Genomic DNA, 57671 nt, shown 5'->3' with positions numbered 1-57671 from the left:
TCGTAACGCTCTTTTAGCCAACCGTCATCGGTGCGAGCTTTGATCCACTCATCAAAATACGCTTTTTTATCTTCTTCACCTAAACGAACAGCAAAGGCTTCATTGCCTTGTGATAAACGCTCTTTAAATGGTAAGTAAAGAATATCAGCGTGTTTGAGTGTATCAAATTCTGGTTTAGGCGTTGATGCTGCTACGGCGTGAGCATTACCATTTAATACTTCTTGAAAGGCTTGTGCTTCATCATCAAATTGTAGAACTTTTGCTTTTGGAAAGTGTTCTTTGATAGCTGCAACGGTAATTGAACCACGGCGTGCTGCAAATTTTACGCGTCTTGAATTGAAGTCTTCACGAGTAAAGCCGTCCGTTAACTCTTTATTAGCAGCAACCTGTACACCTGAGTGTGAATAAGGAACAGTAAATAGAACACTTTTTGAACGTTCATCAGTAATCGTTAATCCACCAATAATGACGTCAAATTTACCAGAAATAAGAGAGGGAATAATACCATCCCAAGCTGTAGGAATGAACTCAATTTTCAAACCAGAGTCTTCAGCAAGACGTTTTGCCACATCGACTTCAAAACCAATTAGCTCACCTTGTTGATTTCTCATCGCCCATGGAACAAAAGTACTTAAACCTACTTTTAATGTACCACGCTCTTGAATTTTATCTAAATTGGGTGTGTTGTCGGTTGTCGTTGCGGCAAATGCTGAACTACTAAATAGTAAGCTTAATCCAAAAAACGAAAGTAATAGGTGCTTCATGCGAGTTGTTCTCCTTAGTGTGCGTTGTGCATTCTGTATTCTAGCCATGCTGATAAAGCAGAAAGGCTTAATGTTATCATTAAATAGATGGCGGCTACTGTAAACCAAATTTCAAATGGCATTGCTGTATCCGATACAATATTTCTTCCCTCAGTTGTAAGGTCAAAAATAGCCATTACACTGACTATAGAAGAGTTTTTAACTAAGGAAACTAATTCGTTGGTTAGTGAGGGTAAGGTTTTTCTAATTACTTGAGGTAAAACAACATATCGATAGCTGTTGAACTGAGAAAGACCTAATGTCTTACACGCTTCAAATTGTCCTTTAGGTAGATTGATTAAGCCTGAACGTAAGATTTCGGCTGTATATGCACCTTGAAACAAAGCCAAAGCTAAGACGGCGGTAGTGAAGCGATCTAACCCTAAAAAAGGGCCAAAAACGAAATACAATAAATAGATTTGAACCAATAATGGGGTATTACGGATCAACTCAATGTATAGCGTTGATATTGTTTTACCTACAATAGAGTTTGATAGACGCAATAATGCGGTAATCAGAGCAATAGTAAGTGTTGCAATCGCACTGATGGCGGATATTTTTAAAGTAACCAACAAACCTTCAATTAGTTCTGCAGGAAACCATTCAGCATCTTCATAAAAGAAAATGAAGTCAGGAACTCGATCCCATTGCCATTGATAGTTCATGGCTTGAGCACCACTGTCCAAAACCCAAAAAAGACCTAAACCAAGTAATAAGATCTGAAGAGTGGCAGAGAGAACAGGTGCAAAAATACGAGTAAAGTAATTCATCTTAATAGCTTAATATTTGGTTTAAAAAGCGCTGAGTTCGGGCGTGTTGTGGGGATTCAAAAAACTGGAGAGGCTCTGCAACCTCAACAATTTCACCTTCATCCATAAAAACGACTCTATCTGCTACTTTTTTGGCAAATCCCATTTCATGAGTAACACAAACCATTGTGATGCCTTCTTTAGCCAAATCCGACATTACATCAAGAACTTCACTGATCATTTCAGGATCAAGTGCAGAAGTTGGCTCATCAAATAGGAGAATTTTAGGCTCCATACACAATGAACGAGCAATAGCGACGCGTTGTTGTTGGCCGCCAGAAAGCTGTGATGGGTACTTATCAGCTTGTTCCGCGATATTGACGCGTTTTAAATACGTCAATGCACGCTCTTTTGCTTGAGCCTTAGAAAGCTTTAACGTTTTGATTGGAGATAGGGTTAGGTTTTCTAACACGGTTAAATGTGGGAAAAGATTAAAGTGTTGAAATACCATGCCAATTTTCCCTTTATCAAGGTGCTTTGGTGATAACACCTCATCAAAAAGTGAAAGCTGACCATTCTGGATGGATTCTAACGCATTAATGCAGCGAATAAGCGTAGATTTTCCTGATCCAGAAGGACCACAAATAACGACTTTTTCACCTTCTTGAATGGCTAAGTTGATATTTTTTAGCGCATGAAATTGGTCGTAAAATTTATCAACAGCTTCAAAAGTAATGACATTTGTTCTCTTTGTATTTTTAATCGTCACAATTAGTCCTTTCAGTTACTAGCCAAAGTTACTGTAACATATTCATTAAACTAAAGAAGTGATTCTTGTTTCTTTGATTGTTTATTACGCAAAAAATGAGGTTATGTGTGGTTCATGTCAAAAGAGGTATGAGTAGTAAGTTATATTAAATTAACCATTGCACAACAGAACAAGACACGTTACGTTAACAGAATGGAGAATAAAGATGCAGGAAGATAACCTGTATAACAGAGATGGAAGAATAAGCAATGTATCAAACTGATGATGTACGAATTAAACAAGTAAAAGAACTTTTACCGCCTGTTGCTGTACTAGAAAAATTTCCGACAACTGAAACTGCTGCTAAAACGGTGTTTCAGTCTCGTCAAGCTATTCATAATATTCTTCAAGGTGAGGATGACCGTCTTTTAGTAATTATAGGACCATGTTCTATTCATGATCCAAAAGCGGCACTAGAGTATGGTGAAAAGCTAAAAGTATTGCGTGATGAGTTGGGTGATCGTTTAGAAGTTGTGATGCGTGTTTATTTTGAAAAACCGCGTACGACAGTTGGATGGAAAGGGTTAATCAATGACCCTTATATGGATGATTCATTTAAATTGAATGATGGCCTACGTATTGGTCGTAAATTGTTGCTTGATCTAACGGATATGGGATTGCCAACAGCGGGTGAATTTTTAGATATGATCACTCCGCAATACATGGGTGATCTAATTAGTTGGGGAGCAATTGGTGCTCGTACAACCGAATCTCAAGTTCACCGTGAGCTGTCTTCTGGTCTTTCATGCCCTGTAGGGTTTAAAAACGGTACTGATGGTAATATCAAGATTGCAACGGATGCGATTCGTTCAGCTGGTTCATCACACCACTTTTTATCAGTAACGAAATATGGTCATTCTGCAATCGTAGAAACAGCAGGTAATCCTGACTGTCATATCATTCTTCGTGGTGGTAAAGAGCCGAACTACAGCGCAGATCATGTTAAACCTGTTAAAGAGCAACTTGCTGCTTCTGGTTTACCGCAAAAAGTGATGATTGATTTCAGCCATGCAAACAGTTCAAAAGACTTTAAACGTCAAATGGTTGTTGCTGATGATGTTTGTGGTCAAATTTCAGGTGGTGAAGATGCTGTATTCGGTGTCATGATTGAAAGCCATTTAGTAGAAGGTCGCCAAGATTTAGTTAATGGCAAAGTAGAAACGTATGGTCAATCGATTACAGATGCTTGTATTGGTTGGGATGATACCGAAAAAGTACTTCGTCAATTAGCTGATTCAGTAACGGCACGACGTAACAAATAAGAGTTCTTTACAAAATATCAACGCCAACAGTATATGCTGTTGGCGTTTTTTTATCCTTGTCCTTTTGCCATTGTAACCGTACGTTTTAATGTCCACCGTAGTAATAAAGGAATACTCTCAGGTCCCATCTCTTCACAGTGCTCCACAATAGCTAATGCGACATCCGGTTTTGCGTATTTTTTTAACGTTTTTACTATGATCTTTTTAGGTGGAACAGGTTGATCGGCTGAAATATTTGACAGTGTTCTGAATAACTCTTCAAAACCGTGATGATATAAATAATGCTCAATATCTTTATGTGGTAGTTCTGTTAAACGGTGACGCTCGTGCTCGTTTTCGAGCTGACTTTTTACTGCAAAGGCGTATTTCTTCCCGGCAGGATCACCATCAGTAACCACATGCCACTCAATATGAAGTGCTTTGGCCATTTTTATTAATGATTTTAATCCTGATTGAGCAAACTCTATGATTTGTACCCCTTCAGCGGCAAGGTTATAACCAAGAATTCGAGCCATTTCGTTAAATAACCATACTTCAGTTTCACCTTCAACAAGTAGCCAACAACGAGCAAATAAAGCATTAGAGCGCTGAAATCGAATATGAAACGTAATTCGACGCAAATCATCACGAGATAAACTCGTTGGGGTTAAGGCGTAACTAGAGGTGGAATCAGATTCTCTAACTAAACGTCTTATGGATGATAATGGAACGGCGCTAAGCAATTCACTACTGTTTGTCGTGAGGATTTTTTGCATGGGAATATGATTAAGTAATGTCCATGCTTGAATTAATTGTGTTGGGTGAAGTCGTCCTTCTGGATCTTCTACAATCATGACTGGTCGCGCCGATTGTTTTAATGTATTTGGTCCTTTTGCTCGTAAGTAGGTATTAAGTAAACCCAATAATAATAATTTAGTCTGTTTGCTTTGATTTTGATTTACAAATTGGTTTAAAGAAACGCCTTCCGCTTTTTGCCCAAAGAATAAATCATCACGCACTTTATGTTGACCATGTCGTCTATGATTTCTAAAAGAAAAGTAATGATCAACGAGAGATTGCATTGATTGTAAGGCACTTTTTATTTCGCCACTATTTACTTGCCCAGGAGCCGTTAATAGGCGTCGACAGGTATTATTAATTCGTCGCTCAATTCGATCATCGGGAACGTGATCAGTAAAAGGACCAGGGCTAAGTCGGCGTGAGTCTCGGATCCGAATGACAGGGTGTAACTTGATGAGCTCATAAACCAAGCATTCGATACGGTGATAACGCAACACATTACCATCTTTATTTAAAAATGAGCTTGAAGAGGTTATCTTTCCGTCATTATTTGTTGCACTTACACGGTAGTAAATACGTTGTGTATTGCTATTTGCATCATGTTGCCACAGTGAGGAGAGCTTTCTATAACGGCCCGCTTTATGCTCATTTTTTTCTGTGGTTTGCCAAGTAATAATGATTTGAATGTGTTGGTCTTGAGTATATGAAATAGAGTGGTCTTGGTGAAAATCTTTAAGTGTAAATTGATGTAATTCGCCTGAAATGGGCAGGGCAATAGAAAGCGCATCAAGCAATGATGACTTGCCCCATGTATTTTCGCCTATCAAAGTGGTGAGTTGTTCAAAAGAAAGTGATAAGCGTTTAATGCCTCGAAATCCTGAAACTTCTATTCGTTCTAAGAGCATATGACTTCCTCATCAGATACTTGTATAAATAACTATATAGCATGTAACGAGAGTAAAGCATTATGGATATCACAATTATAGAATTGATTTTTTTGAATAAATTTCTTTGAGAGTGCAATTTTCTTTATCGTTCAAAAACGAAAGAGAACAATAAGTGATATGATAGCTGCAGATTGTTTGATGAAGCTTGCGCAATTGAGTTTTAAGGCTTCGAAAAGGGAAAGAAGATGAGTGATAAGCAAAGCAATAAATTAAGAGTTATGCATATTAATGATACGCACTCTTATTTTGATGAATCTGTAATTGCTTTGAATTGTGAAAGCGTTGATAAATTTTATATAAAGTGTGGTGGCTTTTCTCGATTATCACACCAAATGACTTTACTTAGTAATGAAATGAAAGCAAAAGGTGGCGATGTTGCTACTTATCATGCTGGAGATTGTTTTCAAGGAACACTCTACTTTTCTCTGTATAAAGGCAAGGCCAATGCGGAGTTGCTTAACCAATTACCGTTAGATGGTATGGTACTTGGTAATCATGAATTTGATTTAGGAAATGAATTAGTTAGTCATTTTGTCTCTCAGGTTAACTTTCCAATTTTAATGGGAAACTGGGATTTGAGTGAAGAAGACCAAAGCAAAGGTCAAAAATTAAAATACCAAGATAATGTGTTGTCTTACGATACTGAGCGTGAGATAGCCAATTATATGATTAAACATGCAGGCAATGTCGATATTGCAGTATTTGGTTTAACCATAGATAAAATGGACGTATTGGCAAGCCCGGATCCAGATACACCATTTTTGAGTGCGATTGAAACTGCAAAAAAAACCATTGAATATTTAAAAGTAAATGGAATTAACAATGTCATTATTATTAGTCATTTGGGATATGACGCTGATAAACAACTCGCAGAATCTATCTCAGAGATAGATCTTATCATTGGTGGACATAGTCATGTATTGCAAGGGGATTTTGCTGATATTGGCTTAGAAACTATCGCGTCATATGGTGAGAAGGTGAATAACACCTACATCGTCCAAGCTGGTTGTCATGCTTTAGCGCTAGGTTATTGTGATTTAGAGTATTCAGATAGTGGTGAGTTAATTTCGTTTAATGGGCGAAATATGTTGCTATTAGACGATATTGCTTATCAGGATAAAGCTTGTGAAGCGCCTGTTGATGACGGAAAACAAAAAGTGATATACAACACCTTGAATGAATTTATAGGTGCTGAATTTTGTTCAAAAGACCAAAAAATTGAAGAGTTACTGATCGAGAAATACCGAGGTGAGGTTGTACGACTATCTCAGCAGGTTATTGGACACAGTTCGATGGATTTAGCTCATCATAGAGTGCCAAATGAGAAAGGACAAAGTGATATTGCCCCTTGGGTTGTTGAGGCTTTTTATTCTAAAGCGCATCAAGTCGACAGTAGAGTACAGTTTGCTATGCATAATGCCGGTGGAGTTCGGTCTGGTTTAAATCAGGGAGCTATCACATATGCCGATATTGCCGGAAAAGTTTTGCCATTTGCTATTCCAATTGTCATTTATAGTATCAAAGGCAAATACCTTAAAGCCGCTATTGAAGGCGCAATAGATAATGCGACTAACAATGGGGTGATAGGAAGTGGGTCTGGAAGCTTTCCTTATGTATCACAGTTAAGTTATCAATATGAAGCGTGTAATCCTACTGGTCAGCGTATTACCGAGTTTGAAATATTTAACTCAGCTTCTGGGTGGGTTCCTGTATTAGATGAGCAAATATATTATGGAACATCAACAGCTTATACAATAAAAGGGAAGGAAGGTTACGCACCTTTACTGAATAAAGAAGATGAAGTAATAACAACCAACCTTTCAATGGCTGATTGCTTCATTGATTATTTAATGCATTACCCTAATTTAACAAAACCTAAGATGACACTAAATCGATATAATAAAAATAGTACAGCTATTATTTAGTGGCATGCTAATTGCTAATAAATAACTGAGATGAGTTGTACAGTTTTATAGGTAATAGCATGGACAGTGATTGGTCAGACAAATTGCTAGTCGTAAGCTGGGTGTTCGCTTGGGCATTAATTGTTTACTTCGTCCCTTTTGCAGGGTGACATTTAAAAGGCTTTCTAATTAATTAGGAAGCCTTTTTTATTCGCGTTAATAAAACTTATCCTTTAAGGATGATATAAAAGTTATTATTGTCATATTTAGGTTAGTTTAAATTGTTTGAATTATGTTAATTTGATTTTTTATTCATTGGATCATATTAATTGCCACATTTATATGCGCTAATTTTAACTATTGATTGCTGTAATTTTTACATTAGAAAAACTAATATTACATTGAAGAAAAAGTCATTTTTTGACCAGTAAATTAAGCTTTATTATGCGCTCATTGAAATTGATTAATTTAAGTGAGGCAATCATGGCACAAGCAGCAATGAACGTTAATAACATCGCTACTTCTTCACAAAAGAAGGCCTATTCAGTAAGTATCAAAGGATTGATTGCTCATCTTGTGGATGTTTTGTTTGGTAAAGATCAAACTGTATCTGCACAATATACATCTGAATTATCAGAGCACTTACAAAAAGATTTAGGTCTTTATCGTTAAGATATAGATGAAAGGAAAAAGCTAGCAGATGCGCTAGCTTTTTTTATATCTGAATAAAGGTTATTGCTTAATAAGAGCATACCTTATTTTTCCCTGAGCGTTTTGCTTGATAAAGTGCTTTGTCTGCTCGAAGAAACGTAGCTTTATGATCTTCTTTATTTCTATTTCGTGTTAACCCGATACTTACGGTAATAGAGCGATCATTAAGTGTTTCTTGCCAGTCGTAATTTGCAATTTCTGAACGGCATTTTTCGGCGATTTTTTTCCCATGTTCAAGGTCGCTAGAAGGAATAATAAGAAGAAACTCTTCACCGCCATATCGTAGTGTATAATGCGAAGATGAAACCGAGTTTTGTAAAATCTTACCGACTAGTTTTAATACAATATCGCCTTTTAAATGGGAATATTCATCATTTATTGATTTAAAATCATCGATATCAATAACCAATAACTGATAGTGTTTAACCGTTGGTAATATCTCTTTTATAAAGGTAGATTCAAACCATCGACGATTGTATAGCTTAGTTAAACTGTCATGAAATACGTCTTGCTGTAATTTGGCTACTGTATCTTTTTGTTGGTCAGATACTTTTTTTAATTTTAAGTTTTCAGTTTCAGAAATATTTAAGCGTAATTGAAGTTCTAATCGAGTTAATCGTCTTAAAGAGTGACCACCAAGCTCATTAATCGGGAAATTTTTAATTATTTCTACAGTTAATTGCTGTGCTTTTTTTTCACATTCAAGCGCAAGAGCAAAGTGTTTACAACTTGCCAGAGCATCGCTTTTCACTTCAAGTAATTGGCGAATATAGTAACCATAAGAGTATTTTATTGTTCGCTTTAATTGATGTGAAATGATCACATCCGCAATTTCTCCACGCTGTTGCTTAATAAGACAGTAGGCTGATTCAACAGCAAATAATTTATTTAACCAAGGAAAAGAGTGTTGGTCGCTATACTCTTGTCGATATTGTATTAGTAGGTTAAGTGCGGTTTCAGGATAATTTTTAAGACGCAATAATTTTGCAGAATAAAGCAATACTTGCGCTGTTAATTGGGGATCATCAGAAACGTATTTTAAAGCATAACACTCATCGAGAAGCTCTTTAGCTTTGGAAAGCCTTTTTAAATCGAGAAGACAAGCAATCATGTAAAGCCGGTAACGAAGCGAGAGATTATTGCTATTAATACTGTTGCTTAACGCTTCTAACTTTTGGTAATAGCGCAGTGCCTTCAAATGATCGCCATAAATAGAGCATAGATTTCCGATCCCCAAAATAGCTTGTATATAAAACTCATTATCACCATATTCTACGGCGAGTTCAGAAAGCGAATGAAGGTATTTTAAGGCTTTTTGGTATTGTCCAATGTCAGTATAACGATAACTTAATGCTGAATATATTTGCAACATTAATTCGATGTCTTTGGATGGGTCTAACAGTAACAAAGCACGATGCAAATGTTGGATGCTGTTTGCCAGGTTATTGAATTCGACTTCATACTCAGAACTCATTAACAGAGCATATGCTTTTTCGGTTTTTGTTTCAGCGAAGTTGTCTACAATATATAACCAAAACTCTAGGCATTGGTGTGTATTTAGCTCTAATAAATTAATGTTATTTTCAGCTATTCGATTTAAAAGACTGTCCATATCATATTTCCATTGGTGTTTGAGGTGGCCGCACCGTCTCAAAATATTCCGTAATTGTGAAAAAGTTAATCGTTGGAGAAGATGCCTCAAAAGAGTAACGTTGCCATGGGTAAGTGGTAAAAAGTGAGCTTAAAGAGCGACAAATATCGTCACATTTTTCTTTTGAGTCATTAAGCAGTAATAGCACTTCGTTATCACCTTTACGTGTTAGTAAATCACCATGTTTACAGTAGTGGTGAATAAGGCTTGTTATGGTATCGAGCTTTTCTTCAGAGTTTTCAATGATACTAATAACATGATGATTCTTAAGATCATTAGAATTATAAACAGAAGATAAATGCTGTGACCATTTATTAAAAGGCTGCAAATATATGAGAGCAGATATGCTATTTAATTCTAATTGCAATTGGATCCGATTAATTAGTTTTCTTGCTCTAGAATCAAGTTGATCCTTTGATGTATTAGATTTATCGCGGCCTAAACTATTGGATTGTTCTTGTAATAAAGCAATTTCATATTGTCGATAACGTTTATAAGAATAAAGTGCATGCTCATAATCGTTAGTTAACTCAGCAATTCGAGATTGCTCTAGACAAATTTGAGAGCGTAACTCTCCTTTATCAAATTGCTCAGCAATTAACTCTGCTTCGGTTAATAATTCATAGGCTGGCAGGTAATGAGATTGAGCCGAAGCGACTCTTGCTAAGCTAATAGAAGAGTGTGCCATCATCCAAGTTAATTGATGTTGTTGAGCTAGTTGGTAGGCGTAGCTGCAGCTTTGTTGAGCCAAACTCAAATCGTTTAAACCAAGAAATGCTAAGCCTCTAAAATCATAAATTTCAGCTTTCCATGTTAAGTTGGAATGATGAATAAGTAACTCTTCTGATTTTATTAGAATAGGTAGCATCTCTTGATAGTTACCAAGCAGGTAGTAATCCCACGCTTGTAATATATAGGCCTTAGCTTCGAGATGAGGGATCCGGTAAAATTTGGCTCTTTGTGCGGCAATGTCATGAGCAAAGTTAGCGTCATTAAGATTATTTGTCATGCGCCAAATATTCCCTAACCCAATAAGTGCTTCAATTTCTATTTCATTGTCACCAAGCAGCGAGGCTTGCTCTAGTGCTTGAATCCAGAATTGTTGTGCACTAAACAGTTTGGCTTGGCCCCACGTATGAGATGCCAAAACATGTAGAATCTTAGGTAAGAGATCATCATCTTCAAGCTCTTGATGCATATGCAGTAATTCACGGGCAATTTTGAAACCAATAGGATATTGCATCAAATGCCAATACGCTAAAGAGATGATCAGTTTTGAATAAGCTTCGCCATATTTGAAGTGTATTTGTTCTGCACGAACTAATAACGCTTCTGCATCAGATTTAATTTTATCGGCATTATCTATACAAGATTCTAATTGTGACTCTAAAAGCTTAAGAGCGGAAATAATGGTTTTTTTTGATTGGTTCACAGTGGTATTCCTTACTTCATGACATCAATATAATCCTGCTAATCTATTGATGTCACGAACTAAATTATAGAACTGCGATCGTGCTACGGTATGTTATGTTGCGAAGAAAAATAAGTGTGGGTTAGTCTTCATTTTCCGCTAAATTTAATAAAGCCATTGCACAGCTAACGCTGGTTGCAAGTACATCGATAACTCCAGTACGTAATGCGCCCATAATGGATAAAGCTTTACGACTTTCACTTGCCATTGCGACAACATTTGGAATTTGGCGTAGGTCTTCCATTTCAAGACCAATAACACGACCTCGCATAAGCGTGTCTGCATCAGTACCATCAAGTTTGAAGAAATCAAAACCGCCAATATCACCAACGATACCATCATTTAATCGGGCTTCAACGAATTCTTTAGGTGTGAAGAATCCGAGTTTAACCATATGGCTATTTTCATCCATATCGCCAATACCAACTAAAGCAAATTCAGCTTTACGGGCTTGATTTAGCGTTTCTTTAATGGTGGTATGCTCCATAAAAGCGGAGCGTAGGTTTGGGTCATTTACATAAGCAGGAGCGTAAAGGGTTTCACTGCTGCCTCCGTATTTTTTCGCTAAACGACGGCAAATATGATCAGCATTAATGATGTCACCACTGCGATGCGTACCACCAATAGCTGAAACGAAGCGAGCATTACGATGGGAGACAATACCGGCGTGATCTGCAACCGCAGCAACATTTTGGCCTTGACCAACCGCAACGGCCATACCTTCCTGTAAGTTATTGTTAAGATATGAGCTTACAAGAGCGGCTACTTGTTTTCGTTGTTCATTGGTATTAGGTTGATCTAAAGAGATCAAAGCACGTTTTAAGTTAAATTTTTCAACCAGTTTTTGCTCAAGTTGCACACTGTATACCGGATGAAATTTCACTGTTATTTCAACGATTCCTTCTTCTCGCGCCTTTCTTAGCATGCGACCAACTTTCGCTCGAGATAAACCAAACTTTTTTGATATTTCCTCCTGAGTTGCGCCTTCTTGATAATAAAGAATCGCAATTTCAGTCAACATATCTGTATTTTCAGTTTGATCTTGAGAGGGTGACATCGTCATAACTTGTCCTAACTTAATAATTCTGCAAGTGTAATTGGTTTTGAGATTAACCCTAACTTTTGTGCCGGAGTTATGCCTAGTTTATCTTGATGACATAAATTATGCCAAGCTCTAAAAATATCTAATAGAGGAAGTAGGCTTGCAGGGCGTAGTTTACGTCTTGGTTCATTAACTAAATTGGTAAATTGGTTATAGAAACGAGTTTGATATTCATTAGCAACGGTCGCCGATGCTCGTTTTAGCCAATACGCCTCATTATGTTCTGCACCATTTAAGTGACATATACCTTTATGCTGTCCGTTGATTTCGGTAAATGCCCAGCGATCACGCCACCAACCAACTAGATGTATATCGATTTTTTCACCACTCTCTTCAGTAGGGAATGCTGCATCTTGAGTAACATAAAGAAGATCAATACTATTTTGTTTAATGCGCTTTAAAAATATAGACATTGCAGCAGAACGAAGCATCGGTTCTTGAGGCATATAGATTTCAATAGAGTCACAATGTGAGAATGCTTTTTGAATTTCTAAAAAATGCGCATGCGAAGTATAAGGAGGACGAATTATCGCTCCTTTGGAAGGGTAATTGAGAGAGACGTAATTACCCAGCGGATCTTCAACATTCGCACGCGCTAAAATTTCTTGATATTTATGATCTACGCGTTTGAAAATGGATTTTGAGCCAATGGGTGGTTGTGAATTGGCTTCATTAACAAACGTATTTGATAAATATTGTGCGTTTTCTTGGAAAGGGTCGTGATCCAACAGTGTGCCAGGTTCATCGGTTTCCGAGTAATTGATATGTTGTGCAATGACATATCCAGAGTTTACTTCTGCGCTGGCATACCAAAACACGCCATTATTGCTCAGTGGTTGCAGTGGGGTGGCATTAGAGGCAAGTTGGATACTTGTTCTATCATGCTGAAGTCTTGAGTCAAATAATGACATATGACGACGGCAACGACTGGCAATTTGATTGATATGATCGTAAAAGGTTTTAGGATTTATATGTAAACGACGGCAAATTTCACGAACGGAATAACCAGTAAATAAAAAGCCTAAAAGCTTTTGTTGAATAAGACTCTTTTGGTTTTCACCAGACCATTTATCTACAAAGGTAGACGCACAAGATTTGCAGCGATAACGTTGTCTATCACCACTGTAACCAAATGCATGATATAGCTCGCGATGGGTTAATACATCGAAACCAAAATGTTCGCATTCTGAGTTATTACAAGAGGGTAAGGAGTGTGATTGAACTTGTTGTTGACGTGCAAGTTCGTTCAATACCTCTTGGTTATTGATTAAGGGAGGAAAAGCACCACATTTCCGGCAAACTAATGCAGGTCGCTTAGGGTTCGTACGTTGAACTAAATAATGTTGTTCATCGTTATCACCAAAATTGTCACACGCCAATGTTTTACAAAAATTGAGTTGTAACCCTTTAGCAGCCAACGGCAGTTTTTCAGTCGGCACTAGACTCCCCTTATGGATTTTATGGCGCCAGTATTGATGACTGGCGCAAACATCTGATTACAGTTTAATTGCAGTTTCTAATGCAACTGTCATCATGTCATTAAATGATTTTTGACGGTCTTCAGAGCTTAATTTCTCACCACGTTTAATGTGATCAGAAACAGTAAGGATAGTCAGTGCTTTTGCTCCTAGGTCAGCTGCCACACCATAAATGCCTGCCGCTTCCATATCAACACCAAGGATGCCTAATTTTTCCATTTTGTCGAACAGATCAGCTTCTGGTGAGTAGAAAAGGTCAGCAGAGAATACATTACCAACTTTAACTGGAACGTTAAGTTCACGAGCTTGACCAACAGCTGTCTCTAGTAGACCAAAATCAGCAATTGCAGCGAAGTCATGATTGTTAAAGCGGATACGGTTAACTTTAGAGTCAGTTGATGCACCCATACCGATAACAACATCCATCAGTTTAACGTCATCGTGTACCGCACCACAGCTACCTACGCGAATTACGTTTTTAACACCATATTCAGCGATTAACTCGTGAACATAGATACAACATGAAGGGATACCCATACCGTGGCCCATTACAGATACTTTTTTACCTTTGTAAGTACCTGTGTAACCGAACATATTACGTACGTCACATACTTGCTTTACGTCTTCTAGGAAGTTTTCAGCAATGAACTTTGCACGAAGAGGGTCACCAGGCATTAGAACTGTTTCTGCGAAATCACCAGCTTGAGCATTAATGTGTGGGGTAGCCATAATAAGGTCTCCAGTTTACAAATAAAAATTGAGTGTAACTAAAATTGTTGAACATTCCTGTTCGATATGTGGCTATTTTAGGCCTATATTTTAAGGTGTCATGAGATTGGTGTCACATTTTCTACCTGATTCTACATTATTTCCATAATTGATAACTAATTTTGTTGAAACTTAAGGGGCAATCGCATTCTTTTCGGCTATCTTAGTTTTAATACTAGGAATCGTTTTCTTATAACCGATCCTTAATTAGATTGAACTTATGGCGTTCGAGGAGGATGATGCTCTTTAAGGGTAATTTCCCTTAGTGTCATTAATAGTAAAGTGAGTAAATTGATGAAAGCAGAAAATAAACAATATGCAGTAATTGGATTAGGTCGCTTTGGACTTACGGTGTGCGAAGAGTTGCATCAGTATGGCTCTCAGGTTTTAGCCATTGATATAAATGAAGAGCGTGTTAAGAAGGCAATGGACTTTGTCTCTACCGCTATTGTTGCTAACTGTGCAAGTGAAGAAACAGTTGCAGAGCTTAAACTTGATGACTATGACATGGTTATGGTTGCAATTGGCTCAGATATTAATGCCAGCATATTAACCACTTTAGTATTGAAAGAAGCCGGTGTTAAGACTGTTTGGGTTAAGGCCAATGATAAGTTTCATGCCAAAATCTTAACGAAGATAGGGGCGGATCATATTATTATGCCAGAGCGAGATATGGGGATTCGGGTTGCACGTAAAATGCTAGACAGACGTGTGTTTGAATTCCATGAACTCGGTAGTGGACTGGCCATGACTGAGATTGTTATCGGTGGTAAAAATATGGGTAAATCATTAGGGCAATTGGATTTTTGTCAAATGTCCGATGTAAAGGTACTTGCGATAAAACGCGGACCAGAAATTGAAACAGCACCAGATTGGAGTAAAGAATTAGAGATTGGCGATATTTTGATTATCGTTGGACCTGAAGTTCAATTAGCTAAAAAAATTAGAACGTTATGAGTTATTTACCTAAAAGAGGATTATATCCTCTTCAGCATAATAATGAAGAGAAAGGGTGGTCTGAACCAAAGATTATCCTTTTTTCATTTTTGGCTATTCTATTGCCCTCAGCATTGCTTTTAACCTTACCTGTTTTTTCGGTATCTGGTTTGAGTTTTATGGATGCCTTATTTACCGCGACATCTGCTATTAGTGTGACAGGTTTAGGGGTCGTTGATACGGGGTCGCATTTCACTATCAGTGGAAAAATTGTTTTAATGTTTTTAATGCAGATTGGTGGATTAGGTCAAATGACCTTGTCTGCTGTTCTACTGTATATATTCGGTTTAAGGTTGAGCTTACGTCAGCAAGCCTTAGCAAAAGAAGCATTAGGACAAGAAAAGAAAGTAAATTTAAGGAAGCTAATCAAAGGTATAATTTGTTTTGCTTTAATTGCTGAATTTATTGGAATGGTTGTTCTTTCCCTTCGATGGGTACCTGAATTTGGAATCGCGAAAGGTCTATTTTATGCAGCGTTTCATTCTATCTCTGCGTTTAATAATGCTGGTTTTTCACTTTTCTCTGATAGCTTAATGGGGTATGTCGGTGATCCGCTTGTTATTTTTACGCTATCGTTACTGTTCATAGGTGGTGGTTTAGGTTTTACAGTCATTGTTGATTTGGTTAAGAATGGCTCAAAAGGGTTTAAACGTTTACAGCTACACACTAAGATAATGTTAGTTGCAACGCCAACCTTGTTATTAGTTGGGACATTGTTCTTTTATATTTTAGAGTATCAAAACCCTAATACATTTGGTGCATTATCCAGTGGTGATAAATGGTTAGCTGCATTTTTTCAATCAGCAAGTGCTCGAACGGCAGGTTTTAATAGTGTTGATTTAACTCAGTTCACTCAACCAGCCTTGTTAATTATGATCATATTAATGTTGATTGGTGCAGGTTCAACATCGACTGGTGGTGGTCTAAAAGTGTCAACAATTACTGTTGCTGCAGTCGCTACATGGACATTTTTACGTCAAAAGAAAAATGTGGTGATGTTTAAGAGAACCATTGGTTGGCCAATAGTAACTAAATCGTTAGCCATTATCGTTGTTAGTGGTTCACTATTATCAATAGCTATGTTTTCGTTAATGCTTACTGAAAAAGCAGGGTTTGATAAAGTCATGTTTGAGGTTATTTCTGCCTTTGCTACTGTGGGATTAACCGCGGGTTTAACTGCAGAGTTATCTGAGCCTGGTAAGTTCATTATGGTCATTGTTATGATTATAGGTCGTATCGGTCCCTTAACTTTAGCTTACATGCTTGCAAGACCTGAAGTGTCGAGGGTGAAATATCCAGAAGAGAATGTATTGACGGGTTAATAATACCAATCCATAAAAGAAAAGGCATACAAAATAGCGTATGCCTTTTTTATGTTTTTCAGATCGTATTTTTATTCAGAAGGGATCTGTTCAACTTTTAGAGTTTGTGTAGGGAAGGCTATTTCAGCATTATTTTGAGCAATAATATCCCCAATTTTGATCAGTACGTCTTGTTTTACTTTATGGTACTCAATCCAATTGACCGTTTTAGTAAAGGTATAAACTAATAAGTCTAAAGACGAAGGGCCAAAACCGTTAAAGTTCACGATGAGAGTCTGGTTACTGTCGATATCATTATGTTCTTGTAACATCGTTTTTATTTCATCAACAATGCGCTCAATGCTATGAATATCATCATATCTAATGCCAATATCCTCTTTAATTCGACGATTAAGCATGCGTGATGGGTTTTCTACGACAATATTGCTAAATACTGAGTTAGGAACATAAAGAGGGCGCTTATCAAAGGTTCTTATTACCGTCATACGCCAACCAATTCTTTCAACCGTTCCTTCTAAAGAACGATCAGGAGAGCGAATCCAATCTCCAACTTTGAATGGGCGGTCAAAATAAATCATCATCCCACCGAAGAAATTCGAGAGAAGATCTTTAGCAGCTAGACCGACGACTAAGCCACCAACACCACCAAAGGTAAGTAGACCTGATAAACTCAGTCCAACTCCTTGCATTAAAGAGAGTACGCCTAGGGTGATAAAAATAAGGCGGACAACTTTACCAAGAGCTAAAACGGTGGTTTCATCATGTTTAGGGTTCGTTAAAAACTGTTTTTCAATTAAGCTTGTTAACCTTAATGCAGACCAAATAAAACCCCATATTAAAATAAATACTTGTAACTCAGGAAGCCATGTCGAGCTAAAGTGAGTCTGAGTTGACAGTAAAATCTTAAGCGATGCCGTCGCAGGCCAAAGCCAAATAACAAGAGTTACAGGAGCGGAGATAGCGGTAATGACAGCATCGTCCCAAGGTAGTTGAGTTTTTGCTGCAATGTGATGAAGGCGTTTAATGATTATTCGCCAAGATAGCCAAAGAAATGCACTAAATAGAGTGATCACGATGATATTTTGTGCCCAATCGTGATCTTTAAACTCTAAAAATGTATTCCACCAATCAAGGAAGCGTGTCATTGAAAGTTCTCTTTTATTTTAAAAGAGGTAGCTTATCACTTCATCTGCCCAAATAAAGTAGATAAACACAGATATGACAGCAAAAATGATCCAAGCCTTAAACGGATGTTTCATTTTTGGTTCTGTTTCATCTAAATCTACTTTTCCTGTAAACATAGGAAGTATTAAATTAACGCCTTTTAATCGATATAAGATAACCGCAATTACATGAACAGCAGTAAAACCTAATATTAAATCAAAATTTAGGTGATGGATCCTAGTAAGAAAGCCACTTGTATCATAGCTAACAAGATAAGCTAATGGACCTTCAGAAAGAATATCATCATTGCTAAATAACCCTGTCACTAATTGCACTAATAATAGAAGCAATAGTGCAAGTACCATGTAACCACCTGCAGGATTATGGCCTTTTGAGTAGTGTAAACCATTGGTATGTGAGGTTTTCAGATAGGTAATAACAGTTTGTGGAGAGCCTAGAAAGTGAGAAAATCGAGCCGTATCACTTCCTATAAAGCCCCAAAGGATTCTTGTTAAGAGTAGGGCCATTAAAAGATAAGCTAAAGTGAAATGTAACTCCATTAGCCCTTCTTCAGCGGTATACCATAAAGAGCCAAGTACAACGACTTGGCTCCAGTGGTAAATTCGGACAAAACCATCCCAAATTTTCACGTGTTAGTCTCCAGCTTAACGTGCTTTGTAATCAGAGTGGCAAGCTTTACAGTTTTTCACTGTTTTTCCAAAAGCTTTACGAATCGCCGCTTTGTCACCTTTATCTGAAATTTCTGCAAGTGCAGCTGCGTCTTCTTGGAATTGAGCTAAACGAGCTTCAAAATCAGGGAAGTTAGTCCATACTTTAGGAAGCGCGTTGGTTTTTCCTTTATCCGATCCCTCAACATAGAAAGCATCAAGTGGCATAAGTGATAATTGTGACAGTTGATTTGCTCTCTTGGCAAAAATAGCATCACTCCAATCAGCCTTTCCTTTGACCATATCACCCATTTCACTAACGTTACCTGCGATCATTGTGAATGCAGCTTGACGGTATGCAATGGCTTTGTCTGCTTCATTAAAAGTATGTGCAAAAACTGAGGTTGATGCTAAAAGTGATGATGCAATAACCAGTGATTGAAATTTTTTCATATTGAGCTGTCCTTGAATTGTAATTATTTTTCACACTTATTATATAAAATGATGCATAAAAGAAGTAGATGGATATCACGACATTTACATAATCTTTACATTGTCTCATTAGGTAGAAATTAATTGTTAGCTGCATCTGAAAACAAATTGCGTATAATGACACTGTATTTTTCAAATTAGGTTTATCAGTTTTTTATGCGAATTTTAAATATTACAACGCATCCAGATTTAGAGCGTTTAGATAACCATAAAATTCTTCATCGTAATGCAACTCGCGGAATTATTTTAAAAGGCGAAGAGATCCTTCTTTTATACACTGAGCGTTATCAAGATTATTCATTACCTGGTGGTGGATTAGATGAAGGCGAAGATGTTATTGCAGGTTTAGTTAGAGAGATCGAAGAAGAGACAGGGGCAAAAAATATCTCAAATATTGAACCATTCGGTATGTACGAAGAATTTCGTCCTTGGTATAAACATGAATGTAATGTGTTGCATATGATTTCTTATTGTTATACCTGTGAGTGTGATAGAGAGTTAGGCGAAACTAACTACGAAAGTTACGAAATAAGAAATGGTATGAAGCCTGTATGGATTAATATCCATGAAGCGATTGCTCATAACGAAGATATTATTTCAAATAGTGACAAAAAAGGAATGAGTATTGAGCGAGAAACGTTTCTTTTGCATTTGATTGCTAAAGAGTGCTTGAATGCTGAATAAAGAACAAATCATTAAACTTACTCAAGTGACCATGCCATTTGGAAAGTATTCAGGAAGAGTGTTAATCGATTTACCTGAAGAATATTTATTATGGTTTGAGCGTAAAGACGGCTTTCCAAAAGGAGAGTTGGGTGAGTTAATGGCTTTAAGTCTAGCGATGAAAATCGAAGGGCTTGATGAAGTTATTCGACCATTAAAATATCGTCGTTAACTTTAGATGGTTCAATTAACATAATTATGTTAATTGAACCTCTAGATTTCAATCATAGTCTCAATAGATCATTGTCTAAATGGTTATTTGAATTGAGATTCACCTTTTTTTGCTCGTTGAAAATCTTCTGTTAGTTCTTCTTGGGGAGCATCATTCAATAAGTAGCTTAGTGCAGAACAAAAGCTATTTGTTTCATCATAGACCTCACGAGAGCGATCAATATGACGTTCAGCGGTTCTACGTACTTGTGGATCATTCTGAGGGTTGCTGTATTGGACTTGTTGGTCAAACACGGCTTTAACATATTTTTGCTTACAGATATCTTCATTCTCTGGTGTCGCAACGATATCCGCAAAAGCGTAAGAAGAAGTTAGCCCCATTAATAAGGCGTAAAAAAAGTGTTTTTTCATTATGTTATTGACCTTATTCTTAATTACGGGTGGATTTTACGGATAGCGTACATTGAGTGCAATCTTTATCATTAATAAATTGATTTTGGTTTAAAAAAAGTCGTTCAGACATTTTGCCAACCGATATAAATTTAATTTGTTGATGAACTTATTAACTCAGTATGTTGATAATTCGACTTCCATCACTGCAAATTTTCTGTTGCTACCTACTATGTATAGCGTTAATAAATTTAGTATACGGTAGAGAATAATATGATTAATAAAACGACAATCGCACCACAAGGACCGCAATTTTCAGAACTTGTTCAAGGGTATTGGCGTCTTGGGGATTGGGGAATGACTCCGCAAGAAAGATTGAGTTTTTTAAAACAGCATATTGAACTTGGGATCACGACTGTTGACCATGCTGACATTTATGGTGGATACCAATGTGAGTCTTTATTCGGTGAAGCATTAGCACTAGAACCATCATTGCGCGATAGCATAGAAATCGTGACAAAATGCGATATTAATTTATGTACTCCTGATTTTCCTACCAGAAAGATTAACCATTACGATACGTCAAAAGAACATATTCTAAACTCGGTAAATAATTCATTAGAACGTTTAAATATAACTGAAATTGATGTGCTATTAATTCACCGATTGGATGTATTAATGAACGCTGATGAAGTAGCTGATACGTTTAATCAACTGCAGAAAGAGGGCAAGGTTAAACATTTTGGTGTGTCTAACTTTACACCAAGTCATTTCGAACTGCTCCAATCTCGTTTAGATAAACCATTAGTGACTAATCAAGTTGAGATTAATCCACTTAATTTTGAAGTTGCACACGATGGCACGCTTGATCAATTACAGATGAATCGTATTAAACCAATGGCATGGTCATGTTTAGCGGGTGGTGAGATTTTCTCTGGACAATCAGAGCAAGCAATGCGTGTTCGTAATGTGCTTGAAGAGTTAAAAGAAGAGGTTGGAGCACAAAGTATCGATCAGGTGATTTATGCTTGGGTGCGTAAATTGCCATCAAATCCATTACCTATCATTGGCTCAGGTAAAATTGAGCGTGTGCAAGCGGCTGTTGATGCAATGAATATAGAACTTACCCGTGAGCAATGGTATCGAGTGTGGGTTGAATCAAAAGGTCACGGCGTGCCATAGAGATTTCCGTGATTAAGTAAGAAACAAAAATGGGATGCAACTTGGCATCCCATTTTTATTGTTAGCTTGTTTTATCTATGGCTTATTTTACTAGCCACTCAACAGCTTCACCAGCACGAATTGGCACAACAAAGTCATTTCCAAATGCCATTGTCTCTGGTGCAATCCACGCTTCTTTTACAAGCGTTATTGTGTCAGTGTTACGAGGTAGATTATAAAAGTCAGGGCCATTAAAGCTTGCGAATGCTTCTAGATTTTCTAGCTTGCCTTCGTTTTCAAAGACTTCTGCATAAAGCTCGATTGAAGCGTGTGCAGTATATGAACCAGCACAACCACAAGCTGCTTCTTTTTTGTCTTTTGCATGAGGTGCTGAATCAGTACCTAAGAAGAATTTAGGATTACCGCTTGTTGCAGCTTCCACTAGAGCTTGTTGGTGTGTATTGCGTTTTAAAATTGGTAAGCAGTAGAAGTGAGGTTTAATACCACCAACTAACATATGGTTACGGTTAAACAATAAGTGATGCGCTGTAATGGTTGCAGCAACGTTTGGACCTGCGTTTTTAACAAAATCTGCCGCATCTTTGGTTGTGATGTGCTCAAGTACAATTTTTAGCTCAGGAAAATCATTAACGATAGGCGCTAAAACTGTATCAAGAAAAGTCTTTTCACGATCGAAGATATCAACATCATGAGTTGTTACTTCTCCATGAATAAGTAAAAGCATACCTTCTTCTTGCATCGTTTTTAGAATAGGGTAAACGTTTTTAACGTTGCTTACACCAGAGTCTGAGTTTGTTGTAGCACCAGCTGGATACAGTTTTGCTGCTACGATATGTCCAGTCGCTTTCGCTTTTCGGATCTCTTCTGATGTTGTCTTTTCTGTTAGATAAAGAGACATAAGAGGAGCAAAATAATCAGATTTGTTTTCAGCCTGAATACGTTCACGGTAACTTAATGCTTGTTCGGTAGTTGTTACAGGTGGTACAAGGTTTGGCATGATTAAAGCTCTGCCGTTGTAACGACCAGAGTCACGAACTGTGTCAGTTAACACATCACCATCACGTAAGTGTAAATGCCAATCATCAGGACGAGTAATTGTTAAAGTTGTCATTTGCTGCTCCCACCAGTAAAAGAATAATTAAGGAGCCTAAATAATGAAGTTAATCGTTTGCTTAGGCGGTAGGATTCTAAAGCAAAATAAAAGAGAACGATAGAAAAAGTTATAATTTACAACAAAGAAGACACAATAATACGTAAGAAAAAATGAATAGATTACTTTTCGTTTTAAAAATATGTACTGGTTAAATAGAAATGTCTGCTAAGGAATATTATTGACGAAAGCCTTTAAAATAGACACAATCGCTGTGTTTTTATACAAAATAGAGGAATGTTTTATGAAAAATAAAGCTAAATTAAGGCTAACTGCCACAGATGAACTGGAGCATGGTAGAGGCCAAATTAAAGATAATGCATTAAAAGCTGTAGTAACCAGCCAATTATTTAGAACTCGAATAGTAAAAGCGAAAAAAGGAAAGGGCAGCTATTCACGAAAAGGGAGAGGAGGTAAAGAGCCCTATTCAAAAGCAGCATAAGAATGTTGAGTTTGAATAGGGCTTTTTTTGTGATCAATATTGTGTTTTTTTAGTCGATGAGGTTAAAGAACCATCAATCAATGAGTTAAGTGTAAAAAAGTGCTTTACCTCTGCGCTCAGTATGGCATTATCTATCTCGTTCCAACGATGTGCGTACATCGTATAATGGCTATTACCTCAGCCTTCCAAGCTGATGATGCGGGTTCGATTCCCGCTGTACGCTCCAAATTCCATAAAAAAAGCTCTCGCATTAACGAGAGCTTTTTTTATGCCTGTAATTTACACAAATTTTAAAATTGTTTCTTTTTCAAATATTTAAGAGTCGATCACTAAATCTATTTCATTTTCTATCTATACTGATGAAAATCACTGAAATTAAGAGGTCGCCTTATGTCTACTTCACCTCTCTCTTACAAATTAGCATACCGTTCAGCTGAGTTGGATGATGAGCTATGTAAATCAACCAAAAACATTACACCAATTGATGAAATTGTAGGGCAAGACAGAGCGCAACAAGCGGTTGAGTTTGCGATGTCAATTCCTGACCGTGGTTATAATATTTATGCAGTTGGTCAAAATGGTTTAGGTAAAAGAACCATGGTACTGCGTTATTTGAAACGCCATAAACCAGTCGGCAATGGAATGTATGATTGGTGCTACGTTACTAATTTTGATGATACTCGTCGACCAAAAGTGCTTAAATTGCCTATGGGTACAGGGGCCGAATTTAAAAAAGAAATTGAAAAAATCACGCAGAAATTAGTAAAAGCTATTCCATTGGCGTTTGATAATGAGCTGTATTACACCCGAACTGGCACATTAAAAAATCAGTTAACAGATCAACAAGAATCTTTACTTGCTACTTTAACTAAAGAAGCAAAAGGGAAAGGGGTTAGCCTTGCTGTAACAACACAAGGTGAATATCAATTTATTGCTTTAAATGGTGAGGAATTACATACAGAAGAAACCTTTGAAGCATTAGATAGACAAGAACAGCGAAGCCTAGAGTCATCCATTGATGAGCTTGAAATTAAACTTCGTAGTTTGGTTCGTCAATTAACTGAGTGGGAAGATAAATATTCAGCGAAGATTGAAAAGCTGAATGAAGATGTTATTTCTCAAGTACTAACGGTGAACTTTGAGGCGATCAAAACCAAATACAAAGAATCAAAAGTCATTATCCAGCATTTAAAGGATATGGAAAAGGACATCATTGAGAATTTTGATATCTTTATTCAAGAAGGTAACGAAGAGACCGAGCTGGCTTATGCATCTTTAGAGAAAAAGCTACCACGTCGATATCAAATTAATTTATTAGTGAATCAAGATAATGAGCAATTTCCATTAATCGTTGAAGAAAGTCCAAGTTATCATAATCTATTTGGTTATATTGAAAACGCGACTTATAAAGGAACGGTTTTTACTGATTTTTCATTGATTCGTCCTGGCAGTTTGCATAAAGCAAATGGCGGTGTTTTATTAATGGATGCAGTGAAAGTGCTGGAACGACCTTACGTATGGGATGGTTTGAAGCGAGCACTACGAGCGCAAAATTTAAATTTAAGCTCACTTGAGAAAGAAGTGACATTGTCTGGAACCGTTTCGTTGGAACCAGAGCCTATTCCACTCAATGTGAAAATTATTCTATTTGGTGACCATCAAACGTACCAGTTACTACAACATTACGATTCAGAGTTTAGTGAACTGTTTAAAGTCACGGCCGATTTTGAAGACGATATGCCAAGAACGGCGGTATCAGAATTCCACTACGCTCAGTTTATTTCGAGTATTGTGCAAGATGGTAAGTTACTTCAATGTGATAAGAGAGCAATTGAACGAATTATTGAATACAGTTCACGTCAATCGGGTGATCAAAATAGATTGTCCTTACACTCAGAAGATATCTCGAATTTATTGAAAGAGACTAACTACATAGCAAGAGCGGCAAACTCAAATATGATCCGTTTAAAACATGTAGAACAGGCGCTTTCCAATAAAGAACACCGAGTTAATCGTGTTCAAGATGGCGTTATGCAAAGTTTTAAAAATGGCACGACATTAATACAAACTGAAGGTTCTGTGATAGGGCAGATTAATGCGTTGTCTGTATTAAGTACGTCTAACCATCAGTTTGGTATGCCAAACCGCATCACCGCAACGACTTCATTTGGTAAAGGTGAAGTATTTGATATTGAGAGAAAAGTTGAACTAGGTGGGAGTATTCACTCTAAAGGTGTATTCATATTAAGTGCTTATTTAGCTTCATTGTTTGGTAAAAATAAAGCAATACCATTGAAAACCTATATTACGTTTGAACAATCCTATGGTGGTGTTGATGGAGATAGTGCATCAATGGCTGAATTTTGTTCCATTATTTCTGCCTATTCTGATATTGCTGCTCGACAAGATTTAGCAATTACTGGTTCTATGAATCAATTTGGTGAGGCACAACCAATAGGTGGGGTAAACGAAAAAATTGAGGGGTTTTATGAAGTTTGTAAAATTAAAGGGCTTAATAAAAACCAAGGGGTAATCATTCCTGAATCAAATGTTCAAAATTTAATGCTGAGCGCTGAAATTGTTCAAGCAATTGAGAAAGGAGAATTTTCAATTTGGCCGGTGAAGCACGTAAGTGAAGCTGTTGCATTATTTACTGGAATGCAACTAGAAAATAATGAACAAACAGGTGTTTATGATTTAATTAAACAAAAACTAGCATAGTCATTGTTAAAAATATTATAAAAATGTACAGGTGTGTTCTGTACATTTTTTTTATATGTTATTTGTAAATTGAAATTATAGTTCAGACGGTGATATAATGAACGGTATGAATAACAATATAGTTAATGGCTTTTCTAACACAATAGTCATTGGTTAGTCATGCATCTTGTTTTCAATTAATGTAATGAGGATTTTATGTATCACCCTCTCTCTCCTAATCTTGATTTAGGCTCTTTTCTGTTGGTTCGAGGAAAAAAGACATATATAGAAGAGAACTTATTGCTGCGAGTTAAGCCAATCGATATTGATGGAACGGAATATTGGGTTCCTATCGGTATTAACTGGAATAGTGGTCAATCGACTAAACGCAGAAGAATGGAGTTTGCACAGGTACGATTTGCTCGTAAGGGACAGCCTTATTACAGTAAAGCTTATTATGCTGACTTCGATAACGAAGATGACGACTTAGAAGCTCGTTCTGAGGCTATTATTGAAGCAGCATGGTCTATCGCTGAACTTGTAGAACAAAATGAATATGAAACGGCAGATGATGCACGAAAAACAAAGACGTTTACTGCTAAGTCTGTTTATGAAGGATTACATCCAAATATTCAATTAAAAGTGTCTATGGTAAATGGAACGCCTTACATTAATAGCCATTTTGAACGTCATGAAAGTAAACGTTGTTATCGTTCACATAACTTCTCGCGTAGCTTATACAGTTTAAATTTTGATGATTTAGCATTGTTCTTGTCTGATTTGAATGCGATAGGAAAAGAGATTGATGCTTTTCTACAAACCAAAGACGCGGATATAAAGAAATTTAAGCCAAGTAAGAAGTTGGTGACCGTTCCATTATCAAAATTTGCAATGCGTAATATTGCGGATCAACTCGTTCAGAAATCAATGGACGGTTGTAGAAAAGAGTTTGATAAAACGTGGTTTGAATTTAAAAGAAAACCAAAACAAATTCAAATGATTGAAGCAGAAGACAAATCATCTTTTACTGTAAAGAAAGAACATACAAAAATCGGTACAGTAATTAAGTTAGACAAGTTTAAGGCTTGTACTCACCCTACACATGTTTTAAGAAAAGTTGCCTTAATGAAAGCGAATTATAATTGGGCTAATTTTAAAACCGAAAGAAAAGAAGAATCAGCAAAAGGTAAGTATTTTAAAATTGCTCATCCTTCATCAGGCGTCGTTGGTGTGGTGGTTAAGAAGACGGATAATGAGACCATTTTTAAAGGTATTATTGGTCAGACACCAAGAAACAGTTATAAATTTAAAACATTTTCGACTAATTCAATGACTGAAAAACAAGCTTTCATTGCCGCGAAACAAGCATTTATTGAAGTAATTGAAAATGAATCATGGTCAGATTATAAATTAACGAAAGAATTTAATTTATATCAAACGAGTTAATCAATCTTAATTAGATATAACTTAATAAATAGAAGCTCCTTAGTTTTGTCTTAAACGAAAGGAGCTTTATTTTTTACTTTTTTGTGAATATGCTGATATCAAGCTTAAGAGGTGTTCCAAGCCAAACAGCTGATTGAGTGTGGTCAAGATATTCATCATCTGTTAATGGGTGAATAAGAATACTTAATCCATTTTGATGCTGAGTTAAATACGCAAGTACTACATCATAATTTTCTTGTTTAAATGAAACTTGACGACTCCATACTGGATGCGGTCCTACTGGTTTTTTATTAATGCGCCCTAATTCGTAACCATACTCTTTATGTACGCTTTCGGTTAATGCGATGGCATAGTCAATATTACTTTGGTCAAAGTAAACATGGATATGATAACCATGGATATCTAGTTGCGGCATGTGTAATCGTTCTCTAAAAATGAAAATAAAAAAGGCCAAACCGAAGTTTAGCCTTATTATAGTTCATTTTAAATGAGAATGATTATTCCCAATCTAGAATGACTTTACCAGACATACCAGAGCGCATCATATCGAAGCCTTTTTGGAAGTCATCAATTTTGTAGTGGTGCGTGATAATTGGAGTTAGATCTAAACCTGACTGAATTAAGCTTGCCATCTTATACCAAGTTTCAAACATTTCACGGCCGTAAATGCCTTTGATAACTAAGCCTTTAAAGATCACTTGGTTCCAATCAACAGTCATATCTGATGGTGGAATGCCTAGAAGTGATATTTTACCGCCATGGTTCATGTTAGTTAGCATGCTATTAAATGCTGATGGATTACCAGACATTTCCAAACCAACATCAAAGCCTTCTGTCATACCAAGATCAGACATCACATCTTCAAGCTTCTCGTTCATTACGTTTACTGCACGAGTTACGCCCATTTTCTTCGCAAGATCTAGACGGTATTCGTTCACATCAGTAATTACAACGTGACGAGCTCCAACATGTTTTGCTACAGCTGCAGCCATGATACCAATTGGACCTGCACCAGTGATAAGCACATCTTCACCCACTAAATCAAATGATAGGGCAGTGTGAACGGCATTACCAAATGGGTCAAAGATTGATGCTAAGTCATCAGAAATACCAGTAGGGATCTTAAATGCATTGAAAGCAGGGATAACTAGGTATTCAGAAAAAGCACCAGTACGGTTTACACCTACGCCAGTTGTATTACGACAAAGGTGAGTACGGCCGCCACGACAGTTACGACAGTGACCACACGTAATGTGACCTTCACCTGATACGCGATCACCAATTTCAAAACCACGAACTTCTTGGCCAATACCAACAACTTCACCTACATATTCATGACCCACAACCATTGGAACTGGAATGGTTTTTTGTGACCATTCATCCCAGTTGTAAATATGTACATCGGTACCACAGATAGCTGTCTTTTTAATACGGATAAGAAGATCGTTATGACCCATCTCAGGTTTTTCCACCTCAGTTAGCCAGATCCCTTCTTCAGGTTTTAATTTTGAAAGCGCTTTAATTTTCATTATTTAATGATCTCCATGTCTTTACCTACTTCGATAAAGGCATCAATTGCACGATCTAGCTGTTCACGAGTATGAGCAGCAGACATTTGTGTACGAATACGAGCTTGGCCTTTTGGTACGACTGGGAAAGAGAATGCAATAACATAAATCCCTTTTTCTAGAGCACGTTCTGCAAACTCAACAGCGACTTTGGCATCACCAAGCATGATTGGAATAATCGCGTGATCAGCACCGCCCATAGTAAAGCCTGCTGCTTCCATACGAGTACGGAAATGCGCTGAGTTTTCCCATAATTTAGAACGTAAGTCACCCGATTCAGCCAAAAGATCTAAAACACGGATAGAAGCAGACACAATTGCTGGAGCAACAGAGTTTGAGAATAGGTAAGGACGAGAGCGTTGACGTAACCAGTCAATCACTTCTTTTTTACCAGATGTATAACCACCTGAAGCTCCACCCATAGCTTTACCTAGCGTACCCGTGATGATATCAATACGGTCGATTACATCGTGATGCTCATGAGTACCTGCACCATTGTTGCCCATGAAGCCAACAGCGTGAGAATCGTCAACCATTACCAGTGCGTCGTATTTATCTGCTAAATCACAGATAGCAGGAAGGTTAGCTACAACACCATCCATTGAGAATACACCGTCAGTTACGATAAGCGTATGACGAGCGCCAGCTTCTTTTGCTGCAATTAGTTGTTCTTCTAATTCAGCCATGTTGTTGTTTGCGTAGCGGAAACGCATTGCTTTACATAGACGCACACCATCAATGATTGATGCGTGGTTTAGTGCATCTGAGATAATCGCATCTTCTGCGCCTAGAATGGTTTCAAACAAACCAGCATTTGCATCAAAACATGATGTGTAAAGAATGGTGTCTTCTTTACCTAAGAAAGTAGATAGCTTTTGTTCTAATTCTTTATGTGAATCTTGAGTACCACAAATAAAACGAACTGATGCCATACCAAAGCCATGCTCATCCATTCCATCTTTTGCTGCTTCAATAAGAGCAGGGTGGTTAGCTAAACCTAAGTAGTTATTTGCACAGAAATTTAGTACTTCTTGGCCAGTAGAAATAGAAACTGATGCTTTTTGAGCTGAAGTAATAATACGTTCTGATTTATATAAACCTTCGTTTTTTACTTCTTCAATTTGGTTTTGAATCTGTGTGTAGAATGCAGAAGACATTGCGGTTCCTTTTTTAGTTATGTTTGTTGCACGTAAAAGTGTAATCAAAATCCGATAAATAGATTCTAATTCAAATCAATTACGACTATTATCCCTAAAAATGGAAAAGCATTAGTGAATCATGGTCACAAATAAACTTATTACTTTATTACCGGATTTAGCGACATTTATTGTTGTTGTAAATGAAGGAAGTTTTACCGCTGCAGCAAAGAAGCTAGGTGTTACTCCATCTGCATTGAGTAAATTAATTACTCGGTTAGAGAATGCACTTTCAGTAAAGTTGTTTGAACGAACGACTCGTAGTTTACTGATCACTGAATCAGGAAAAAAAATATATCAGCAATCAGTCATCATGGTTGAAGCGGCACAACAGGCTGTTGATATATCGAGTTCCGAGCATACTGTTCCTTCAGGAAGTTTAACTGTTGCAGCCCCAAAAGCATTTTTAACTATCGTACTTCAGCCGTTGGTTACTCCTTTTTTAACTAAATACCCAAAGATTCAATTAAAACTTAGAGCATCAGATGGTGATATCGATATGATTGCTCAAGGTATTGATGTGGTATTTAGGTTGACAGATAAGCCGACGGAAGGCTTGGTTATGAAAGAAATAGGTAAGGTTAATTTAAGCTTATGTGCAAGTCCTACTTATTTAGAAGAGAGAGGGATTCCTCATCTTCCGCAAGAGTTAGCCAATCATGACTGCTTATTTTTAGGCGAAACAACAACGGATCATATTTGGGAATTTGTTAAAGGCACAGAAAGTCATGTCATTGCAGTAAGCGGTAGGTATGCCGTGAATCATTCGCAAATGAGGTTAAATGGTGTAAAGGATGGCTTTGGTATTGGGATTTTCCCAGACTTTGTTATAAAAGAAGCATTAGCGAATAATGAAGTCATCTCTGTTTTATCGGATTGGCAAATTAAAGGAAACTATCACGGTGTTATTGCAATGCAGTACGCACAAAATAAATACATGCCATCGAGATTGAAAGTATTTACCGAATTTGTAAAAGAAAACTTGATGACGTCACAAGGTGAACGAAAACGATGAAAGGTCTGGAGTTGCGTTTGCTAAGAGGGTTACCAGGCAGTGGTAAAACAACATTAGCTCAATCTTTGGGATTGATTCATATTGAAGCTGATCAGTTTTTTATGAATGAAACTGGAGAATACTGTTTTGATGGAAAGTTATTAGGCTCTGCGCATCAATGGTGTCAAGCTCAGTGTGAATACCATCTTTTCCATAATAGAAGTGTGGTGGTTGCAAATACATTTGTAAAACAGTGGGAGATAGAGGTTTATAGAAAAATAGCACAAAAGTTTGGTGCTAAGATTAAGATAGATGTTTGCAAAGGGGAATTTAAAAGCATTCATAATGTACCAGAAGAAGTGATAAACCGGATGAAACGTGAATGGGAAGAGTGAATTTCATTCGAATTGATGGTTTTCAAAACAAGATGTTTGTTTTTTGAACGCTTGAAAGTTTTTTTGAAAAAAATACTTGCAACAAAAATCGAAATCTCTATACTTCGCTTCCGTTGACACAGCAAAGCTTTCTTAGAAAGAGTTGAGGTTCAACAAGAAGTGAAACATTGACGCGAACGGAGTTTTAAAAAGTTACTTGTAACTTACTTTTAGTAATTTAAATGACACTTCACGCAAAATTAAGCAACGCTTAGTTTTGAGCTCTTTAATAATTTGACCTTAGCAATCTGTGTGGACACTTATGAATTGGTAGTCACAATAGCTTTACTCATTATTGAGTGAGCAACTATCAATGAACTGAGTGAATACACAAATTAATTTATGTAACAATCAGTATTAATCATTGAGTCGATATCCTTTCTGCTGAAAGGTATCAAAAAACTTTAATTGAAGAGTTTGATCATGGCTCAGATTGAACGCTGGCGGCAGGCCTAACACATGCAAGTCGAGCGGAAACGACTTAACTGAACCTTCGGGGAACGTTAAGGGCGTCGAGCGGCGGACGGGTGAGTAATGCCTGGGAATATGCCTTAGTGTGGGGGATAACTATTGGAAACGATAGCTAATACCGCATAATGTCTTCGGACCAAAGAGGGGGACCTTCGGGCCTCTCGCGCTAAGATTAGCCCAGGTGAGATTAGCTAGTTGGTGAGGTAAGAGCTCACCAAGGCGACGATCTCTAGCTGGTCTGAGAGGATGATCAGCCACACTGGAACTGAGACACGGTCCAGACTCCTACGGGAGGCAGCAGTGGGGAATATTGCACAATGGGCGAAAGCCTGATGCAGCCATGCCGCGTGTATGAAGAAGGCCTTCGGGTTGTAAAGTACTTTCAGTAGGGAGGAAGGTGTTGTAGTTAATAGCTGCAGCATTTGACGTTACCTACAGAAGAAGCACCGGCTAACTCCGTGCCAGCAGCCGCGGTAATACGGAGGGTGCGAGCGTTAATCGGAATTACTGGGCGTAAAGCGCATGCAGGTGGTTCATTAAGTCAGATGTGAAAGCCCGGGGCTCAACCTCGGAACCGCATTTGAAACTGGTGAACTAGAGTGCTGTAGAGGGGGGTAGAATTTCAGGTGTAGCGGTGAAATGCGTAGAGATCTGAAGGAATACCAGTGGCGAAGGCGGCCCCCTGGACAGACACTGACACTCAGATGCGAAAGCGTGGGGAGCAAACAGGATTAGATACCCTGGTAGTCCACGCCGTAAACGATGTCTACTTGGAGGTTGTTCCCTTGAGGAGTGGCTTTCGGAGCTAACGCGTTAAGTAGACCGCCTGGGGAGTACGGTCGCAAGATTAAAACTCAAATGAATTGACGGGGGCCCGCACAAGCGGTGGAGCATGTGGTTTAATTCGATGCAACGCGAAGAACCTTACCTACTCTTGACATCCAGAGAATTCGCTAGAGATAGCTTAGTGCCTTCGGGAACTCTGAGACAGGTGCTGCATGGCTGTCGTCAGCTCGTGTTGTGAAATGTTGGGTTAAGTCCCGCAACGAGCGCAACCCTTATCCTTGTTTGCCAGCACGTAATGGTGGGAACTCCAGGGAGACTGCCGGTGATAAACCGGAGGAAGGTGGGGACGACGTCAAGTCATCATGGCCCTTACGAGTAGGGCTACACACGTGCTACAATGGCGCATACAGAGGGCTGCAAGCTAGCGATAGTGAGCGAATCCCAAAAAGTGCGTCGTAGTCCGGATTGGAGTCTGCAACTCGACTCCATGAAGTCGGAATCGCTAGTAATCGTAGATCAGAATGCTACGGTGAATACGTTCCCGGGCCTTGTACACACCGCCCGTCACACCATGGGAGTGGGCTGCAAAAGAAGTGGGTAGTTTAACCTTCGGGAGGACGCTCACCACTTTGTGGTTCATGACTGGGGTGAAGTCGTAACAAGGTAGCCCTAGGGGAACCTGGGGCTGGATCACCTCCTTAAACGATAGATTACGATTTATGAGTGTTCACACAGATTGCAAGGTTGAAAAGTAAAGAGATTTAGAAGGTGCCCAACACCTTCGCAGTGTCCCGTTCGTCTAGAGGCCTAGGACACCGCCCTTTCACGGCGGTAACAGGGGTTCGACTCCCCTACGGGATACCATTGGGTCGTTAGCTCAGTTGGTAGAGCAGTTGACTTTTAATCAATTGGTCGCAGGTTCGAATCCTGCACGACCCACCATTCTTTCCACAGAGAATGGGTTTATTCTTGATAGAGTCAGGAATAAGTTGAAATACTATGTGGGCGATTAGCTCAGTTGGGAGAGCACCTCCCTTACAAGGAGGGGGTCACTGGTTCGAGCCCGGTATCGCCCACCATTTCATATGGATATACTCTTTAAATATTTTTGGAAGGATTCCAAACCAGTTCAAGAAATTGACCCTGGTTCGGATTTTTGCCGTCTGAGAATGATTAAAAAGTATTTTATCACTACAAAAATAGTGACGTTATACTGCTCTTTAACAATTTGGAAAGCTGACTGATTCAGCTTAATTACAGTTCAGGCTGAGATTAAGTTAAATCAAAATTTAAAAGTTCTTAATATCCTTTGTTTTACTCTGTAAAACGAAGACAACACATTCAAGTGTTCTTGGTATTATTTTGTTTCTACTTTTAAAGTAGAAATAAAGAGCGAATCCGGCGAAAAACCAGAACTCACATTTTTCTGTTTAGAGATTATCTTTTTTACAGAAATAGTGATGAGTTTAAACCTTGATTAGGTGAAATACTATCTCAAGTTATTTTTACGCAGTGATTTTATTTTTAGACAAGGCGTTAAGAAATTTATCGAAGGGAGTGTAGCTTGCTACATGACCAAGTAAATTTTGAAAACAACGAAGTATAAAGATAAAAGAACAAGTAAAAAGACCTCTTGGGGTTGTATGGTTAAGTAATTAAGCGTACACGGTGGATGCCTTGGCAGTCAGAGGCGATGAAAGACGTATTAACTTGCGATAAGCCCAGATTAGGTAGTAAAAACCATTTGAGTCTGGGATTTCTGAATGGGGAAACCCACGTGCATAAGCACGTATCACTACATGAATACATAGTGTAGTGAGGCGAACCGGGAGAACTGAAACATCTAAGTACCCCGAGGAAGAGAAATCAACCGAGATCCCGAAAGTAGCGGCGAGCGAAATTGGGTTAGCCCTTAAGCTTTTAATGAGACAGGTGAAGGCTCTGGAAAGTGCCGCGATACAGGGTGATAGCCCCGTAACCGACATCTCATCATCAGTGAAAACGAGTAAGGCGGGACACGTGATATCCTGTCTGAATATGGGGGGACCATCCTCCAAGGCTAAATACTACTGACTGACCGATAGTGAACCAGTACCGTGAGGGAAAGGCGAAAAGAACCCCTGTGAGGGGAGTGAAATAGAACCTGAAACCGTGTACGTACAAGCAGTAGGAGCACCCTCGTGGTGTGACTGCGTACCTTTTGTATAATGGGTCAGCGACTTATATTCAGTGGCAAGGTTAACCGTTTAGGGGAGCCGTAGGGAAACCGAGTCTTAACTGGGCGTTCAGTCTCTGGATATAGACCCGAAACCAGGTGATCTAGCCATGGGCAGGTTGAAGATTGAGTAACATCAATTGGAGGACCGAACCGACTAATGTTGAAAAATTAGCGGATGACTTGTGGCTAGGGGTGAAAGGCCAATCAAACCTGGAGATAGCTGGTTCTCCCCGAAATCTATTTAGGTAGAGCCTCGGACGAATACTACTGGGGGTAGAGCACTGTTAAGGCTAGGGGGTCATCCCGACTTACCAACCCTTTGCAAACTCCGAATACCAGTAAGTACTATCCGGGAGACACACGGCGGGTGCTAACGTCCGTCGTGGAGAGGGAAACAACCCAGACCGCCAGCTAAGGTCCCAAAGTTATAGTTAAGTGGGAAACGATGTGGGAAGGCTCAGACAGCCAGGATGTTGGCTTAGAAGCAGCCATCATTTAAAGAAAGCGTAATAGCTCACTGGTCGAGTCGGCCTGCGCGGAAGATGTAACGGGGCTAAACTATACACCGAAGCTGCGGCAATACAGTTTACTGTATTGGGTAGGGGAGCGTTCTGTAAGCGGTTGAAGGTGCGTTGTAAAGCGTGCTGGACGTATCAGAAGTGCGAATGCTGACATGAGTAACGATAAAGCGGGTGAAAAACCCGCTCGCCGGAAGACCAAGGGTTCCTGTCCAACGTTAATCGGGGCAGGGTAAGTCGACCCCTAAGGCGAGGCCGAAAGGCGTAGTCGATGGGAAACGGGTTAATATTCCCGTACTTCTTACAATTGCGATGGGGGGACGGAGAAGGCTAGGTGGGCTTGGCGACGGTCGTCCAAGTTCAAGTATGTAGGCTGTATTCTTAGGCAAATCCGGGAATACACTAGGCTGAGATACGATGTCGAGCTACTACGGTAGTGAAGCCATTGATGCCATGCTTCCAGGAAAAGCCTCTAAGCTTCAGATTGTAAGGAATCGTACCCCAAACCGACACAGGTGGTCGAGTAGAGAATACTAAGGCGCTTGAGAGAACTCGGGTGAAGGAACTAGGCAAAATGGTACCGTAACTTCGGGAGAAGGTACGCTCCTAGCGGTGATGAGACTTGCTCTCTAAGCTGCCGGGAGTCGCAGATACCAGGTGGCTGCAACTGTTTATTAAAAACATAGCACTGTGCTAAATCGTAAGATGACGTATACGGTGTGACGCCTGCCCGGTGCTTGAAGGTTAATTGATGGGGTTAGATTGTTTCTCTATATAGAGAGGGGTCGAAGCTCTTGATCGAAGCCCAAGTAAACGGCGGCCGTAACTATAACGGTCCTAAGGTAGCGAAATTCCTTGTCGGGTAAGTTCCGACCTGCACGAATGGCGTAATGATGGCCACGCTGTCTCCACCCGAGACTCAGTGAAATTGAAATCGCTGTGAAGATGCAGTGTACCCGCGGCTAGACGGAAAGACCCCGTGAACCTTTACTACAGCTTGGCACTGAACATTGACCCTACATGTGTAGGATAGGTGGGAGCCTTTGAAGCAAGTACGCCAGTATTTGTGGAGGCAATCTTGAAATACCACCCTTGTATGCTTGATGTTCTAACGTTGGCCCCTTATCGGGGTTGCGGACAGTGCCTGGTGGGTAGTTTGACTGGGGCGGTCTCCTCCCAAAGAGTAACGGAGGAGCACGAAGGTGGGCTAATCACGGTTGGACATCGTGAGGTTAGTGCAATGGCATAAGCCCGCTTGACTGCGAGAATGACAATTCGAGCAGGTGCGAAAGCAGGTCATAGTGATCCGGTGGTTCTGAATGGAAGGGCCATCGCTCAACGGATAAAAGGTACTCCGGGGATAACAGGCTGATACCGCCCAAGAGTTCATATCGACGGCGGTGTTTGGCACCTCGATGTCGGCTCATCACATCCTGGGGCTGAAGTCGGTCCCAAGGGTATGGCTGTTCGCCATTTAAAGTGGTACGCGAGCTGGGTTTAGAACGTCGTGAGACAGTTCGGTCCCTATCTGCCGTGGGCGTTGGATGATTGAAGGGGGCTGCTCCTAGTACGAGAGGACCGGAGTGGACGAACCTCTGGTGTTCGGGTTGTCACGCCAGTGGCATTGCCCGGTAGCTAAGTTCGGAATCGATAAACGCTGAAAGCATCTAAGCGTGAAGCGAGCCCTGAGATGAGTCATCCCTGATACTTTAAGTATCCTAAAGGGTTGTTGGAGACTACGACGTAGATAGGTCAGGTGTGTAAGTGCTGCGAGGCATTGAGCTAACTGATACTAATTGCCCGTGAGGCTTAACCATACAACACCCAAGGGGTTTTAACGGATTCGTTAACCAAGACACAATATTGAATGTGATTAAGAATTAGTTTTAAATTAGAACAGTTTTCCAGATTATTATTAATCATTACCATGATTAATAAACAAATTTTGCTTGGCGACCATAGCGTTATGGACCCACCTGATCCCATGCCGAACTCAGAAGTGAAACGTAATAGCGCCGATGGTAGTGTGGGGTTTCCCCATGTGAGAGTAGGACATCGCCAGGCTTTAATTCTTCTTATTTTTAATTAAATAAGAGTTAGACAAAGTTAAGTCTTTAAAAAAACTATAGGGGTGTAGCTCCAATTGGCAGAGCAGCGGATTCCAAATCCGCGTGTTGGGAGTTCGAATCTCTCCACCCCTGCCATATTTAGAAAAGGCTTATATCGAAAGGTATAAGCCTTTTTGCTATCTGCGATTTAAGAAAAGAGCCACGGATTCCTCCCACCATAAGAACGCGCGTGTTGGGAGTTCGGATCTCTCCACCCCTGCCATATTTAGAGAAGGCTTATATCGAAAGGTACAAGCCTTTTTGTTTTCTATCACCTAAGAAAAGGGGAGTGAGTTTGCTTGAATAGGAAAGCAGATGTACATCGAAAGTTATTAGCTTTTTCTTTTAAAATGCCTCCAATTTGTTAGAATATCGCGCATATTTAAAGGAGAGTAATACAATGTCAATGTATGTAGTGGGCCATAAGGTTCCAGATTCAGATTCAATTTGTGGTGCGATTGCACTAGCTTACTTAAAAAATCAGATTGGTGAAGCAGCGATTCCTACTCGTTTAGGTGAAGTATCTCCTGAGACTGCATTTATCCTAGAAAAATTTGGCCTTGAAACGCCAGAATTAAAAACAAGTTACGCTGGTGAAGAAGTGTACATTGTTGACCATTCAGAGCTAACTCAAGCACCTGACGATATTGCTGAAGCAACTATCGTAGGTATTGTTGATCACCATAAACTAGGTGATTTAACAACTTCAACTCCTCTTGAGTGCTGGATTCGTCCTGTTGGCTGTAGTAACACAGTTATTAAGATGATGTATGATTTTTACAATGTAGAAATTCCACAAAACATTGCTGGTATCATGTTATGCGCAATTTTAAGTGACACTGTAATTTTCAAATCACCAACATGTACAACGGCTGATATCAAGTGTGTTGAAGCACTAGCTGAAATTGCTGGCGTTGAAGATTTTAAAGCACTAGGCATGGAAATGTTTAAAGTTAAATCAGCAGTGGAAGGCACACCTGTACGTGACCTTGTTATGCGTGACTTTAAAGACTTTAACATGAATGGCGAGCTTGTTGGTATTGGTCAATTAGAAGTAATCGACTTGTCTGTATTTGATGAAATCAAAGAAGAATTAGAAGCTGATATCGCAGCAATGAAAGCTGAAGGTAACCGCCACACTATGATTCTTCTATTAACAGATATCATGAAAGAAGGCTCAGAAATGTTAGTTATCAGTGATAACGAAGAACTAACAGAAAAAGCATATGGTAAAGCGTCTGTAAATGGCCGTGTATGGCTTGATGGCGTTCTAAGCCGTAAGAAACAAGTTGTTCCTCAACTACAAGAAGTATTTGCTTAATCTTTAAATATTAAGTAATAGATAAAAGCCCATGCAGTGATGTATGGGCTTTTTTATTGTCTTTAAACCGCTTCTTCTAATTCTAGTTTTCGTTTATCTAGAAAGATCCCATCTTTCTTTATCACACCGCATTCAGAACAGATAATTGTCTTTTGGTTATCAGAAATAAGTAGTTCATCTGATAGACATACTGGGCATTCTTGTACTTCATTCATAAATGTTCCCCTTAGCAAGTGTTGTTGTTGAGCATTAATAGATCTTATTTAGTTTGTATAGTTAGTTTCTCTTAATGGAAGATGAGATTAAATACCAAAAATGAGATTGTTCGATTATTGAGATGCGAATCAATGAAATCATTATAAATTAAAGATGGCTAAGTATTGATTTTATGAAAAGGAATTTTTGTGAACTGACAGCAAAGATTTACTGTCAGTATATGGAGATATTAAAAAAGGGTATTAATTAAATGCCTATCGAGATAGTTTGATTCGTAGAGTTCGCTTTTGCCAACTTCTTACTACTGAGTAGCGCCAAAGCCCACGAATACCAAAATAACCAATAAGAGCAGACGAAATACCACAAATAGCACATCCTAATAAGAATGGAGGACCAATTGTCGACATTTGTGAACCAATAAATTCCCACGAAAGCTCAAAATGAAAATGCTGAGCAGGAGTAGATAAAACCCACGCACCAATTTTATATGCACCATAAAAAAGCACTGGCATAGTTACAGGATTACTAACCCAAACTAGGGCAATAGAGAGGGGAAGGTTAACACTACATAAAATAGCTAAACCAGCAGCCATGATCATTTGACTAGGAAGAGGAACGAAAGCCATAAATAACCCGACAGCAAACGCGCCTGCTGCTGAGCGACGATTTAAGCACCATAAGTTTGGATTGTATAAAACATTACCAAATATTTTTAAGGCTTTTTGGCGCTTAATGGTTTCGTGGTTTGGTAAAAAACGTTTAATGAGTTTTCTTGGCATTAGTTTATGCTTCTGTTAAATGACATACGTATAAAGATCGTTGTCGTAATTCTTATTCTTTTTTCATCGACTTTTTGGCCGACAAACCTGCCGTCGTCTGTATTTTTTTTGTGTATTATTAGCTATTTAGCAGCTTTAAAATATTCCCAATTAAAAGTGATACAAGGTATCTTTTTGGGATTAATCATCACATCCTTACACATAACTTACTATCAAAACTTAAATAAAAGTCTTTATAGTCAAGGACATGATATTACCATCAAAGGTGAAATTCAAAGTCTAATTGCATTTAAAGAAACGACATCTTCAATTTTAGTACAAGTTACTGAGTTTAATAGTAATAAGTTTTTACCTAATTTTTCCCCTCTGGTAAGGCTGTCGATTCGAGATTTTAAAAAGCAATTAACTGATGATGCATCTATTCTTTTTAAACAAGGTGAGGTATGGCAATTTGATGTTTCGTTGAGACCACCGATAGGGCGGCATAATGAAGTTGGATATAAACTGGAAGGGTATGCATTATCAAAAGGCATACATGCCTATGGGAAAATAAAGGCAGCAACACGCTTAATATCTTCAACATCTTATCGAAGTAATTTGTTTATAGAGTCTTATAACAAGACAATTAGTTATGATTATCAATCATTGTTATTGGCACTAACATTTGGATATAAAGGAGATATTGCTGCGAGTGAGTGGCAAATCTTACGTAACTCAGGGTTAGCTCATCTTATTGCGATATCAGGTTTACATATTGGTTTTGTTTATGGAATCGGATGGTTTATTGGAAGAAGTGTAAGAGCCTTATTGCCTTTGTCTTATAATGTTTGGTTACCTGTTCTACTTGGTGGTTTTTTTGCTACTTCTTATGCGTGGCTTGCTGATTTTTCATTACCTACCATTAGGGCATTAATTGCCTGTTTTTTAGTTTCAATATTATTGATATTACGTATTAAATGGCCAAAGCATCTCTTTTTCCTATGGTGTTTATTACTTTGTTTGGTTATTAATCCATTTTCATCATTATCGATGAGTTTCTGGCTCTCTTTTTGTGCAGTTAGTGTTGTTCTTTTTTCTTTATATATTTATCAAAAAATAGGAACAGATAAATTAAATGGAAGAGTAAAAAAAGTGAGCCAAATTGTTTTTATTCAATTTGGTTTATTTGTGTTGTTGATTCCTATTCAAGGGTATTTTTTCTCTGGAATAAGTTATCTATCTCCATTTATCAACTTGATAGCCGTTCCATGGGTGAGCTTATTTACGGTTCCACTTAGTCTTGTGGGTGTCGCCTTTGATATGCTGAGTTTACCAATTAGCACGTGGTTCTGGAAAGCGGCTAGTGGTTCACTAAAACCGATTTGGTGGTTAGCTAAACAAGCGGAAAATTCTTGGCTTTTGCTTCCTACCGTATTTAATCAAGTCGTTATTTTTATTCTTATATTGTTAATACTTAAACTTTTTATTCCACTTAAAGCATTAGTTAATCCTTTATTTATATTACTTATCTGTGCGGCTTTTATAAGGCCAGATAAAAAATGGCAAGTTGATTTTTTAGATGTTGGCCATGGCTTGGCTGTGCTCATTGAAGCTAACGATAAAACAATTATTTACGATACAGGGATGAAATGGAGTAACGGTAGTATTGCTGAGAGTGTTATAGAGCCAATTTTACACCGTCGAGGGATACAATCGATCACTGGTTTAATTTTAAGTCACCTAGATAATGATCATGCCGGTGGTAAGGATTATTTAATAGAGCGATTTACGCCTGATTGGGTTCGTACTAGTGAGATAAGCGACATAACAATGCCTTGCATTCAAGGTGAAAAATGGCGAGAAGGGATTATAGAATTTGAGGTTTTATGGCCACCAAAATTGGTGAAGAGAGCTTATAATCCACATTCTTGTGTGATTAAACTTGAGATTGATAAATGGACATTCTTATTTACTGGGGACATTGATGCTATTTCAGAAATGTTGATATTAAATCAAAATGATTTTAGCTCTGTGGATGTTCTCTTAGTTCCACACCATGGTTCTACAACATCATCAACAGATCGCTGGGTTAATGAAATGAAGAATAAAACAGCAATTGTATCAACAGGGCGGTTTAGTCCATGGAATTTACCTAACAAACAAATAAAACAAAAATACAACGAAAATAATATAACTTGGTTAGATACTGCTCAATCTGGTCAAGTAAGTCTTTATTCAATTAATGATAAATTACATATTAATAGGTATTCAGAAGTGAATCAGAACGTTTGGTACAGAAAGCTATTTGGCGATAACTTAAATTCAGAGTAGAATAAAGGTAATTGTATATGAAGAATAAGTACTTATGACTATTGAAAAAGACGAATCTACATGGGCAACATTTAAACGTTTATGGCCGCATATTTCTCTGTATAAAGCGGGATTAGGCGTTGCTGTTGTCGCTCTTGTGATTAATGCCTTAAGTGATACCTACATGATCTCTTTACTAAAACCACTTTTAGATGAAGGTTTTGGTAGTGCAGATTCTGACTTCTTGAAGAAAATGCCATTTATTATTTTAGCTATGATGTTTATTCGTGGTCTAAGTGGTTTTGTTTCTGGTTATTGTATGAGTTGGGTTGCGAGTAACGTTGTTATGCGTATTCGTCGCCAGATTTTTAACCATTTTATGCATATGCCTGTCAGTTATTTTGATCAAGAATCAACAGGACGTTTGCTGTCTCGAATTACCTATGATTCAGAGCAAGTAGCAGCGGCAACGAGTAAAGCGCTGGTTAATATTGTACGTGAATCTGCGAGCATTATTGGTTTATTAGGTCTGATGTTTTGGAACAGTTGGCAGCTTTCATTGGTATTAGTGGTTATTGCTCCAGTTGTTGCGTTCGCTATTAGCAATGTTTCTAAACGTTTTAGAAAGATCAGTAAAAACATGCAAACGGCGATGGGTTCTTTAACAGCAACGTCTGAGCAAATGCTAAAGGGACACAAAGTAGTACTTAGCTACGGTGGTCAAAAAGTTGAATCTGAACGTTTTGATAACATCAGTAACCACATGCGCCAGCAAAATATGAAAATGGTGGTTGCTCAAGGTTTAGCTAACCCGATTATTCAAATGATTGCTTCGTTTGCTTTAGTTACCGTGCTTTATTTAGCAAGTGTTGATTCAATTAAAGAGACATTGACTCCAGGTACTTTCACTGTTGTTTTCTCTGCAATGTTTGGTTTATTGCGTCCATTAAAAGGATTAACTAGTGTTACTTCTGATTTCCAACGTGGTATGGCAGCATGTCAGACTTTGTTTGAATTGATGGATATGGATAAAGAAAAAGACGACGGTACGATTGAAAGAGATACGGTAAAAGGTGACATCAAAGTTGATAATGTAACTTTTACTTACCCAACAGCAGACGGCCCAGCATTACGTAATGTTAGCTTTGATTTACCTGCGGGTAAGACAATTGCTTTAGTTGGTCGCTCTGGTTCAGGTAAAAGTACTATCGCGAACTTATTTACTCGTTTCTATGATGTTGATTCTGGTGAGATAAGTCTTGATGGCGATAAGATTGAAGATTACCGCTTACCAAACTTACGTAAGCACTTTGCTTTAGTATCTCAAAATGTTCATTTATTTAATGATACGGTTGCAAATAATATTGCTTATGCATCTGAAGGTAAGTTTACCCGTTTAGAAATAGAGAAAGCAGCAGAGCTTGCTTACGCTTCTGACTTTATTAATAAGATGGATGACGGTTTTGACACCATGATTGGTGAAAATGGCGCAAGTTTATCTGGTGGCCAACGTCAGCGTATTGCGATTGCTCGAGCATTATTACAAAACGCACCAGTATTAATTCTTGATGAGGCGACATCTGCACTTGATACCGAATCTGAAAAAGCGATTCAATCGGCATTAGATGAGCTTCAAAAAGACAAAACAGTATTGGTTATTGCTCACCGTTTATCAACCATTGAAGATGCCGATCAGATCTTAGTTGTTGATGAGGGTGAAGTGGTTGAACGTGGTAATCATGCTGAACTTATTGCCCATGATGGAGCTTATGCTCAATTACATCGTATTCAGTTTGGTGATTAATGATTGAAAAAATTTGGTTTGATAACCATTTTTTAGGAAAACTCTTGTGGCCATTATTGTGGCCACTTAGTTGCCTATTCAAATGGATAGCCACAAAACGAAAATCAGATTACCAAAATGGTAAAAAACAAAGTTACCGTTCTTCGGTTCCTGTTGTCGTTGTTGGTAATATTACCGCTGGTGGTAATGGTAAAACGCCGGTTGTTGTATGGCTTGTTGAGCAGCTGCAATCGAAAGGATACAAAGTGGGTGTTGCCTCTCGTGGTTACGGTGGTAAAGCCCCGCATTATCCTTATTTATTAACAGAAACGACAACGCCAGATATTTCAGGTGATGAACCCGTTTTAATTAAACAACGTACTAAAGCAGAAGTTGCTGTTGCTCCAGTTCGCAGTGAAGCAGTTAAAATGCTTGAACAGCAAGGCGTTGATTTTATTATTACAGATGATGGACTACAGCACTATGCACTTCAACGAGACATAGAGTTTATTGTTATTGATGGAAAGCGTCGTTTTGGTAATCAGCATTATATTCCTCTAGGCCCACTAAGAGAGGGAGTAGAGCGTTTATCTAGTGTTGATTTCTTAATTTGTAATGGTGGCGAGCCTCAAGAAAATGAGGTATCAATGCGACTTCAACCAAGTGAAGCGATTAATTTAGTTACCGGTGAAAAACGCAGTGTTGCATCCTTATCAAATTTAGTTGCTTTTGCTGGAATAGGGCATCCTCCACGATTTTTTGAGACTCTTAATCAGCTGAAAGCGAATGTGGTTCATACCCAAGGTTTTGAAGATCATAAAGCGTTTGAACCAACAGAAATTGAACAACTAATGCAGTATGGCGAGCAGTTAATCATGACAGAAAAAGATGCAGTTAAATGCCAGTCTTTTGCTCAATCGTCATGGTGGTACTTGCCTGTTGATGCGACCTTCCCAGAAGAAAAAGCACAACAAATATTAAATAAAATTATTGAGGTAAAAGAATAATATGGATTATCGTCTTCTTGAAATCGTAGCTTGCCCGGTATGTAAAGGAAAACTGAACTACGATAAAGATAAGCAAGAGCTTATTTGTAAAATTGATCGTCTTGCTTACCCAATTAAAGATGGCATTCCTGTAATGCTTGAGCCTGAAGCTCGTCGTATGACAATGGAAGAGGTTGAATCATGTCGTTCACAGTCATAATTCCTGCACGTTACCAATCAACTCGTTTACCGGGTAAACCGTTAGCTGACATTTGTGGTAAGCCGATGATTCAATGGGTTTACGAACAAGCATCAAAGGCTGGGGCAGACCGTGTGATCATCGCAACGGATGACAGCCGTATTGAAGCTGTAGTGAAAGGTTTTGGTGGTGATGTATGCATGACGTCACCAAACCACGAATCAGGTACAGAACGTCTTGCTGAAGTGATCGAAAAATGCGGAATTTCAGCAGATGAGATCGTTGTAAATGTACAAGGTGATGAGCCGTTAATTCCACCTAGTATTATTCAGCAAGTGGCTCAAAACTTGTCAGATTCAGTAGCACCAATGGCAACATTGGCTGTAACTATTGATGAAGAAGACGATGTGTTTAATCCTAATGCAGTTAAAGTTGTTACGGATGCCGAAGGCTATGCGTTGTATTTTAGTCGCGCTTCTATCCCATGGGATCGTGATGCTTTTGCTCAAGGTGAGACGCTTACCGCTAACCCTTTACTTCGTCATATCGGCATTTATGCGTATCGTGCTGGCTTTATTAATACATACATTAATTGGCAGCCAAGTGTTCTTGAGAAAATTGAATGCTTAGAGCAACTTCGTGTTCTTTGGTATGGTGAAAAAATTCACGTTGCAGTAGCAAAAGAAGCGCCTGCGGCAGGAGTTGATACACCAGAAGATTTAGAAAAAGTACGCGCGATTCTATCCAAGTAATATCAATTTTATATAAAAAAAGCACATACCGTTTTAAACAGTATGTGCTTTTTTATTTGTATACGTTTTTATTTTTCGTCAGATAAAGGTAGGGAATCTTTTAATTCGTCAACTTTTTCCATGACATCTTCGATTTCCAGTTTAGGCGTCTCTTGAGCTTGTTGCTCTTTCTTCATTACTAAATCTTTTAACTGCATAAACCAACGACCCATTTGCTCATACCAGAAACGTTCACTTTGCTCTAAATATTTTGCTTTAGGTGCGTACTTATCCCAAGGTTGTTTAACCTCTGAATGGGCAAGGTAGTTGGTTGGTGCAGGAACTGGATCCATACCTAACTGATGGAATTCAGACATCGCTCTTGGCATATGACTCGCCGAAGTAACAAGAACCAGTGTACTTTTACCTACCGAATTGAAGGTTTGAATGGCTTCTTCGTGTGTGTCTCGTGCGCTTTCTAATAGTAAAATATCCGATTTCTGGACACCTAAAGACAGAGCAACACGAGCCATCATACGCGCGTGACTTACCGTTGTTCCACCGTTATAACCTGAAAGAATCATTTTAGAACCAGGATACATACGATATATACGGATCCCTTCGGTTAACCTCATTACTGCTGCTCTTGAAAGCTCTGAAATAGGAGATATTTCGTCATCTACAACGTGACCATTACCAAGAACAAGTACGTACTCAACTGGCGTCTCTGGCGCAATAAACGAAGGATAGATTCGTTCAGTTGATTTTAATAATGGTGTTGTGATTGGTTGAAAAGAGAGCAGAAAAATACCCAAAAGAGATAAAGTTAATAAAAAAGAGGCAAATCCTTTCCTTTTTGAAAACCATAAAATCAATAATCCAATAAACCCAATTAGGAGAAAACCAGGTAGGGGCATTAACATGGATGATAAAAACTTCTTTAACTCAAACATATTTTTTAACTATTACCGCTGATATAGAATGAAAAATCACCACTTGAGAACAAAAAACAGCGTCATGCTGTTACTTCCTTGAGCTCTTATGCGACAATGCATGTTTCCAATAGATAATATCATAACTTAACCACTGTGAATAAAGACCGTAATTTCGACGACATCGCCCACAAATTTGCGAAGAACATCTATGGTTCCGACAAGGGCGGGATCCGTCAAACAATTGTATGGCAAGATATGGAAACTATCTTAGCTGAAAATAATGCAAAATCTGAGCCACTTACTGTGCTAGATGCCGGTGGTGGGATTGGACAAGTTTCTCAGCAAATTGCAAAACGCGGTCATTCAGTAACGTTATGTGATATTTCTTCAGAAATGCTGAAATTAGCGAAAGAAGCAGTCGAAGACAACGGTTTATTACCGCAATATCAATTTATTCATACTGCTGTACAACAAATTGAACAGTATAATGTCGGGGAGGTTGATATTCTTCTATTCCATGCGGTTATGGAATGGTTAGATAATCCAAAAGAAGCATTAGACATTCTTTTAAAACAAGTGAAACCGGGTGGGTATGCGTCCATCATGTTTTATAACCATCACGGCCTTGTGCTCAAAAATGTGATTTGTGGCAATATTCCTCATGTTTTAGATGGTATGCCCCATCGAAAAAGGTTTAAGTTACAACCTCAAAAAGGTCTAATGCCTAATGACGTGTATCAGTGGATTGAAGATGCAGGTTATGAAATTAAAGGAAAATCAGGCATTCGTTCATTTCATGATTACATTGGTAATATGGAATACATGGGCGATTACCAAATAGAAGACGTACTAAAGCTCGAAGAGCAGTTATGCCGTCAAGAACCTTATCTCTCTCTTGGCCGTTATATTCACGTATGGGCGAAGAGAAAATAATAATGATGTACACAAAGGATACACAATGAGTGAGTTTTCTAATGCTGTTACAGACCAAACTGTTGATGAACTGGTTGGTTGGGTAAAACAGCACGATTTCTCATTGAATTTGCCAACTGAGCGTTTGGCATTTTTGTTGGCCATTGCTGTTCTCAGTAATGAAAGATTTGATGATGAGCTAGGTGAAGGCGAACTTCACGATGCGTTTGGAATCATCAGTGGGTTATTTGGACAATCCAGTGACACCATTGCTTTTCGTGCGAACAATGCAATCAATGAATTAGTAAAACAACGTTTAATTAGCCGCTTTAGTGGTGAAAGTACTGATGGAATGAACATCTATCGTCTTACGCCATTAGCTATCGGGATCACTGATTATTATGTGCGCCACCGTCAATTCTCTAAATTGAAGCTTTCTATTCAATTGGCGATGGTTGCAGAAGAGATCCAAAAAGCATCAGAAGCAGCTGAAAAGGGCGGTGAAGCAAAACACTGGCGTAAAAACGTTTATGGTGTTCTGAAATACTCCGTTGGTGAGATCTTTGATCGTATTGATTTAAACCAACGTGTGATGGATGAACAACAGCAATCGGTAAAAGAAGAAATTGCGGAGCTGTTAAACCAAAATTGGCGTGAAGCGATTTCTAGCTGTGAAAAATTGCTTGATGAAACATCTGGTAATTTACGTGAGTTGCAAGATTCATTGCAGGCTGCGGGTGATCAGCTGCAAACAGAGTTGTTGAATATTCAAGAAATTGTTTACGGTAATGAAGAGCTCGAGTTTATTGACGCTCTGTTGTATTCATTACAAATGAAGCTAGACCGTATTGTAAGTTGGGGTCAGCAAGCGATTGATCTTTGGATCGGTTATGACCGACATGTGCATAAGTTTATCCGTACCGCAATTGATATGGATAAGAACCGAGCATTTAGCCAACGCTTACGTGATTCTGTTAAAGGTTACTTTGATGCACCTTGGTTACTGACTTACGCTGATGCTGCTCGTCTTCGTGACATGCGTGATGAAGCACTAATACTGCGTGATGATGAAGTAACCGGTATTGTTCCAGATGAAATGGAATATGAAGAATTAAGTGTGATCACAGATATTCTTGCAGAGCGTGTAGCAGAGATGCTTCAACACCATAAAGATACGGGCGAAGCAATTGAGTTAGGTACGATTCTTAAGAATTACCTATCAACATACCCACATTCTCAGCACTTTGATCTTGCCCGTCTTGTGGTAGATCAAGCGGTGCGCCTCGGTTATTCAGAAGCCGATTTCCAAGCCGTTCAACCTGATTGGCAGTCTATTAACGAATTCGGTGCGAAGGTACAAGCAAATGTCATTGACAAATATTGAAGAATTTATGCCTGAGAAGTTAGCAAAAGCGATTGCTAATCCATTATTCCCAGAGCTAGACAGTTTATTACGTTCTGGCCGTCATGTAGCCAGTGAAGATTTAGATAATCACGCATTGTTATGTGAATTTGAACATGAGCTAGGCCTATTTTATCAACGTTATAACGCTGAACTGGTAAAGGCTCCTGAGGGCTTTTTCTACCTGCGTCCACGTTCAACGTCTTTCATTGCACGTAGCGTTTTAGCTGAAATTGATATGCTTGTTGGTAAAGTATTGTGTTTCTTATACCTAAGTCCTGAGCGTTTGGCTCACGAAGGTATCTTTACTAATCAAGAGTTATTCGATGAGCTATTGGTATTAGCTGATGAACAAAAGCTAATGAAGCTAGTAACAAATCGTGCTTCTGGTTCTGACTTAGATAAAGAAAAGCTGTTTGATAAAGTAAGAACCTCTCTTCGTCGTTTAAAACGTCTAGGAATGATTATCCCTGTTGGTGAACAAGGTAAATTCCGTATTAGTGAAGCGGTTTTCCGTTTCGGTGCAGATGTACGTACAAGCGATGATATGAAAGAAGCGCAATTACGTTTAATCCGTGATGGTGAAGCGGTGGTTGTTCATCAAGAAGAAGCGAGTCAATCTAGCTTAGATCTTGATGCAGATAACAATGAAAAACCGGCTGAAGAGCAACATGAATTAGAATTGGAAGGTGATCTATGAGTATGATTGAACGTGGTAAATATCAATCACTCACCATGGTTAACTGGAACGGCTTTTTTGCCCGTACTTTTGACATTGATAATCTAGTAACCACACTTTCTGGTGGTAACGGTGCTGGTAAGTCGACCACAATGGCGGCGTTTATTACTACGCTTATTCCTGACCAGTCATTACTGCATTTCCGTAACACAACAGAAGCGGGCAGCTCTCAAGCTTCTCGTGACAAAGGTCTACACGGTAAATTAAAACCGGGTGCATGTTATGCAGCGCTAGATATTGTTAACTCTCGTAAGCAACGTGTACTTTTTGCGGTTAAATTACAGCAAGTAGCAGGTCGTGATAAGAAAGTTGATATCAAACCATTCATCGTTGTTGGTTTACCAAGCCATGTAAAACCAACAGACTTAATGATTGAATCGGTTTCTGAAAATCAAGCTCGTGTTCGTCAAATCAATGACGTAAAAGAGATGGTTTCACAGTACGAAGGTGTTCAATTTAAAGCGTTTAATTCTGTAACGGATTATCACGCTCAAATGTTTGATTATGGTGTATTACCGAAGAAACTTCGTAACACAAGCGATCGTTCTAAGTTCTATCGTTTAATCGAAGCCTCTTTATACGGTGGTATCTCAAGTGCGATCACGCGTTCACTACGTGATTACTTATTGCCACAAAATGGTGGTGTTAAGAAAGCCTTCCAAGATATGGAAGCAGCACTACGTGAAAACCGTATGACATTAGAAGCGATTAAGACGACTCAGTCTGATCGTGATCTATTCAAACATTTAATCACAGAATCAACGAATTACGTTGCTTCAGATTACATGCGTCATGCGAATGACCGTCGTAAAAAAGTTGAGCAAACATTAACGCATCGTGTTGAGTTAATGAATGCACAACGTAGCTTAGTGGATCTATCATCTGTATTAAATAATATGCAGAGTGAATTAGAACTTCTTACTGAATCAGAATCAGGCCTTGAGCAAGATTATCAAGCGGCATCAGATCATCTTCAATTAGTACAAACTGCGGTTCGTCAACAAGAAAAGATTGAACGTTACTCTGAAGATCTAGAAGAGCTAACAGAGCGTCTAGAAGAGCAAGTGATGGTGGTGGAAGAAGCCGCAGAACAACTTGCTATGGCTGAAGAGCAAGCGCTATTAACAGAAGAAGAAGTTGATAGTCTTAAAACACAGCTTGCTGATTACCAACAAGCGTTGGATATGCAGCAAACTCGTGCGCTTCAATACCAACAAGCGGTTAAAGCACTTGAAAAAGCGCAGCAATTAACAGCAAATGAGTCGTTAACTCAAGATAATGCAATTGATCTTCAAAGCGAACTAAAAGCAAAAGAAGAACTTCAAACTACCGCATTACTTGCGATTAAACATAAATTGGATCTTTCTTCTGCGGCAGTTCAACAGTTTGAACGCGGCTTAGCATTAGTAACTTCAATTGCAGGTCATGTTGAGCGTAATGAAGCATCAGATAAGGCAAAAGCTTTAATTGAACAAGCTCGCCAGTTCAACAATATTGCAGAGCGTGCAGAGCAACTTAAAGCACAATACAAAGATCTTGAGCGTGCAGTTCGACTACAACGTCAAGCTCAAGAACTGGCTGAAGAATACGCAAAACGTTTTAATATCACGATTGATTCTGAAATGGTTCTTGAAGAAGAGCAAGCACGTCATGAAGAGATGCTTGAAACGGTTCAAGAACAGCAAGAAAATATCGTTGATAAACGTTCAGAGCTAAAACGCCAAGAACAACAACATCGTTCAGAAGCACACCGTTTAGAGTCTATTGCACCTAAATGGATTGCTGCGAATGACGCACTGCACAAACTGAATGATCAATGTGGTGTTGAACTGGAAGATAGCCAAATGGTTATCAACCAAATGCAAGAAACGCTAGAGAATGAGCGTGTATTGTCGACAAACAAAGATCGTCTAGCTGCTCGTAAAGAAGAGTTAGAATCTGAAATTGAGCGTCTAGCAGCCCCTGGTGGTAGTGGTGATGCACGTCTTAAAGGTCTTGCTGATACACTAGGTGGTGTACTGCTTTCTGAGATTTACGATGACATTACATTAAGTGATGCGCCGTATTTCAGCTCATTATACGGTCCAGCTCGTCACGCTATCGTTGTTTCTGATTTATCAGGCATTAAAGATAAACTGGTTGATCTTGAAGATTGTCCAGATGATCTTTACATCATTGAAGGTGATATTGACGCATTTGATGACAGTGTATTTGATGCTGAAGAGATGGAAAATGCAGTTTGCGTTCACTTAAATGATCGTCAAATGCGTTACTCTCGCTTCCCTGAATTGCCATTGTTTGGTCGTGCAGCACGTGAACAGCGCTTAGAAACACTACGTGAAGAGCGTGAAATTGCCGTTGAAGAACACGCAAAAGCAGCGTTTGATTCACAAAAATTACAGCGTCTGTACCAAAGCTTCAATGGCTTTGTATCAACACACCTTGCTGTGGCGTTTGATGCAGATCCAGAAGTAGAATTGAAACAAGCTCGTGAACAACTAGCACAAGTTAGCCGTCAGTTAACAGAATTAGTGGCGACAGAACAGCAGCATAAATCACAAATTTCAGCATCTAAAGAAGCATTATCTCAACTTGCTAAGATCGCACCTCACATCAATGTGCTTGAAGATGAAACCATCACAGAGCGTTTTGAAGAGATCAGTGTTCAAGTTGAACAAGTATCAGAAGCAGAAAGTTTCTTACGTCAAAATGGCAAAGCGATTGCAGAGCTAGAAACACTGCAACGTGCATTAGAAGTAGACCCTGAGCAATTTGATGCACTAAAAGCAGAGCATGAGCAAATCGATGCGCAGCTACAAAGCATTAAAGCCCAATTGTTTGCTATTTCTGATTTAGTAGAGCGTCGTCATCACTTTGGTTATGAAGATGCCGTAGCACTACTTAATAAGAGCAGTGAACTAAACGAACAACTTAAAGCGAAATTAGTACAAGCAGAACAAGCGCGTACTAAAGCGAAAGAGCAACAAAAGCTATCACAAGCTCAAGCAAACCAATACAACCAAGTAATGGCGTCGCTTAAGAGTTCACATCAAGCAAAACAAGAAACGGTTCAAGAGTTTAAACGTGAACTGCAAGAGTTTGGTGTTCATGCTGACCATAGCGCATTAGAGCGTGCTGAGGTTCGTAAGGGTGAATTGAACGAGCGTCTACACAGTTCTCGTGGCCGTAAGAGTGAGCTAGAAAAAGGCATCACATCAAACGAGCTTGAGATCAAAGGTTTAGTTAAGCAATCTCGTAAAGTTGAAAAACTGTACAAAGAGCTACGTACGTTTGTGGTTAACGCAAAAGCGGGCTGGTGTTCAGTTCTACGCTTAGCTCGTGAGAATGATGTAGAACGTCGTCTACATAAACGTGAATTGGCGTATTTAAGTGCTGAAGAACTGCGTTCAATGTCGGATAAATCATTAGGTGCGCTTCGTCTAGCTGTCGCTGATAACGAAGACCTGCGTGATTCGCTGCGTGCTTCTGAAGATACAAGCAAACCAGAGCGTAAAGTTCTATTCTACATTGCAGTATACCAACATCTTCGTGAGCGTATTCGTCAAGATATCATTCATACTGATGATCCAGTAGAAGCGATTGAAGAGATGGAAACAGAGCTTGGTCGTCTGACTGAAGAGCTGACGTCTCGTGAAAACCGTTTAGCGTTGAGCTCTGAAAGTGTTGCGAACATTATTCGTAAGACCATTCAGCGTGAGCAAAACCGTATTCGTATGCTGAACCAAGGTTTATCACAAATTGGTTTTGGTCAAGTAACGGGTGTTCGTCTAAATGTAGGTATTCGTGAAACTCACGCAACGCTACTAGCGGGTCTGTCTGAGCATCAAGCACAACACCAAGATCTATTTGGTAATGCTCGATTAACCTTCTCTGAAGCGATTGCGAAATTGTTCCAACGCATTAACCCGCATATCGATGTTGGTCAACGTTCACCACAAACATTAGGTGAAGAGTTACTGGATTACCGTAACTACCTTGAACTAAACATTGAAGTAAACCGTGGTGCAGATGGTTGGCTACAAGCAGAATCAGGCGCTCTATCAACAGGTGAAGCGATTGGTACTGGTCAAGCGATCCTACTAATGGTTATTCAAAGTTGGGAAGAAGAGTCTCGTCGTCTTCGTAGTAAAGACATTATGCCTTGTCGTTTATTATTCTTGGATGAAGCGGCGCGTCTAGATGGTAAGTCTATCGCTACGCTATTTGAATTGTGTGACCGTTTGGACATGCAACTTCTTATCGCGGCACCAGAAAACATCAGTCCAGAGAAGGGGACAACCTACAAACTGGTTCGTAAGATCTTTAAAGATCGCGAGCACGTTCATGTGGTTGGTCTTAAAGGTTTTGGACAAGAGTCAGCAGCAAGCCGTACTCAACAAACGCTAGAAGAAGCAGAGATAGCAGAATAAGCGTTAAATAACGTTAATAAGTGAATGGCAGTCAGGAATGGCTGCCATTTTTTTTGGAAAGATAATTGCATAGCTTATACCGTTAACTTTAAATAATAAAAAGGATGAAAAATTGACAGAAAACACAAACATAGATAACGCTAATGGTGAATTTGAAAACCCATTAGTGTGGTCATTATTTGAGGTGTTGCAAGAGTCAAAACAAGTATGGAAAGTGCATACGTTATCAACTCATCTGATGGGAAAGGGATTACTTAATCATTTAGATGAAAATCCTGAGAAAGACTTATTTAAACGCAATTTTTTGATCATGAATGCACTTTATCAATTGCAAAGTGAGCTGTATCCAGAGCAATGGTTACAAGTAGAATCCATGAATATTTTGTTGTTTCCAGTGTCAAAAACAACAGAAGCGGAATGCGTTATAGATAAAACACACCCTTTGCGTGAATACTATTTAGATTGGTCAAATTACCAAGCGAATGAAGATGAAGTAAAACGATTATTAAATGAGTTTTGGAGTAGTTATCGACGTTACCTTGGTGGGAATAGTATTAAAACGATGGATCGCCACCAAGCATTAAAGTTATTTGGCTTATCAGAAAGTGCAACGTCAAAGGAAATCCGTAGGCAGTGGCGAAAACTAGGAATGAAGCACCACCCAGACAGAGAAACTGGTGATGCTAATACCTTTAGAATAATGTGTGAAGCGTGGAATATATTGAGATAGAGGTTGTTATAACTCAGGATCTAATTTTTCTTGGAACAGCAATCGAGCTCTTAATCCTGGATAATTATCACTTAAACTGATCTGCCCATCGTGTAGTTTCATGACCGTATTAACTAATGCGAGTCCTAAACCAAACCCATGCTGAGTGCGACTCGGGTCTAATCTAACTAATTGACCTAAGGCGCGCTCTCTATCTTCCGGTTTTATGCCCCTACCATTATCAGCAACCACCACACCAAAACAATCGACAATAACTTCGATAACGCCACCTTCATGAGTGTACTTAATGGCGTTATCAATAATGTTGAATACGGCACGGAAAATAAGGCTAGGGTTAGCGTAAAGTAAACAAGGCATTTCTTCTGTGAAATGAAGAGTTTGTTTTTTATCCGCAACCGTAGGCTCTGCAAATTCAATGGCATCACGTACAATTTTACTTAAATCGCACATCTCTTTATTGATAGGAGTCCCTCCATTTTCAAGATGATATAGCTCCATCATGCCATTGAAGGTTTCAAGTAATAAAGAAAAGTCAGACTGTATATTATCTAATTGTTCAGTGTGTTGTTGAGAAAGAGACTCGTCATAGAGCAGATCTTCTATTCTTAATTTAATTCGCCCCATAGGGGTTCTGAGATCATGAGCAATATCGACAGTTAATGATTTTAACTTAGACTCACTTTGCTCCATTTGTTCAAGCATTGAATTTAAATGAAGAGCCAATAAATCGAATTCGTTCATATCAGGACCGACTTTTAACCGTACATTACGCTCACCAAGCATCACTCGATTCATTGTTGCATTAACGAGGTTAAGGCGTTTTAGAATGTAGACAGCAATGAGAATTGCGATTAAACACAGAGCAATAAAAGGAAAGAACGTTCCCCAAATTACCGATGAATCTAATTGCTTTTTAAAGCTCTGATAGCGATTTTGGTCAATACCAACGACAAGTTCCGAACCATCAGGTAGGTTTATTTTGGTTGCCCGCATATCAGGAAGGTCAGTATTTGTAGAAGACTGTTTTATTTGTGCAATAACAGGATAAGCCGTTGCTGCAGTATTCGTTGGTGTAGGTGATGCATGATGAACGAATTGATAAATGTATCGGCTATCACCTTGAGTATTATTAATATTTTGTTGAATGGCATCAACACCCTCAGTATCGACAATCGCTTGTAGTTGCGCCGTTTCAGCTCTAAGCCATTCATCAAGGTTGTGGTTATACAGTTGAACAGAAGTTGAATAGAGTTGGTAAATAATCAACCCCATAACTAAAAATAGCCCGATAGCAAACCATATTAATAATTTTAAAATGGAGGAACGATAAAGCTCATCACGTTGTTCTAAGAACATAACCAGCTCCACGTACGGTTTCGATGAGATCCACTGCTCCAGAGTTATCTAATTTTTTGCGTAACTTAGCAATATGAACATCAATAACATTGGTTTTTGGGTCAAAGTGATAATCCCATGCAGCTTCAAATAATCGCATTCGAGAAACCACTTCATCAGCATTTTCCGCAAGATAACGTAATAAAATAAACTCTTTATTTTGTAATGGAACAATGTTGTCATTGATCGTGACTTTTTGCGAACGTAAATTGATGTTTAAATTCTTGATTTTCAGTTCGTTAGAAGCACTTTCAATCGGTCTATTTCGACGTAATATGATATTGATACGAGCTAATAGCTCAGCTAAAGCAAAAGGTTTGGTTAGGTAATCGTCACTACCTGCAGTAAGTCCTTCAACCCTTTGATCGACGCTATCTAATGCACTAAGAATAAGCACAGGGGTATTATTTCCTGTAGCACGAATTGCTGATAGGATTTTTAACCCATCAAGATTAGGTAGCATGCGGTCAAGAATGATTAATTGATAATCACAACTTATCGCCATCATTAAACCTTCTTTGCCATCATCAGAACTATCAACAATGAAGCCTTCTTGTTCTAGCGCTTTAGTCACAAAATCTCGAGTTGTTTGGTCGTCTTCAATAACCAATATTTTCATAACTTACTCTCTTATTTAGAGATTTTATTATAACAAGAAAAAAGTGTTGATTCACAATTATAGAAAAAACTAAGTAATGACTCTCAATTCTAAGGACTAGCAATAATACGATTTTCAATTTTTGCGTAAATTTAAGCAAAAATGAACATTTAGCTCTAGTGCGATATTAATCGATTGTTTATAAAACCTACGGCTATTGAGTAAGTTAAAAATAATCTTATATCGTGGTGGAGAAATAATATGAGTAATTATTTTGACGATTTTCCTGAAGAGAATCCGAAAAATGGCGTAGGGAAACAATTCAATTTTGAATTAGCGCAGTATTTTCGTGAACAACAAGAATCTAGTGATGAAGCGACATCAGAAATAATAACACTAGAAGAAGCGAGCAAAGCGTTAATCGAGCAAGAAGAACGTGAGCAAAGAGAATTAAAGCTCGAGTTTTTATCAAGAATTGAAGAATGTCCACACTGTAATGAGACAGAATTAAATATCTACCATTTTACGAGAGAATTATTTAGGTATGAATGCCAATGCTGTGGGATTTATGGCAATGGAATAAATGAAGCTGAAGCGTATCAAGCTATGTTATTGGCTATTGAAGAGGGCTTTGATTGGCGGAAACATCAGGT

At 38.6% G+C, this 57671-nt stretch carries 47 protein-coding genes, 5 tRNA genes and 3 rRNA genes (2 of these 55 only partly in view); 33 read left to right on the top strand and 22 right to left on the bottom strand.

Annotated features, from left to right (window positions below; all coding sequences use genetic code 11):
- The 3 genes in view from AVFI_RS19510 to AVFI_RS19500 are tightly spaced (at most 14 nt apart) and all read right to left on the bottom strand, a layout consistent with a single transcriptional unit that may run on beyond the window.
- On the bottom strand, positions 1-764 hold the 5' portion of the coding sequence (locus AVFI_RS19510; protein WP_012535544.1) for a transporter substrate-binding domain-containing protein. Its footprint begins 46 nt before the window's first position; only the first 764 of its 810 coding nucleotides appear in the window; its start codon is at positions 762-764; the stop codon falls past the left edge of the window.
- 14 nt (positions 765-778) lie between these two features.
- Positions 779-1573: an amino acid ABC transporter permease gene (locus AVFI_RS19505; RefSeq protein WP_155662652.1), complete on the bottom strand. Its 795-nt coding sequence runs from the start codon at positions 1571-1573 to the stop codon at positions 779-781.
- A gap of 1 nt (position 1574) precedes the next feature.
- Positions 1575-2321, bottom strand: a complete 747-nt coding sequence (locus tag AVFI_RS19500) for an amino acid ABC transporter ATP-binding protein (RefSeq protein ID WP_017020237.1) — start codon at positions 2319-2321, stop codon at positions 1575-1577.
- 248 nt (positions 2322-2569) lie between these two features.
- Between AVFI_RS19500 and aroG the strand changes: the two genes are divergently transcribed.
- Positions 2570-3622: a 3-deoxy-7-phosphoheptulonate synthase AroG gene (gene aroG, locus AVFI_RS19495; protein WP_012535487.1), complete on the top strand. Its 1053-nt coding sequence runs from the start codon at positions 2570-2572 to the stop codon at positions 3620-3622.
- A 50-nt stretch (positions 3623-3672) separates the two neighbouring features.
- On the opposite strand, the gene AVFI_RS19490 is transcribed toward aroG, so the two are convergent.
- The gene (locus AVFI_RS19490) at positions 3673-5307 is read right to left on the bottom strand and encodes an ATP-dependent endonuclease (protein WP_065621864.1); all 1635 of its coding nucleotides are present in this window, start codon (positions 5305-5307) and stop codon (positions 3673-3675) included.
- A 227-nt stretch (positions 5308-5534) separates the two neighbouring features.
- Between AVFI_RS19490 and AVFI_RS19485 the strand changes: the two genes are divergently transcribed.
- Both AVFI_RS19485 and AVFI_RS19480 read left to right on the top strand, forming a co-directional pair.
- A complete protein-coding gene (locus tag AVFI_RS19485; protein WP_155662651.1) occupies positions 5535-7274 on the top strand; it encodes a bifunctional metallophosphatase/5'-nucleotidase in 1740 nt (579 codons plus the stop codon).
- A 462-nt stretch (positions 7275-7736) separates the two neighbouring features.
- On the top strand, positions 7737-7925 hold the full coding sequence (locus AVFI_RS19480) for a hypothetical protein (protein WP_011263276.1): 189 nt from the start codon (positions 7737-7739) through the stop codon (positions 7923-7925).
- Between the two features lie 67 nt (positions 7926-7992).
- On the opposite strand, the gene AVFI_RS19475 is transcribed toward AVFI_RS19480, so the two are convergent.
- The 5 genes from AVFI_RS19475 to deoD all read right to left on the bottom strand — a co-directional run bounded on the left by AVFI_RS19475 (position 7993) and on the right by deoD (position 14395).
- Positions 7993-9576 (bottom strand): GGDEF domain-containing protein, encoded by a 1584-nt coding sequence (locus tag AVFI_RS19475; RefSeq protein ID WP_054775800.1) that lies wholly within the window; start codon positions 9574-9576, stop codon positions 7993-7995.
- 1 nt (position 9577) lies between these two features.
- The gene (locus AVFI_RS19470) at positions 9578-11047 is read right to left on the bottom strand and encodes a tetratricopeptide repeat protein (RefSeq protein WP_054775801.1); all 1470 of its coding nucleotides are present in this window, start codon (positions 11045-11047) and stop codon (positions 9578-9580) included.
- Positions 11048-11168: 121 nt separating this feature from the next.
- Positions 11169-12149, bottom strand: coding sequence for a sugar-binding transcriptional regulator (locus AVFI_RS19465; protein ID WP_012535380.1), 981 nt, complete (start codon positions 12147-12149; stop codon positions 11169-11171).
- An 8-nt stretch (positions 12150-12157) separates the two neighbouring features.
- The gene (locus AVFI_RS19460) at positions 12158-13627 is read right to left on the bottom strand and encodes an IS1 family transposase (RefSeq protein WP_188863682.1); all 1470 of its coding nucleotides are present in this window, start codon (positions 13625-13627) and stop codon (positions 12158-12160) included.
- A gap of 57 nt (positions 13628-13684) precedes the next feature.
- Positions 13685-14395 (bottom strand): purine-nucleoside phosphorylase, encoded by a 711-nt coding sequence (gene deoD / locus AVFI_RS19455; RefSeq protein WP_005422471.1) that lies wholly within the window; start codon positions 14393-14395, stop codon positions 13685-13687.
- A gap of 333 nt (positions 14396-14728) precedes the next feature.
- Between deoD and AVFI_RS19450 the strand changes: the two genes are divergently transcribed.
- Together AVFI_RS19450 and AVFI_RS19445 are read left to right on the top strand one after the other, a co-directional pair.
- Positions 14729-15391: a potassium channel family protein gene (locus AVFI_RS19450; protein ID WP_054775802.1), complete on the top strand. Its 663-nt coding sequence runs from the start codon at positions 14729-14731 to the stop codon at positions 15389-15391.
- The gene (locus AVFI_RS19445) at positions 15388-16752 is read left to right on the top strand and encodes a TrkH family potassium uptake protein (protein WP_155663144.1); all 1365 of its coding nucleotides are present in this window, start codon (positions 15388-15390) and stop codon (positions 16750-16752) included. The genes AVFI_RS19450 and AVFI_RS19445 overlap by 4 nt, the downstream gene beginning before the upstream one ends.
- A 71-nt stretch (positions 16753-16823) precedes the next feature.
- On the opposite strand, the gene AVFI_RS19440 is transcribed toward AVFI_RS19445, so the two are convergent.
- The 3 genes from AVFI_RS19440 to AVFI_RS19430 are packed head-to-tail and all read right to left on the bottom strand — an operon-like array spanning position 16824 to position 19037.
- Positions 16824-17897 (bottom strand): mechanosensitive ion channel family protein, encoded by a 1074-nt coding sequence (locus tag AVFI_RS19440; RefSeq protein ID WP_005422474.1) that lies wholly within the window; start codon positions 17895-17897, stop codon positions 16824-16826.
- A gap of 18 nt (positions 17898-17915) precedes the next feature.
- Entirely contained in the window at positions 17916-18566 is a 651-nt protein-coding gene (locus AVFI_RS19435; protein ID WP_012535645.1) for a cytochrome b/b6 domain-containing protein, read from the bottom strand.
- A 15-nt stretch (positions 18567-18581) separates the two neighbouring features.
- Positions 18582-19037 (bottom strand): c-type cytochrome, encoded by a 456-nt coding sequence (locus AVFI_RS19430; protein WP_012534920.1) that lies wholly within the window; start codon positions 19035-19037, stop codon positions 18582-18584.
- A gap of 195 nt (positions 19038-19232) precedes the next feature.
- On the opposite strand from AVFI_RS19430, the gene AVFI_RS19425 reads away from it, so the two are divergent.
- Together AVFI_RS19425 and AVFI_RS19420 are read left to right on the top strand one after the other, a co-directional pair.
- Positions 19233-19760, top strand: a complete 528-nt coding sequence (locus AVFI_RS19425; RefSeq protein WP_005422477.1) for an NUDIX hydrolase — start codon at positions 19233-19235, stop codon at positions 19758-19760.
- The gene (locus AVFI_RS19420) at positions 19750-19971 is read left to right on the top strand and encodes a DUF3820 family protein (RefSeq protein ID WP_005422484.1); all 222 of its coding nucleotides are present in this window, start codon (positions 19750-19752) and stop codon (positions 19969-19971) included. Before AVFI_RS19425 ends, AVFI_RS19420 begins: the two co-directional genes overlap by 11 nt.
- Before the next feature lie 83 nt (positions 19972-20054).
- On the opposite strand, the gene AVFI_RS19415 is transcribed toward AVFI_RS19420, so the two are convergent.
- Complete coding sequence (locus AVFI_RS19415; protein ID WP_005422487.1) at positions 20055-20381, bottom strand: hypothetical protein; 327 nt, start codon at positions 20379-20381, stop codon at positions 20055-20057.
- Positions 20382-20633: 252 nt separating this feature from the next.
- On the opposite strand from AVFI_RS19415, the gene AVFI_RS19410 reads away from it, so the two are divergent.
- The gene (locus AVFI_RS19410; protein WP_054775805.1) at positions 20634-21542 is read left to right on the top strand and encodes an aldo/keto reductase; all 909 of its coding nucleotides are present in this window, start codon (positions 20634-20636) and stop codon (positions 21540-21542) included.
- A gap of 82 nt (positions 21543-21624) precedes the next feature.
- On the opposite strand, the gene pyrC is transcribed toward AVFI_RS19410, so the two are convergent.
- A complete protein-coding gene (pyrC, locus tag AVFI_RS19405; RefSeq protein WP_188863683.1) occupies positions 21625-22653 on the bottom strand; it encodes a dihydroorotase in 1029 nt (342 codons plus the stop codon).
- Positions 22654-22936: 283 nt separating this feature from the next.
- Here pyrC and AVFI_RS19400 point away from each other — a divergent pair, with 283 nt between their 5' ends.
- From AVFI_RS19400 to AVFI_RS19385, 4 genes are all read left to right on the top strand, one after another.
- Entirely contained in the window at positions 22937-23134 is a 198-nt protein-coding gene (locus AVFI_RS19400; RefSeq protein WP_063649324.1) for an alternative ribosome-rescue factor A, read from the top strand.
- A gap of 151 nt (positions 23135-23285) precedes the next feature.
- Positions 23286-23360, top strand: a tRNA-Gly gene (locus AVFI_RS19395).
- A gap of 164 nt (positions 23361-23524) precedes the next feature.
- On the top strand, positions 23525-25855 hold the full coding sequence (locus tag AVFI_RS19390; protein ID WP_012535061.1) for a Lon protease family protein: 2331 nt from the start codon (positions 23525-23527) through the stop codon (positions 25853-25855).
- 195 nt (positions 25856-26050) lie between these two features.
- Positions 26051-27280 carry a MurR/RpiR family transcriptional regulator gene (locus AVFI_RS19385; protein WP_017018736.1) on the top strand — a complete coding sequence of 410 codons (1230 nt, stop codon included), beginning with the start codon at positions 26051-26053 and terminating at the stop codon, positions 27278-27280.
- Between the two features lie 73 nt (positions 27281-27353).
- Here AVFI_RS19385 and AVFI_RS19380 read toward each other — a convergent pair whose 3' ends face one another.
- The 3 genes from AVFI_RS19380 to AVFI_RS19370 all read right to left on the bottom strand — a co-directional run bounded on the left by AVFI_RS19380 (position 27354) and on the right by AVFI_RS19370 (position 30005).
- A complete protein-coding gene (locus tag AVFI_RS19380; RefSeq protein WP_017018735.1) occupies positions 27354-27695 on the bottom strand; it encodes a DOPA 4,5-dioxygenase family protein in 342 nt (113 codons plus the stop codon).
- Between the two features lie 82 nt (positions 27696-27777).
- Positions 27778-28809, bottom strand: a complete 1032-nt coding sequence (tdh, locus tag AVFI_RS19375) for an L-threonine 3-dehydrogenase (RefSeq protein ID WP_054775807.1) — start codon at positions 28807-28809, stop codon at positions 27778-27780.
- Positions 28809-30005 carry a glycine C-acetyltransferase gene (locus AVFI_RS19370; RefSeq protein ID WP_017018734.1) on the bottom strand — a complete coding sequence of 399 codons (1197 nt, stop codon included), beginning with the start codon at positions 30003-30005 and terminating at the stop codon, positions 28809-28811. The genes tdh and AVFI_RS19370 overlap by 1 nt, the downstream gene beginning before the upstream one ends.
- A 121-nt stretch (positions 30006-30126) precedes the next feature.
- Here AVFI_RS19370 and AVFI_RS19365 point away from each other — a divergent pair, with 121 nt between their 5' ends.
- The 10 genes from AVFI_RS19365 to AVFI_RS19320 all read left to right on the top strand — a co-directional run bounded on the left by AVFI_RS19365 (position 30127) and on the right by AVFI_RS19320 (position 38894).
- Entirely contained in the window at positions 30127-31059 is a 933-nt protein-coding gene (locus tag AVFI_RS19365) for a LysR family transcriptional regulator (protein ID WP_017018733.1), read from the top strand.
- Positions 31056-31433 (top strand): AAA family ATPase, encoded by a 378-nt coding sequence (locus AVFI_RS19360; protein WP_017018732.1) that lies wholly within the window; start codon positions 31056-31058, stop codon positions 31431-31433. The genes AVFI_RS19365 and AVFI_RS19360 overlap by 4 nt, the downstream gene beginning before the upstream one ends.
- A 444-nt stretch (positions 31434-31877) precedes the next feature.
- A 16S ribosomal RNA gene (locus AVFI_RS19355) occupies positions 31878-33430 on the top strand.
- Positions 33431-33517: 87 nt separating this feature from the next.
- Positions 33518-33593: transfer RNA gene (locus AVFI_RS19350), tRNA-Glu, on the top strand.
- Positions 33594-33595: 2 nt separating this feature from the next.
- A tRNA-Lys gene (locus AVFI_RS19345) sits at positions 33596-33671 on the top strand.
- A 61-nt stretch (positions 33672-33732) separates the two neighbouring features.
- Positions 33733-33808, top strand: a tRNA-Val gene (locus AVFI_RS19340).
- A 566-nt stretch (positions 33809-34374) separates the two neighbouring features.
- Positions 34375-37282, top strand: a 23S ribosomal RNA gene (locus tag AVFI_RS19335).
- A gap of 131 nt (positions 37283-37413) precedes the next feature.
- Positions 37414-37529: ribosomal RNA gene (gene rrf / locus AVFI_RS19330) — 5S ribosomal RNA — on the top strand.
- Together the 16S, 23S and 5S rRNA genes with 4 tRNA genes alongside form the textbook arrangement of a ribosomal RNA operon.
- A 63-nt stretch (positions 37530-37592) precedes the next feature.
- Positions 37593-37669, top strand: a tRNA-Trp gene (locus tag AVFI_RS19325).
- Positions 37670-37973: 304 nt separating this feature from the next.
- Complete coding sequence (locus AVFI_RS19320; RefSeq protein WP_012534659.1) at positions 37974-38894, top strand: manganese-dependent inorganic pyrophosphatase; 921 nt, start codon at positions 37974-37976, stop codon at positions 38892-38894.
- A gap of 62 nt (positions 38895-38956) precedes the next feature.
- Here the strand turns inward: AVFI_RS19320 and AVFI_RS19315 are convergent, their stop codons facing one another.
- Positions 38957-39109, bottom strand: a complete 153-nt coding sequence (locus tag AVFI_RS19315; RefSeq protein ID WP_005422523.1) for a hypothetical protein — start codon at positions 39107-39109, stop codon at positions 38957-38959.
- 255 nt (positions 39110-39364) lie between these two features.
- Positions 39365-39889, bottom strand: coding sequence for a DUF2062 domain-containing protein (locus tag AVFI_RS19310; protein WP_005422525.1), 525 nt, complete (start codon positions 39887-39889; stop codon positions 39365-39367).
- A gap of 108 nt (positions 39890-39997) precedes the next feature.
- Between AVFI_RS19310 and AVFI_RS19305 the strand changes: the two genes are divergently transcribed.
- The 5 genes from AVFI_RS19305 to kdsB are packed head-to-tail and all read left to right on the top strand — an operon-like array spanning position 39998 to position 45898.
- On the top strand, positions 39998-42199 hold the full coding sequence (locus AVFI_RS19305) for a DNA internalization-related competence protein ComEC/Rec2 (protein WP_214651579.1): 2202 nt from the start codon (positions 39998-40000) through the stop codon (positions 42197-42199).
- A 34-nt stretch (positions 42200-42233) separates the two neighbouring features.
- Entirely contained in the window at positions 42234-43982 is a 1749-nt protein-coding gene (gene msbA, locus AVFI_RS19300; protein WP_005422535.1) for a lipid A ABC transporter ATP-binding protein/permease MsbA, read from the top strand.
- Entirely contained in the window at positions 43982-44968 is a 987-nt protein-coding gene (gene lpxK, locus AVFI_RS19295; RefSeq protein WP_072055667.1) for a tetraacyldisaccharide 4'-kinase, read from the top strand. Before msbA ends, lpxK begins: the two co-directional genes overlap by 1 nt.
- 1 nt (position 44969) lies before the next feature.
- Positions 44970-45167 (top strand): Trm112 family protein, encoded by a 198-nt coding sequence (locus AVFI_RS19290; protein ID WP_005422539.1) that lies wholly within the window; start codon positions 44970-44972, stop codon positions 45165-45167.
- The gene (gene kdsB, locus AVFI_RS19285) at positions 45149-45898 is read left to right on the top strand and encodes a 3-deoxy-manno-octulosonate cytidylyltransferase (protein WP_005422541.1); all 750 of its coding nucleotides are present in this window, start codon (positions 45149-45151) and stop codon (positions 45896-45898) included. Before AVFI_RS19290 ends, kdsB begins: the two co-directional genes overlap by 19 nt.
- 68 nt (positions 45899-45966) lie before the next feature.
- Here kdsB and elyC read toward each other — a convergent pair whose 3' ends face one another.
- Positions 45967-46830, bottom strand: a complete 864-nt coding sequence (gene elyC / locus AVFI_RS19280) for an envelope biogenesis factor ElyC (protein WP_005422543.1) — start codon at positions 46828-46830, stop codon at positions 45967-45969.
- A 135-nt stretch (positions 46831-46965) separates the two neighbouring features.
- Between elyC and cmoM the strand changes: the two genes are divergently transcribed.
- The 5 genes from cmoM to AVFI_RS19255 all read left to right on the top strand — a co-directional run bounded on the left by cmoM (position 46966) and on the right by AVFI_RS19255 (position 55025).
- Positions 46966-47745 (top strand): tRNA uridine 5-oxyacetic acid(34) methyltransferase CmoM, encoded by a 780-nt coding sequence (cmoM, locus tag AVFI_RS19275; RefSeq protein ID WP_005422545.1) that lies wholly within the window; start codon positions 46966-46968, stop codon positions 47743-47745.
- 25 nt (positions 47746-47770) lie between these two features.
- Entirely contained in the window at positions 47771-49108 is a 1338-nt protein-coding gene (gene mukF, locus AVFI_RS19270) for a chromosome partition protein MukF (protein ID WP_005422547.1), read from the top strand.
- Complete coding sequence (gene mukE / locus AVFI_RS19265) at positions 49089-49826, top strand: chromosome partition protein MukE (RefSeq protein WP_054775830.1); 738 nt, start codon at positions 49089-49091, stop codon at positions 49824-49826. The genes mukF and mukE overlap by 20 nt, the downstream gene beginning before the upstream one ends.
- Entirely contained in the window at positions 49823-54295 is a 4473-nt protein-coding gene (gene mukB / locus AVFI_RS19260) for a chromosome partition protein MukB (protein ID WP_188863710.1), read from the top strand. Before mukE ends, mukB begins: the two co-directional genes overlap by 4 nt.
- 112 nt (positions 54296-54407) lie before the next feature.
- Positions 54408-55025, top strand: coding sequence for a DNA-J related domain-containing protein (locus AVFI_RS19255; RefSeq protein ID WP_054775831.1), 618 nt, complete (start codon positions 54408-54410; stop codon positions 55023-55025).
- Positions 55026-55031: 6 nt separating this feature from the next.
- Here the strand turns inward: AVFI_RS19255 and AVFI_RS19250 are convergent, their stop codons facing one another.
- Both AVFI_RS19250 and AVFI_RS19245 read right to left on the bottom strand, forming a co-directional pair.
- Positions 55032-56381, bottom strand: coding sequence for a HAMP domain-containing sensor histidine kinase (locus tag AVFI_RS19250; protein WP_054775832.1), 1350 nt, complete (start codon positions 56379-56381; stop codon positions 55032-55034).
- On the bottom strand, positions 56362-57039 hold the full coding sequence (locus AVFI_RS19245; protein ID WP_005422561.1) for a response regulator transcription factor: 678 nt from the start codon (positions 57037-57039) through the stop codon (positions 56362-56364). Before AVFI_RS19245 ends, AVFI_RS19250 begins: the two co-directional genes overlap by 20 nt.
- A gap of 240 nt (positions 57040-57279) precedes the next feature.
- Here AVFI_RS19245 and AVFI_RS19240 point away from each other — a divergent pair, with 240 nt between their 5' ends.
- Positions 57280-57671, top strand: the 5' portion of a protein-coding gene (locus tag AVFI_RS19240; RefSeq protein ID WP_005422562.1) for a hypothetical protein. It continues 10 nt past the right edge of the window; the window shows 392 of its 402 coding nt (coding positions 1-392); it begins with the start codon at positions 57280-57282; its stop codon lies off the right edge, out of view.

The organism is Aliivibrio fischeri ATCC 7744 = JCM 18803 = DSM 507, from assembly GCF_023983475.1.
GTDB classification, from domain to species: Bacteria; Pseudomonadota; Gammaproteobacteria; order Enterobacterales; family Vibrionaceae; genus Aliivibrio; species Aliivibrio fischeri.
Note: the sequence above shows the minus strand (reverse complement) of the source record. Positions and strands in the feature narration are given on the sequence as shown.

What these genes read in the sequence shown, in the direction of transcription:
- pyrC (WP_188863683.1), bottom strand. Translation starts at nt 22,653, where the DNA reads ATGACAACTTTAACAATTACTCGTCCTGATGATTGGCATTTACACTTA.
- lpxK (WP_072055667.1), top strand. Translation starts at nt 43,982, where the DNA reads ATGATTGAAAAAATTTGGTTTGATAACCATTTTTTAGGAAAACTCTTG.
- AVFI_RS19465 (WP_012535380.1), bottom strand. Translation starts at nt 12,149, where the DNA reads ATGACGATGTCACCCTCTCAAGATCAAACTGAAAATACAGATATGTTG.
- AVFI_RS19475 (WP_054775800.1), bottom strand. Translation starts at nt 9,576, where the DNA reads ATGGACAGTCTTTTAAATCGAATAGCTGAAAATAACATTAATTTATTA.
- AVFI_RS19415 (WP_005422487.1), bottom strand. Translation starts at nt 20,381, where the DNA reads ATGAAAAAACACTTTTTTTACGCCTTATTAATGGGGCTAACTTCTTCT.
- AVFI_RS19425 (WP_005422477.1), top strand. Translation starts at nt 19,233, where the DNA reads ATGCGAATTTTAAATATTACAACGCATCCAGATTTAGAGCGTTTAGAT.
- AVFI_RS19360 (WP_017018732.1), top strand. Translation starts at nt 31,056, where the DNA reads ATGAAAGGTCTGGAGTTGCGTTTGCTAAGAGGGTTACCAGGCAGTGGT.
- AVFI_RS19315 (WP_005422523.1), bottom strand. Translation starts at nt 39,109, where the DNA reads ATGAATGAAGTACAAGAATGCCCAGTATGTCTATCAGATGAACTACTT.
- AVFI_RS19380 (WP_017018735.1), bottom strand. Translation starts at nt 27,695, where the DNA reads ATGCCGCAACTAGATATCCATGGTTATCATATCCATGTTTACTTTGAC.
- msbA (WP_005422535.1), top strand. Translation starts at nt 42,234, where the DNA reads ATGACTATTGAAAAAGACGAATCTACATGGGCAACATTTAAACGTTTA.
- AVFI_RS19480 (WP_011263276.1), top strand. Translation starts at nt 7,737, where the DNA reads ATGGCACAAGCAGCAATGAACGTTAATAACATCGCTACTTCTTCACAA.
- deoD (WP_005422471.1), bottom strand. Translation starts at nt 14,395, where the DNA reads ATGGCTACCCCACACATTAATGCTCAAGCTGGTGATTTCGCAGAAACA.
- mukE (WP_054775830.1), top strand. Translation starts at nt 49,089, where the DNA reads ATGTCATTGACAAATATTGAAGAATTTATGCCTGAGAAGTTAGCAAAA.
- AVFI_RS19310 (WP_005422525.1), bottom strand. Translation starts at nt 39,889, where the DNA reads ATGCCAAGAAAACTCATTAAACGTTTTTTACCAAACCACGAAACCATT.
- AVFI_RS19400 (WP_063649324.1), top strand. Translation starts at nt 22,937, where the DNA reads ATGAAAAATAAAGCTAAATTAAGGCTAACTGCCACAGATGAACTGGAG.
- AVFI_RS19390 (WP_012535061.1), top strand. Translation starts at nt 23,525, where the DNA reads ATGTCTACTTCACCTCTCTCTTACAAATTAGCATACCGTTCAGCTGAG.
- AVFI_RS19365 (WP_017018733.1), top strand. Translation starts at nt 30,127, where the DNA reads ATGGTCACAAATAAACTTATTACTTTATTACCGGATTTAGCGACATTT.
- AVFI_RS19290 (WP_005422539.1), top strand. Translation starts at nt 44,970, where the DNA reads ATGGATTATCGTCTTCTTGAAATCGTAGCTTGCCCGGTATGTAAAGGA.
- mukB (WP_188863710.1), top strand. Translation starts at nt 49,823, where the DNA reads ATGAGTATGATTGAACGTGGTAAATATCAATCACTCACCATGGTTAAC.
- AVFI_RS19320 (WP_012534659.1), top strand. Translation starts at nt 37,974, where the DNA reads ATGTCAATGTATGTAGTGGGCCATAAGGTTCCAGATTCAGATTCAATT.
- AVFI_RS19370 (WP_017018734.1), bottom strand. Translation starts at nt 30,005, where the DNA reads ATGTCTTCTGCATTCTACACACAGATTCAAAACCAAATTGAAGAAGTA.
- aroG (WP_012535487.1), top strand. Translation starts at nt 2,570, where the DNA reads ATGTATCAAACTGATGATGTACGAATTAAACAAGTAAAAGAACTTTTA.
- AVFI_RS19410 (WP_054775805.1), top strand. Translation starts at nt 20,634, where the DNA reads ATGATTAATAAAACGACAATCGCACCACAAGGACCGCAATTTTCAGAA.
- AVFI_RS19450 (WP_054775802.1), top strand. Translation starts at nt 14,729, where the DNA reads ATGAAAGCAGAAAATAAACAATATGCAGTAATTGGATTAGGTCGCTTT.
- AVFI_RS19385 (WP_017018736.1), top strand. Translation starts at nt 26,051, where the DNA reads ATGTATCACCCTCTCTCTCCTAATCTTGATTTAGGCTCTTTTCTGTTG.
- AVFI_RS19430 (WP_012534920.1), bottom strand. Translation starts at nt 19,037, where the DNA reads ATGAAAAAATTTCAATCACTGGTTATTGCATCATCACTTTTAGCATCA.
- tdh (WP_054775807.1), bottom strand. Translation starts at nt 28,809, where the DNA reads ATGAAAATTAAAGCGCTTTCAAAATTAAAACCTGAAGAAGGGATCTGG.
- kdsB (WP_005422541.1), top strand. Translation starts at nt 45,149, where the DNA reads ATGTCGTTCACAGTCATAATTCCTGCACGTTACCAATCAACTCGTTTA.
- AVFI_RS19505 (WP_155662652.1), bottom strand. Translation starts at nt 1,573, where the DNA reads ATGAATTACTTTACTCGTATTTTTGCACCTGTTCTCTCTGCCACTCTT.
- AVFI_RS19420 (WP_005422484.1), top strand. Translation starts at nt 19,750, where the DNA reads ATGCTGAATAAAGAACAAATCATTAAACTTACTCAAGTGACCATGCCA.
- elyC (WP_005422543.1), bottom strand. Translation starts at nt 46,830, where the DNA reads ATGTTTGAGTTAAAGAAGTTTTTATCATCCATGTTAATGCCCCTACCT.
- mukF (WP_005422547.1), top strand. Translation starts at nt 47,771, where the DNA reads ATGAGTGAGTTTTCTAATGCTGTTACAGACCAAACTGTTGATGAACTG.
- AVFI_RS19490 (WP_065621864.1), bottom strand. Translation starts at nt 5,307, where the DNA reads ATGCTCTTAGAACGAATAGAAGTTTCAGGATTTCGAGGCATTAAACGC.
- AVFI_RS19485 (WP_155662651.1), top strand. Translation starts at nt 5,535, where the DNA reads ATGAGTGATAAGCAAAGCAATAAATTAAGAGTTATGCATATTAATGAT.
- AVFI_RS19245 (WP_005422561.1), bottom strand. Translation starts at nt 57,039, where the DNA reads ATGAAAATATTGGTTATTGAAGACGACCAAACAACTCGAGATTTTGTG.
- AVFI_RS19250 (WP_054775832.1), bottom strand. Translation starts at nt 56,381, where the DNA reads ATGTTCTTAGAACAACGTGATGAGCTTTATCGTTCCTCCATTTTAAAA.
- AVFI_RS19440 (WP_005422474.1), bottom strand. Translation starts at nt 17,897, where the DNA reads ATGACACGCTTCCTTGATTGGTGGAATACATTTTTAGAGTTTAAAGAT.
- AVFI_RS19445 (WP_155663144.1), top strand. Translation starts at nt 15,388, where the DNA reads ATGAGTTATTTACCTAAAAGAGGATTATATCCTCTTCAGCATAATAAT.